The sequence below is a fragment of the Sporosarcina sp. resist genome (assembly GCF_014302295.1).
Classification (GTDB): domain Bacteria; phylum Bacillota; class Bacilli; order Bacillales_A; family Planococcaceae; genus Sporosarcina; species Sporosarcina psychrophila.
In genome coordinates, this window is sequence record NZ_CP060287.1 from 605,001 (window position 1) to 662,671 (window position 57,671).

53 protein-coding genes, 2 rRNA genes and 2 riboswitches (2 of these 57 cut by a window edge) are annotated in these 57,671 nt (G+C 41.2%); of the genes, 48 read left to right on the top strand and 7 right to left on the bottom strand.

Going from position 1 to position 57,671, the window contains the following annotated elements; genetic code table 11:
* The 14 genes from H7992_RS02970 to purD form a co-directional block, all read left to right on the top strand.
* A 23S ribosomal RNA gene (locus H7992_RS02970) occupies nucleotides 1-873 on the top strand (it extends 2,059 nt beyond the left edge of the window).
* An 81-nt stretch (nucleotides 874-954) separates the two neighbouring features.
* A 5S ribosomal RNA gene (gene rrf, locus H7992_RS02975) occupies nucleotides 955-1,070 on the top strand.
* Nucleotides 1,071-2,554: 1,484 nt separating this feature from the next.
* Nucleotides 2,555-3,076, top strand: coding sequence for a DUF2179 domain-containing protein (locus H7992_RS02980; RefSeq protein WP_156476136.1), 522 nt, complete (start codon nucleotides 2,555-2,557; stop codon nucleotides 3,074-3,076).
* Nucleotides 3,073-3,273 (top strand): NETI motif-containing protein, encoded by a 201-nt coding sequence (locus H7992_RS02985; protein WP_067205568.1) that lies wholly within the window; start codon nucleotides 3,073-3,075, stop codon nucleotides 3,271-3,273. The genes H7992_RS02980 and H7992_RS02985 overlap by 4 nt, the downstream gene beginning before the upstream one ends.
* 76 nt (nucleotides 3,274-3,349) lie before the next feature.
* Nucleotides 3,350-3,449, top strand: a riboswitch (purine riboswitch).
* A gap of 257 nt (nucleotides 3,450-3,706) precedes the next feature.
* Complete coding sequence (purE, locus tag H7992_RS02990) at nucleotides 3,707-4,195, top strand: 5-(carboxyamino)imidazole ribonucleotide mutase (protein ID WP_067205573.1); 489 nt, start codon at nucleotides 3,707-3,709, stop codon at nucleotides 4,193-4,195.
* On the top strand, nucleotides 4,192-5,313 hold the full coding sequence (gene purK, locus H7992_RS02995) for a 5-(carboxyamino)imidazole ribonucleotide synthase (protein WP_187046596.1): 1,122 nt from the start codon (nucleotides 4,192-4,194) through the stop codon (nucleotides 5,311-5,313). The genes purE and purK overlap by 4 nt, the downstream gene beginning before the upstream one ends.
* Before the next feature lie 183 nt (nucleotides 5,314-5,496).
* A complete protein-coding gene (gene purS, locus H7992_RS03000; RefSeq protein WP_067205578.1) occupies nucleotides 5,497-5,751 on the top strand; it encodes a phosphoribosylformylglycinamidine synthase subunit PurS in 255 nt (84 codons plus the stop codon).
* Nucleotides 5,748-6,434 carry a phosphoribosylformylglycinamidine synthase subunit PurQ gene (gene purQ, locus H7992_RS03005; RefSeq protein ID WP_187046597.1) on the top strand — a complete coding sequence of 229 codons (687 nt, stop codon included), beginning with the start codon at nucleotides 5,748-5,750 and terminating at the stop codon, nucleotides 6,432-6,434. The genes purS and purQ overlap by 4 nt, the downstream gene beginning before the upstream one ends.
* Nucleotides 6,418-8,637 (top strand): phosphoribosylformylglycinamidine synthase subunit PurL, encoded by a 2,220-nt coding sequence (purL, locus tag H7992_RS03010; RefSeq protein ID WP_067205584.1) that lies wholly within the window; start codon nucleotides 6,418-6,420, stop codon nucleotides 8,635-8,637. The genes purQ and purL overlap by 17 nt, the downstream gene beginning before the upstream one ends.
* Nucleotides 8,613-10,034 (top strand): amidophosphoribosyltransferase, encoded by a 1,422-nt coding sequence (gene purF / locus H7992_RS03015; RefSeq protein ID WP_067205586.1) that lies wholly within the window; start codon nucleotides 8,613-8,615, stop codon nucleotides 10,032-10,034. The genes purL and purF overlap by 25 nt, the downstream gene beginning before the upstream one ends.
* A 15-nt stretch (nucleotides 10,035-10,049) precedes the next feature.
* Nucleotides 10,050-11,108, top strand: a complete 1,059-nt coding sequence (gene purM / locus H7992_RS03020; protein ID WP_187046598.1) for a phosphoribosylformylglycinamidine cyclo-ligase — start codon at nucleotides 10,050-10,052, stop codon at nucleotides 11,106-11,108.
* Nucleotides 11,105-11,677, top strand: coding sequence for a phosphoribosylglycinamide formyltransferase (gene purN, locus H7992_RS03025; protein WP_187046599.1), 573 nt, complete (start codon nucleotides 11,105-11,107; stop codon nucleotides 11,675-11,677). The genes purM and purN overlap by 4 nt, the downstream gene beginning before the upstream one ends.
* Before the next feature lie 103 nt (nucleotides 11,678-11,780).
* Entirely contained in the window at nucleotides 11,781-13,316 is a 1,536-nt protein-coding gene (gene purH, locus H7992_RS03030; RefSeq protein ID WP_187046600.1) for a bifunctional phosphoribosylaminoimidazolecarboxamide formyltransferase/IMP cyclohydrolase, read from the top strand.
* A 13-nt stretch (nucleotides 13,317-13,329) separates the two neighbouring features.
* Nucleotides 13,330-14,589: a phosphoribosylamine--glycine ligase gene (gene purD / locus H7992_RS03035; protein ID WP_187046601.1), complete on the top strand. Its 1,260-nt coding sequence runs from the start codon at nucleotides 13,330-13,332 to the stop codon at nucleotides 14,587-14,589.
* 72 nt (nucleotides 14,590-14,661) lie between these two features.
* Here purD and H7992_RS03040 read toward each other — a convergent pair whose 3' ends face one another.
* Complete coding sequence (locus H7992_RS03040) at nucleotides 14,662-15,354, bottom strand: class I SAM-dependent methyltransferase (RefSeq protein WP_187046602.1); 693 nt, start codon at nucleotides 15,352-15,354, stop codon at nucleotides 14,662-14,664.
* A gap of 458 nt (nucleotides 15,355-15,812) precedes the next feature.
* On the opposite strand from H7992_RS03040, the gene H7992_RS03045 reads away from it, so the two are divergent.
* The 12 genes from H7992_RS03045 (at nucleotide 15,813) to H7992_RS03100 (ending at nucleotide 30,270) form a co-directional block, all read left to right on the top strand.
* A complete protein-coding gene (locus tag H7992_RS03045; protein ID WP_187046603.1) occupies nucleotides 15,813-17,531 on the top strand; it encodes an adenine deaminase C-terminal domain-containing protein in 1,719 nt (572 codons plus the stop codon).
* A 9-nt stretch (nucleotides 17,532-17,540) separates the two neighbouring features.
* Nucleotides 17,541-18,605: a DUF3048 domain-containing protein gene (locus tag H7992_RS03050; protein WP_255428572.1), complete on the top strand. Its 1,065-nt coding sequence runs from the start codon at nucleotides 17,541-17,543 to the stop codon at nucleotides 18,603-18,605.
* 27 nt (nucleotides 18,606-18,632) lie between these two features.
* Nucleotides 18,633-18,953 carry a YerC/YecD family TrpR-related protein gene (locus H7992_RS03055; RefSeq protein ID WP_067205613.1) on the top strand — a complete coding sequence of 107 codons (321 nt, stop codon included), beginning with the start codon at nucleotides 18,633-18,635 and terminating at the stop codon, nucleotides 18,951-18,953.
* Between the two features lie 107 nt (nucleotides 18,954-19,060).
* A complete protein-coding gene (locus H7992_RS03060) occupies nucleotides 19,061-19,753 on the top strand; it encodes a heptaprenylglyceryl phosphate synthase (RefSeq protein ID WP_187046604.1) in 693 nt (230 codons plus the stop codon).
* Nucleotides 19,754-19,805: 52 nt separating this feature from the next.
* The gene (gene pcrA / locus H7992_RS03065) at nucleotides 19,806-22,043 is read left to right on the top strand and encodes a DNA helicase PcrA (protein WP_187046605.1); all 2,238 of its coding nucleotides are present in this window, start codon (nucleotides 19,806-19,808) and stop codon (nucleotides 22,041-22,043) included.
* A 23-nt stretch (nucleotides 22,044-22,066) separates the two neighbouring features.
* Nucleotides 22,067-24,079, top strand: coding sequence for an NAD-dependent DNA ligase LigA (ligA, locus tag H7992_RS03070; protein WP_067205618.1), 2,013 nt, complete (start codon nucleotides 22,067-22,069; stop codon nucleotides 24,077-24,079).
* A 4-nt stretch (nucleotides 24,080-24,083) separates the two neighbouring features.
* A complete protein-coding gene (locus tag H7992_RS03075; protein WP_342539655.1) occupies nucleotides 24,084-25,214 on the top strand; it encodes a CamS family sex pheromone protein in 1,131 nt (376 codons plus the stop codon).
* A gap of 73 nt (nucleotides 25,215-25,287) precedes the next feature.
* Entirely contained in the window at nucleotides 25,288-25,575 is a 288-nt protein-coding gene (gene gatC / locus H7992_RS03080; RefSeq protein ID WP_067205624.1) for an Asp-tRNA(Asn)/Glu-tRNA(Gln) amidotransferase subunit GatC, read from the top strand.
* Nucleotides 25,576-25,600: 25 nt separating this feature from the next.
* Nucleotides 25,601-27,064, top strand: coding sequence for an Asp-tRNA(Asn)/Glu-tRNA(Gln) amidotransferase subunit GatA (gene gatA / locus H7992_RS03085; protein ID WP_187046606.1), 1,464 nt, complete (start codon nucleotides 25,601-25,603; stop codon nucleotides 27,062-27,064).
* Nucleotides 27,065-27,066: 2 nt separating this feature from the next.
* Complete coding sequence (gene gatB / locus H7992_RS03090) at nucleotides 27,067-28,497, top strand: Asp-tRNA(Asn)/Glu-tRNA(Gln) amidotransferase subunit GatB (RefSeq protein WP_187046607.1); 1,431 nt, start codon at nucleotides 27,067-27,069, stop codon at nucleotides 28,495-28,497.
* 183 nt (nucleotides 28,498-28,680) lie between these two features.
* Complete coding sequence (locus H7992_RS03095; RefSeq protein ID WP_187047776.1) at nucleotides 28,681-29,250, top strand: thioredoxin family protein; 570 nt, start codon at nucleotides 28,681-28,683, stop codon at nucleotides 29,248-29,250.
* An 81-nt stretch (nucleotides 29,251-29,331) separates the two neighbouring features.
* Nucleotides 29,332-30,270: a diacylglycerol kinase gene (locus H7992_RS03100; RefSeq protein WP_067205634.1), complete on the top strand. Its 939-nt coding sequence runs from the start codon at nucleotides 29,332-29,334 to the stop codon at nucleotides 30,268-30,270.
* Between the two features lie 438 nt (nucleotides 30,271-30,708).
* On the opposite strand, the gene H7992_RS03105 is transcribed toward H7992_RS03100, so the two are convergent.
* Nucleotides 30,709-31,137, bottom strand: a complete 429-nt coding sequence (locus H7992_RS03105; protein ID WP_187046608.1) for an NUDIX hydrolase — start codon at nucleotides 31,135-31,137, stop codon at nucleotides 30,709-30,711.
* A 382-nt stretch (nucleotides 31,138-31,519) separates the two neighbouring features.
* Here H7992_RS03105 and H7992_RS03110 point away from each other — a divergent pair, with 382 nt between their 5' ends.
* The 3 genes from H7992_RS03110 (at nucleotide 31,520) to rlmD (ending at nucleotide 35,948) form a co-directional block, all read left to right on the top strand.
* Nucleotides 31,520-32,866, top strand: a complete 1,347-nt coding sequence (locus tag H7992_RS03110; RefSeq protein WP_187046609.1) for a cytochrome ubiquinol oxidase subunit I — start codon at nucleotides 31,520-31,522, stop codon at nucleotides 32,864-32,866.
* Nucleotides 32,863-33,888 (top strand): cytochrome d ubiquinol oxidase subunit II, encoded by a 1,026-nt coding sequence (locus H7992_RS03115; protein WP_067205642.1) that lies wholly within the window; start codon nucleotides 32,863-32,865, stop codon nucleotides 33,886-33,888. Before H7992_RS03110 ends, H7992_RS03115 begins: the two co-directional genes overlap by 4 nt.
* 698 nt (nucleotides 33,889-34,586) lie before the next feature.
* A complete protein-coding gene (gene rlmD / locus H7992_RS03120; protein WP_187046610.1) occupies nucleotides 34,587-35,948 on the top strand; it encodes a 23S rRNA (uracil(1939)-C(5))-methyltransferase RlmD in 1,362 nt (453 codons plus the stop codon).
* A gap of 50 nt (nucleotides 35,949-35,998) precedes the next feature.
* Here rlmD and H7992_RS03125 read toward each other — a convergent pair whose 3' ends face one another.
* Nucleotides 35,999-36,697, bottom strand: a complete 699-nt coding sequence (locus H7992_RS03125) for a ferredoxin reductase domain-containing protein (protein WP_187046611.1) — start codon at nucleotides 36,695-36,697, stop codon at nucleotides 35,999-36,001.
* A gap of 1,280 nt (nucleotides 36,698-37,977) precedes the next feature.
* Here H7992_RS03125 and H7992_RS03130 point away from each other — a divergent pair.
* The 6 genes from H7992_RS03130 (at nucleotide 37,978) to H7992_RS03155 (ending at nucleotide 42,824) form a co-directional block, all read left to right on the top strand.
* The gene (locus H7992_RS03130) at nucleotides 37,978-38,820 is read left to right on the top strand and encodes a phosphate ABC transporter substrate-binding protein (RefSeq protein ID WP_082786475.1); all 843 of its coding nucleotides are present in this window, start codon (nucleotides 37,978-37,980) and stop codon (nucleotides 38,818-38,820) included.
* A 58-nt stretch (nucleotides 38,821-38,878) separates the two neighbouring features.
* A complete protein-coding gene (pstC, locus tag H7992_RS03135; protein WP_187046612.1) occupies nucleotides 38,879-39,793 on the top strand; it encodes a phosphate ABC transporter permease subunit PstC in 915 nt (304 codons plus the stop codon).
* 1 nt (nucleotide 39,794) lies between these two features.
* Nucleotides 39,795-40,622 carry a phosphate ABC transporter permease PstA gene (pstA, locus tag H7992_RS03140; protein WP_067205651.1) on the top strand — a complete coding sequence of 276 codons (828 nt, stop codon included), beginning with the start codon at nucleotides 39,795-39,797 and terminating at the stop codon, nucleotides 40,620-40,622.
* Between the two features lie 76 nt (nucleotides 40,623-40,698).
* Nucleotides 40,699-41,469, top strand: coding sequence for a phosphate ABC transporter ATP-binding protein PstB (gene pstB / locus H7992_RS03145; protein ID WP_067213825.1), 771 nt, complete (start codon nucleotides 40,699-40,701; stop codon nucleotides 41,467-41,469).
* Nucleotides 41,470-41,488: 19 nt separating this feature from the next.
* Nucleotides 41,489-42,142 (top strand): phosphate signaling complex protein PhoU, encoded by a 654-nt coding sequence (gene phoU / locus H7992_RS03150; protein WP_187046613.1) that lies wholly within the window; start codon nucleotides 41,489-41,491, stop codon nucleotides 42,140-42,142.
* A gap of 115 nt (nucleotides 42,143-42,257) precedes the next feature.
* Nucleotides 42,258-42,824 (top strand): DUF4256 domain-containing protein, encoded by a 567-nt coding sequence (locus H7992_RS03155; RefSeq protein ID WP_187046614.1) that lies wholly within the window; start codon nucleotides 42,258-42,260, stop codon nucleotides 42,822-42,824.
* Nucleotides 42,825-42,929: 105 nt separating this feature from the next.
* Here the strand turns inward: H7992_RS03155 and dapA are convergent, their stop codons facing one another.
* Nucleotides 42,930-43,814, bottom strand: coding sequence for a 4-hydroxy-tetrahydrodipicolinate synthase (gene dapA / locus H7992_RS03160; protein WP_187046615.1), 885 nt, complete (start codon nucleotides 43,812-43,814; stop codon nucleotides 42,930-42,932).
* A 122-nt stretch (nucleotides 43,815-43,936) separates the two neighbouring features.
* Nucleotides 43,937-44,114: riboswitch (Lysine riboswitch) on the bottom strand.
* Nucleotides 44,115-44,711: 597 nt separating this feature from the next.
* Between dapA and H7992_RS03165 the strand changes: the two genes are divergently transcribed.
* From H7992_RS03165 to H7992_RS03205, 9 genes are all read left to right on the top strand, one after another.
* Nucleotides 44,712-45,365 carry a M48 family metallopeptidase gene (locus tag H7992_RS03165; RefSeq protein WP_187046616.1) on the top strand — a complete coding sequence of 218 codons (654 nt, stop codon included), beginning with the start codon at nucleotides 44,712-44,714 and terminating at the stop codon, nucleotides 45,363-45,365.
* Nucleotides 45,366-46,053: 688 nt separating this feature from the next.
* A complete protein-coding gene (gene qoxA, locus H7992_RS03170; RefSeq protein ID WP_187046617.1) occupies nucleotides 46,054-46,989 on the top strand; it encodes a cytochrome aa3 quinol oxidase subunit II in 936 nt (311 codons plus the stop codon).
* 59 nt (nucleotides 46,990-47,048) lie between these two features.
* Entirely contained in the window at nucleotides 47,049-49,007 is a 1,959-nt protein-coding gene (qoxB, locus tag H7992_RS03175) for a cytochrome aa3 quinol oxidase subunit I (protein ID WP_067205667.1), read from the top strand.
* Nucleotides 48,994-49,590 (top strand): cytochrome aa3 quinol oxidase subunit III, encoded by a 597-nt coding sequence (gene qoxC, locus H7992_RS03180; protein WP_067205669.1) that lies wholly within the window; start codon nucleotides 48,994-48,996, stop codon nucleotides 49,588-49,590. The genes qoxB and qoxC overlap by 14 nt, the downstream gene beginning before the upstream one ends.
* A 1-nt stretch (nucleotide 49,591) precedes the next feature.
* Entirely contained in the window at nucleotides 49,592-49,873 is a 282-nt protein-coding gene (gene qoxD / locus H7992_RS03185) for a cytochrome aa3 quinol oxidase subunit IV (RefSeq protein ID WP_067205671.1), read from the top strand.
* A gap of 28 nt (nucleotides 49,874-49,901) precedes the next feature.
* Nucleotides 49,902-50,189 (top strand): hypothetical protein, encoded by a 288-nt coding sequence (locus tag H7992_RS03190; protein ID WP_187046618.1) that lies wholly within the window; start codon nucleotides 49,902-49,904, stop codon nucleotides 50,187-50,189.
* A gap of 429 nt (nucleotides 50,190-50,618) precedes the next feature.
* Nucleotides 50,619-51,032, top strand: a complete 414-nt coding sequence (locus tag H7992_RS03195) for a GNAT family N-acetyltransferase (protein ID WP_187046619.1) — start codon at nucleotides 50,619-50,621, stop codon at nucleotides 51,030-51,032.
* 292 nt (nucleotides 51,033-51,324) lie between these two features.
* The gene (locus H7992_RS03200; RefSeq protein WP_187046620.1) at nucleotides 51,325-51,861 is read left to right on the top strand and encodes a sigma-70 family RNA polymerase sigma factor; all 537 of its coding nucleotides are present in this window, start codon (nucleotides 51,325-51,327) and stop codon (nucleotides 51,859-51,861) included.
* Nucleotides 51,848-52,513: a TIGR04104 family putative zinc finger protein gene (locus tag H7992_RS03205; protein ID WP_067205679.1), complete on the top strand. Its 666-nt coding sequence runs from the start codon at nucleotides 51,848-51,850 to the stop codon at nucleotides 52,511-52,513. The genes H7992_RS03200 and H7992_RS03205 overlap by 14 nt, the downstream gene beginning before the upstream one ends.
* A gap of 391 nt (nucleotides 52,514-52,904) precedes the next feature.
* Here H7992_RS03205 and H7992_RS24485 read toward each other — a convergent pair whose 3' ends face one another.
* Complete coding sequence (locus H7992_RS24485) at nucleotides 52,905-53,192, bottom strand: phospholipase (RefSeq protein WP_370569956.1); 288 nt, start codon at nucleotides 53,190-53,192, stop codon at nucleotides 52,905-52,907.
* A gap of 408 nt (nucleotides 53,193-53,600) precedes the next feature.
* Here H7992_RS24485 and H7992_RS03210 point away from each other — a divergent pair, with 408 nt between their 5' ends.
* Nucleotides 53,601-53,927 carry a YnfA family protein gene (locus H7992_RS03210; protein WP_067205681.1) on the top strand — a complete coding sequence of 109 codons (327 nt, stop codon included), beginning with the start codon at nucleotides 53,601-53,603 and terminating at the stop codon, nucleotides 53,925-53,927.
* A gap of 151 nt (nucleotides 53,928-54,078) precedes the next feature.
* Here H7992_RS03210 and H7992_RS03215 read toward each other — a convergent pair whose 3' ends face one another.
* Both H7992_RS03215 and H7992_RS03220 read right to left on the bottom strand, forming a co-directional pair.
* Nucleotides 54,079-54,948, bottom strand: coding sequence for a cation diffusion facilitator family transporter (locus H7992_RS03215; RefSeq protein WP_187046621.1), 870 nt, complete (start codon nucleotides 54,946-54,948; stop codon nucleotides 54,079-54,081).
* Nucleotides 54,949-55,560: 612 nt separating this feature from the next.
* The gene (locus H7992_RS03220) at nucleotides 55,561-55,998 is read right to left on the bottom strand and encodes a hypothetical protein (protein ID WP_187046622.1); all 438 of its coding nucleotides are present in this window, start codon (nucleotides 55,996-55,998) and stop codon (nucleotides 55,561-55,563) included.
* A gap of 766 nt (nucleotides 55,999-56,764) precedes the next feature.
* Between H7992_RS03220 and H7992_RS03225 the strand changes: the two genes are divergently transcribed.
* The 3 genes from H7992_RS03225 to H7992_RS03235 all read left to right on the top strand — a co-directional run.
* On the top strand, nucleotides 56,765-56,905 hold the full coding sequence (locus H7992_RS03225) for a hypothetical protein (protein ID WP_187046623.1): 141 nt from the start codon (nucleotides 56,765-56,767) through the stop codon (nucleotides 56,903-56,905).
* Between the two features lie 280 nt (nucleotides 56,906-57,185).
* On the top strand, nucleotides 57,186-57,332 hold the full coding sequence (locus H7992_RS03230; RefSeq protein ID WP_187046624.1) for a hypothetical protein: 147 nt from the start codon (nucleotides 57,186-57,188) through the stop codon (nucleotides 57,330-57,332).
* Between the two features lie 195 nt (nucleotides 57,333-57,527).
* Nucleotides 57,528-57,671, top strand: the start of a protein-coding gene (locus H7992_RS03235; protein WP_187046625.1) for a hypothetical protein. The gene runs 312 nt beyond the window's last position; only the first 144 of its 456 coding nucleotides appear in the window; its start codon is at nucleotides 57,528-57,530; its stop codon lies beyond the right edge, outside the window.

The window sequence follows — 57,671 nt, forward strand, 5'->3', positions numbered from 1 at the left end:
GTGAAGATGCAGGTTACCCGCGACAGGACGGAAAGACCCCGTGGAGCTTTACTGTAACCTGATATTGAATTCCGGTGCAGCCTGTACAGGATAGGTAGGAGCCTTGGATTCCGGAGCGCTAGCTTCGGATGAGGCGTTGGTGGGATACTACCCTGGCTGTATTGGACTTCTAACCCATGCCCCTTATCGGGGCAGGAGACAGTGTCAGGCGGGCAGTTTGACTGGGGCGGTCGCCTCCTAAAGAGTAACGGAGGCGCCCAAAGGTTCCCTCAGAATGGTTGGACATCATTCGTAGAGTGCAAAGGCATAAGGGAGCTTGACTGCGAGACCTACAAGTCGAGCAGGGTCGAAAGACGGGCTTAGTGATCCGGTGGTTCCGCATGGAAGGGCCATCGCTCAACGGATAAAAGCTACCCCGGGGATAACAGGCTTATCTCCCCCAAGAGTCCACATCGACGGGGAGGTTTGGCACCTCGATGTCGGCTCATCGCATCCTGGGGCTGTAGTCGGTCCCAAGGGTTGGGCTGTTCGCCCATTAAAGCGGTACGCGAGCTGGGTTCAGAACGTCGTGAGACAGTTCGGTCCCTATCCGTCGCGGGCGCAGGAAATTTGAGAGGAGCTGTCCTTAGTACGAGAGGACCGGGATGGACATACCTCTGGTGTACCAGTTGTCTTGCCAAAGGCATCGCTGGGTAGCTATGTATGGACGGGATAAATGCTGAAAGCATCTAAGCATGAAGCCCCCCTCGAGATGAGATTTCCCATTACGCAAGTAAGTAAGATCCCTCAAAGAAGATGAGGTTGATAGGTCTGGGGTGGAAGCACGGCGACGTGTGGAGCTGACGGATACTAATCGATCGAGGACTTAACCAATTTTGAAAAGGGCTTGATTACCCTGATTCTGTGTAGCACAATGTCTGTTTTATTCAGTTTTGAGCGAACAAGCTCAAAGAGTCTGGTGACGATTGCGAAGAGGTCACACCCGTTCCCATCCCGAACACGGAAGTTAAGCTCTTCAGCGCCGATGGTAGTTGGGGGTTTCCCCCTGCGAGAGTAGGACGCCGCCGGGCGCAAGGTCATTGCCAATAGGTAATGGCTTTTTTTGTGTTTATTTTTAGAAATTTTTTTTAGATATATATATTAAATAAATGAGTAACTATACGAACTAAGAGAATGCGCATTTAAATGGACAATCGAAGCTCTGAGAGTAGTGGAGCACCAACTAGGCCTAAGGAGGAAAATATCCCTAGCGCAAAAAAGTAAGGATAATCGTATATATATAAACTCAAGCGCCTTGGTGGAGCCGAAAAGGATGACAAGCTACAGAGGAAGGCAGCTTAGGATCAGCGCGACACAGATGACACAATGTCGCAACAGCTCTGCATGCCCCCCGTTGTGTAGGCTCGGGAGCTAGGCGCTGGAGTATAGACACTACTCTAGGTGAAAAAGTTTATAATTTCTTGTCTTTCGAAAAAAGGGTGGTCTCAATTAAAAAAACGTCGCCTTTCCCCTTTCGTGTCTACATTACTAGGCACAGGGATAATAAGTTCGTATGCTGATGGTGGTTCGGAGCTCTTTCCTGTGAGGAGTTGGACGTCGCCGGTAGTAAGGTCATTGCCAATAGGTAATGGCCTTTTTGTCGTCCGGGAAATAATGAAATCTCGTACTTATGGAGAAATGCTATCTAAGTTAAATTATTGAATATGTTATGAAAACAGAGCGCTAGCTTCTTACTGGGAAAGTCGTAGCCAAATGACTATAGGATAGGTGAAGCAGTTAGATTAATGGGGTTGGGCATACAAAATGCGATATTGAAGGGTTTATTTACTTCAATTTATATAATAACGAAATTCCGTAAATGTACAGGTCTTAATGTAAGTGAGTTATATATATATGATCGGTTTACGTGTTGAAATGATCGGCTGTGCATCGGTTATTATTGTTTAGGTGTTGAAATTATCGTTTGTGCAATGGTTATGTTTGTTTAGGTGTTGAAATGATCGGTCCTGCATTGGTTATGATTGTTTACGTGTTGATATGATCGGTCGTGCATTGGTTATGATTGTTTAAATGTTGATATGATCGGTTGTGCAGTGGTTATGATTGTTTAGGTGTTGAAATGATCGGTCGTGCATTGGTTATGATTGTTTAGGTGTTGAAATGATCGGTCGTGCATTGGTTATGATTGTTTAAATGTTGATATGATCGGTCCTGCAGTGGTTATGATTGTTTAGGTGTTGATATGATCGGTTGTGCAATGGTTATGATCGGTTTACGTGTTGATATGATCGGTCGTGCAGCGGTTATGATTGTTTAGGTATTGATATGATCGGTCGTGCTCCTGATACGCTCGCTCGCCTATAATTTTAGCCATTATGATTGAACAATTAGCGACATAAGAATTGGTGTTAGATTATGGAAGTGGCGATTAGAATACCTAAATTCATCTTCGGATTCGAGCTACTTGTCCGTCTATTCTTAATAGCTTGAAATCATAGCCTAACAGCGATACGATAAGGGTCAAGCAATATTGAAAGGGGTGGTTATTTTGCAAATGGTGCTCATTATATTCGCGATTAATATCGTGTATGTTACATTTTTTACAGTGCGCATGATTCTAACGTTAAAAGGCTATAGATACATCGCTGCCGGACTTAGTGTAGTAGAAATCGTTATCTATGTCATCGGCCTTGGTTTAGTGCTTGATAACCTGAATGAAATACAGAACTTAGTAGCCTATGCAATCGGTTATGGTTGTGGAGTTATTATTGGGTCGAAGATTGAAGAGAAGATGGCACTTGGCTATATTACAGTAAATGTAATTACGTCAGAGAAGAACTTGAAATTACCGAGTATACTGCGGGAAAAAGGTTACGGAGTCACAGATTGGTCAGCGAATGGTCTTGATGGGGATCGGTCTGCTATGCAGATTCTTACCCCGCGTAAATATGAATTGAAACTTTACGTTACTATTAAAGAAATAGACCCAAAAGCATTTATTATTGCATACGAGGCGAAAATGATACATGGCGGTTTCTGGGTTAAGAGTGTGAGGAAAGGGAAGTTGTTCAAGTGAGTAAAAAGAAGACTATATGGTTTGACGTGGAAACAGAAGAGACTATTGAGGATTGTTTGAAGCGAATGGCTGCAGAAGGTTATGCAGTTGCGGGACGAAAGGAAGAGCCGCTGTTTACTGAGGTGAATGGAGAATTTATTCCAGTACGGCAAGTTATCAAGTTCAAAGGTGTACTAAGAGAAGATGAAAATGCCTAAAAGGCGAACGTTATGGGGTAGCGATATGTAATTGTTCGCCTTTTCTATTGACGAATGCTCGCGGTCTTGTTAAAATATAGAGAGTAAATAGAATCCCCATATATGCTGTGGAATTGGCCGCAGTGTTTCTACCAGGACACCGTAATGTCCGGACTATGCGGGAAAGCGACTTTCAGGAATTGTAGCGAAAGGTGTGTGGGTACCTATGGGTGCAATCATCTTAACGCATATTTCAACGTCCTCGAATGATCTGCTTTTCATGCATATGAAGAGTGGTTTGTTCGAGGACTTTTTAGTTTAGGAAATGTTGGCTAGGCTTCAGGTGCCAGACGCTCGGGTCATAAGACGGCCTGTTGCCACAAAATGTGGCAAACTTATGCAACATTCATTTGTAGCGGCACCTAACGCTTTTCTTAAAAGGAGCGGATTATAAGTGGAACCGAAAATCGGTGTCATTATGGGAAGTAAAAGTGATTGGGAAACAATGAAACATACGTGTGACATTTTGGACGAACTAGAAGTCCCTTACGAGAAGAAAGTCGTCTCAGCACACCGTACACCTGATTTCATGTTTGAATATGCAGAACAAGCGCAAGATAAAGGTTTAGAAGTCATTATTGCAGGAGCTGGGGGAGCTGCACACCTTCCAGGGATGGTTGCAGCAAAAACATTGCTACCCGTTATTGGCATACCTGTTCAGTCAAAAGCGTTGAATGGAATGGATTCCTTATTGTCCATTGTTCAAATGCCTGGAGGTGTTCCAGTGGCGACTATGGCGATTGGGAAAGCAGGCGCTGTGAACGCAGGTCTTCTTGCAGCACAGATGTTAGGTGTCCATGACAAAGCTCTAATGAAACGTATTGAAGAGCGCCGTAATAACATGCGTGATGCGGCACTAGAAAGTAGCGGTGACTTACTATGAAAACAATTTTACCTGGACAAACGATAGGGATCATTGGTGGGGGACAGCTTGGTCGGATGATGGGGCTTGCCGCGAAGGAAGCGGGATTCAAAATCGCGGTGCTAGATCCTGTTATGGATTCACCGTGTGGTCAAATTGCTGATATACGGATTGTTGCACCTTACAACGATGAGATTGCACTCGAGGAACTAGGTGAAGTGAGTGACGTCATCACATATGAATTCGAAAACATTGATTATGAGGGATTGAAAAGGCTCACTCAAATCGCACACGTACCGCAGGGCGCAGAACTTGTCCGGATCACACAGAATCGTATCAATGAAAAAGCAGAAATTACAGCATCGGGTGCACCTGTTGCAAACTATGTAGCGGCACAGACGTTTGAAGAGCTAACATTGAAAATTGGAGAAGTCGGCTATCCTTGTATCGTCAAGACTGCATTCGGTGGTTATGACGGCAAAGGGCAAGTGAAAATCGACTCTGAAAGCGAACTTCACGAAGCGGAATCACTTTTTGTTCATTCGGCATGTATTGCAGAAGCATTCGTTCCGTTTACAAAAGAAATATCAGTGATCATTCAACGGAATGATAAAGGACAATCTTACTGTATTCCAGTTGCGGAAAATATTCATAAACACCATATACTGCATGAATCAATCGTTCCAGCACGGGTCAATGAAAAAGTCTTAGCCCAAGCCGAAGATGCAGCGAAGAAAATCGCAGATCATCTCAATCTTGTCGGGACATTGGCGGTTGAAATGTTCGTCTTAGAAAATGATGAAATTATTATTAATGAATTAGCACCACGTCCACATAACTCGGGTCATTATTCAATTGAGGCGTGTAACATTTCGCAGTTCCATCAGCATATCCGTGCTATTTGTGGCTGGCCACTTCGCAAGCCGATATTATGGCAATCTTCGATTATGGTGAATGTGCTCGGCGAACATGTAGCGCCACTGACGAAGATTGTTACGGATTATCCCGATTGGTCAATCCATCTATATGGCAAAGCCGAAGCGAAATTAAAGCGGAAAATGGGACATGTCACAATCATGACGGACAACATTGAAAAGACATTGGAAGACATTAATTCAACGGGAATTTGGTCTGAATAGAGGGGGATACTTATGATAAAGCGATACCCCAGTCCAGAAATGGACGCTGTACGGTTAGAACAAAATAAGTGTTATACGAATTTCAAGCAGCTCCGTCTTGACTGAATAATTGACGGCAGCTTTTCAACATTTCAAAGTTTCAAAAAGAAACTTAATCTAATTCCATTTGGGAGGAAAAAAGACATGACGAAAGTAAACGTATACGTAACACTCCGTGAAAGTGTTGTTGATCCACAAGGGGTAGCAACTAAAGAAGCGCTTCAAACGATGGGTTATAAAGAGGTCGAAAACGTACGCATTGGGAAATTGATTGAGCTAGAATTAGACGAATCAGTTACAAATATCGATGCACGTGTCAAAGAAATGTGCGAAAAGCTTTTAGTCAATAAAGTTATTGAGGACTACCGATATGAAATCGGGGAGGTCGCGGGCAAATGAAGTTCGCTATACTTGTTTTCCCAGGATCGGGTTGCGACATCGACATGTATCATGCGGTAAATACCGTTCTGGGCAATAAAGCAGAATACATCTGGCATACAGAAGCGAATCTTGACGGTTATGACGCAGTACTTATTCCGAGTGGAGCATCGTACGGGGATTATCTGCGTACGGGTGCACTAGCGCAAAGCTCACCAGCAATCGAGAGCTTGAAAGCATTTGCTGCAACAGGGAAACCTGTTCTTGGTGTGGGTAACGGGTTCCAAATTCTTGCTGAAGCAGGCCTTTTACCAGGCGCTTTCTTGCGCAATAAAGGACTGAAATTCAGGTCTGGCAAAACGAAATTGACTGTCTTGAATACAGATTCTACATTTACGGCAGATTACGACAACGGGCAAGAAATCAAGATTCCGTTTGCTCATGAATTCGGCAACTATTATGTTGATGAAAAGACAGTAGCAGAATTGAAAAGTACGAACCGTATCGTATTTACATATGCGGACGGTAATGCAGATGGCAGCACAGCGGACATCGCGGGTGTTTTAAACGAAAAAGGCAATGTGCTCGGCATGATGCCCCTTCCTGAACGTGCAGTTGAGGAAATCATCGGAGGAACAGATGGATTGCCTCTATTCAATTCAATCTTGAAAAGGTGGAGTGAAAATAATGTCAGCCAAGCATGAACCGAACGCACAACAAATTAAAGATGAACAATTATACCGCCAAATGGGAATGACAGATGAGGAATTCGAACGTGCAACAGAGATGTTAGGACGCCTTCCAAACTATACGGAAACGGGTTTATTCTCTGCATTGTGGTCTGAACACTGCTCATATAAGAGCTCGAAACCAGTACTGCGTAAATTCCCAACTGATGGGCCACGTGTTCTTCAAGGGCCAGGAGAAGGAGCAGGAATCGTCGACATTGGCGACAATCAAGCAGCTGTTTTCAAAATGGAATCCCATAACTCTCCTTCTGCGATTGAACCGTTCATCGGGGCAGCAACTGGTGCTGGTGGGGTTCTGCGTGACGTATTTTCAATGGGTGCCCGCCCTGTAGCACTTGTAAACTCACTTCGTTTCGGCGATCTAACAGACGAACGTGACCGTTATTTATTCGAAGAAGCGGTTGCAGGGATTGCAAGTTACGGAAATGCGATTGGTATACCTACTATTGCTGGCGAAGTTCAGTTCGATAATTGTTATTCTAAACGTCCACTCGTCAATGCGATGGCTGTTGGTTTGTTAAATCATGAAGACATTCAAAAAGGGATCGCTTCCGGTATCGGTAATAGTGTGATGTATGCCGGTGCTACAACAGGACGTGACGGGATTCACGGTGCGACGATGTCTTCATCCGAAGTAAAAGATGGAGAACTTCCAGTGATGCAAGCTGGTGACCCGTTCCTTGAAAAACTTGTGATGGAAGCATGCCTTGAGCTTGTAAAATCAGATGCGTTAATTGGGATTCAAGATATGGGGGCAGCAGGACTTACTTCTTCTGCGGCTGAAATGGCATCAAAAGCAGGGTATGGTGTTGAGTTAAACCTTGACCTAGTACCACAACGTGAAGAAGGAATGACAGCATATGAAATGATGTTGTCAGAATCTCAAGAACGTATGCTAATCGTCGTGAAAAAAGGCCGTGAACAGGAAGTAACGGATTTATTTGCGAAATATAATGTCGAAGCTGTAACGATTGGTAAAGTAACAGATGATAAAATGCTGCGCCTGCTTCATAAAGGTGAAGTTGTCGCTGAAGTATCAGCTGATGCACTTGCTGAAGACGCACCGGTTTACCATAAGAAATCCGAGGAACCTGCTTATTTCAGAGAATTCCAAGCGATGGAAATGACAGAACCTGTCGTGACAGATTTGAATGAAACACTTAAAGACCTCTTGCAACGTCCAACGATTGCATCGAAAGAATGGGTCTATAATCAGTTCGATACACAAGCTAGGTCAAATACGGTCGTTGCACCAGGTTCATCTGCGGGTGTCATTCGTGTCACTGGAACGAATAAAGGACTTGCGATGACATCCGATTGTAACTCACGTTTCGTCTATCTTGACCCAGAAACAGGCGGGAAAATTGCCGTTGCTGAAGCAGCACGTAATCTCATTTGTTCAGGCGCGGAACCAATTGCAATTACAGATTGCTTAAACTTTGGTAGTGCGGACAAGCCGGAAGTATTTTGGCAGCTTGAGAAATCAGCTGACGGAATTTCTGATGCATGCCGCAAGTTGAATGCTCCTGTAATAAGCGGGAACGTTTCCTTATCTAATGAAGTGAATGGTGTTCCAATCTATCCGACACCAACGATTGGTATGGTCGGCCTTGTTCATGATTTATCACAAGTAACGACTACTGAATTCAAAAATGCAGGCGATGTCATTTATGTCATCGGTGAAGCATCACTTGATTTCGGCGGTAGTGAATTGCAACAAATGACGGAAGGGAAAATTTTCGGCCAAGCTCCGGCAATTGACCTTGAAGTTGAAGCAGCACGCCAGAAAGAACTTTTGACAGCGATCCAAGCGGGACTTGTTCAATCAGCAACAGATTTATCAGAAGGCGGATTTGCAGTAGCGCTTTGTGAAAAAGCATTCGGTACGGAAGGTCTTGGAGCAGGCGTTACAGTTTCAGGATCTGCAGTAACAGCATTATTCAGTGAAACGCAATCACGTTTCCTTGTGACTGTAAAAGAAGAAAAAGCGTCAGATTTCGAAAAAGCTGTAGCAGATGCGATTAAGATCGGTGTAGTTACGGATAGTAACCGTATCGTTATTAACGGTGAAGACGGTACGTTAATCGACGGGACGGTGGATGAACTCCGTTCTGCTTGGAAAGGGGCTATCCAATGCTTGCTGAACTCAGAGGCTTAAACGAAGAGTGCGGTGTGTTTGGCATTTGGGGTCATGAAGACGCGGCGCAGATCAGTTATTATGGTCTGCACGCGTTACAACACCGGGGACAAGAAGGAGCCGGTATCGTTACGAAGGAAGGCAAAAAGTTTCATGTGATTAAAGGCGAAGGTCTTGTCAATGAAGTGTTTTCTGGTAATGAGATCAATGATTTAAAAGGAAATTCAGCAATTGGGCAAGTGCGTTATTCTACAGAGAACGGTCGCGGAATCGAAAATGTTCAGCCGCTCGTTTTCCGTTCAACAACTGGAAGTCTTTCGGTCGCTCACAATGGCAACATTGTGAATGCGGTCGAACTACGCGAGCATCTTGAACGTCAAGGTAGTATTTTTCAAACGAATTCTGATACAGAAGTGCTAGCGCATTTAATTAAGAAAAGTAGCGGTTCTTTAACACAGCGTGATCGTGTAAAAAAAGCATTGTCGATGTTAAAAGGTGCTTTTGCGTTTGTCATCTTGACGGATGACGGATTAATGGTTGCGCAGGATCCGAATGGTTTGCGTCCATTATCCCTTGGGAAACTGGGAGATGCTTGGGTCGTAGCATCTGAGACATGTGCGTTCGATCTTATTGGCGCAGAATGGGTTCGTTCGGTAGAGCCGGGAGAACTCATCATTATTAATGATAAAGGTCTTCAGTCGGACCGTTTTGCGAAAGCTGCGGACTCGGCTATGTGCTCGATGGAATATGTCTATTTCGCACGCCCTGATTCGGATATTGATGGTATTAATATTCATTCAGCACGGAAGCGTTGCGGCAAACGACTTGCACGTGAAGTGCATATCGAAGCAGACGTCGTCACAGGTGTACCGGATTCAAGTATTTCAGCGGCTATTGGGTTTTCTGAGGAAAGTGGAATTCCATATGAGTTAGGGCTGATCAAAAGTCGTTATGTCGGGCGAACGTTCATTCAACCAACACAGGAGATGCGTGAAAGAGGCGTGAAGATGAAACTTTCTCCAGTGCGTCAAGTTGTGAACGGTAAAAGAGTCGTCATGGTGGATGATTCGATTGTTCGCGGCACCACGTCTAAAAGGATTGTCAATCTGTTGAAAGAAGCCGGTGCGACAGAAGTTCACGTTGTGATTGCGTCTCCACCGCTTGTCAGTCCGTGTTTTTATGGTGTAGATATCAGTACGGATTCAGAATTGATAGCAACAAATAGGACGGTTGATGAAATCCGAGAGCTTATCGGTGCAGATTCACTGACATTCTTGTCTGCTGAGGGAATGGTCGAAGCCATTGGACGTCCCGATAAAACAAAGAACTGTGGACAATGCCTTGCATGCTTTACAGGAGAATATCCTACAGAAATCTATTCAGATACAGTGTTGCCACATAAGAAAGAAATTGTTTGATAGGGGGACTTTTACATGTCGAAGGCTTATGAAAACGCAGGTGTAAATATCGAAGCTGGTTACGAGTCTGTTGAACGGATGAAGTCACATGTTGCGCGAACTGCGCGTAAAGGTGTTACAGGAACGTTCGGCGGTTTTGGTGGCATGTTCGATCTATCCGCACTTAACTACAAAGAACCGGTACTTATTTCCGGTACAGACGGTGTTGGTACAAAGTTGAAACTGGCGTTCATGGCAGATAAGCATGACACGATTGGTATTGACTGTGTCGCTATGTGTGTTAATGATATTGTGGCGCAGGGCGCAGAACCTCTTTACTTCCTTGATTACATCGCACTTGGCAAAGCCGTTCCTGAAAAGGTAGAAGCGATTGTTAAAGGAATCGCAGATGGTTGTGTTCAATCTGGTGCAGCATTAATTGGTGGAGAAACGGCTGAGATGCCAGGACTTTACGAAGTCGATGAGTATGACCTTGCAGGATTTGCAGTTGGAGCATGTGAAAAGAGTAAAGTTGTCACGGGTGAAAAAGTTGTTGCTGGAGACGTTCTTGTCGGTATCGCTTCAAGCGGTATTCATTCGAACGGTTATTCACTCGTCCGTAAAATTGTAATTGAAGATCAGGGCTGTGAAATTGACGGTTTGATTGCTGGATACGAAGATCTTGGAACAGTTGGAAACGCACTTCTTACACCGACGAAAATTTATGCGAAACCTGTTCTTCAAATGCATAACGAACTCGACGTCCATTCAATGGGCCATATTACGGGCGGCGGCTTTTACGAAAACTTACCGCGTATGTTGGTAGATGGATTCGGAGCGGAAATTGACCTTGGTTCATGGCCAGTACTTCCAGTATTCAAAATGCTGAAAGAAAAAGGCGAACTGTTGGATAAAGATCTATACAGCGTATTCAATATGGGTATCGGTTTTGTAGTTGCGCTTTCTGAAGAACAAGCGAATGCTGCCCTTAAAATTGCAGCTGAGCACGGGGAAGAAGCATTCATTATTGGACGTGTAATTGAAGGCGATGGCGTCACATTTACAGGGACACATGACGGAAGTCTTGCCGAATGAATCGAAAAGTGAAGATTGCCGTTTTCGCATCCGGAAGCGGCAGTAATTTTGCAGCAATTGAACAAGCATGTAGCGCAGGTGAATTGAATGCTGAAATCGTCCTGATGGTGACAAATAAGCCGGAAGCATTTGTTGTTGAACGTGCTGACAAAGTGAGTATTCCAGTTGCAGCAATACGTCCAAAAGATTTCGAAACGAAAGATGCGTACGAAGAAGCAATTCTTCATGCACTTCGAGAATCCGGGGCGGAATGGCTAGTTCTTGCAGGTTATATGCGTCTTGTTGGGCCGGTCCTATTGATGGCTTATCCTTCTCGCATAGTCAATATTCATCCATCACTACTGCCTTCGTTTCCTGGAAAAGATGCGATTGGACAAGCGGTTGCGCATGGCGTGAAGGTGACGGGTGTTACCGTTCATCTTGTGGATGAAGGAATGGATACAGGACAAATTCTTGCACAGTGTGCAGTCGATGTTGTCAGTGGAGATGAAGATAAAACAGCCGAAGCGATTCATGCTGTTGAACACGGTTTATATAAAGATACGTTAAACGAACTTTTTAGCCGGTAATGATCAAGGCTTGGGCCGGCAGGAAGCAGGTCATGCAGTCGTTGCGACAGGAAGTCGCGATTTTAGACTGCTATCCTAACATACTAATTGGAGGGTTTTATTCGTGAAAAAACGTGCATTGCTTAGCGTGTCAGACAAAAACGGTATTTTGGAATTTGCAAAAGAATTGGAAAGTCTCGGTTATGAACTGTTATCAACAGGCGGTACAATGAAACATCTTGCAGACAATGGCGTCGCAGTAACAGCAGTCGATGCAGTAACCGGATTCCCTGAAATTATGGAAGGCCGCGTTAAAACGCTCAACCCAATGATTCACGGAGGACTTCTTGCGAAACAAGACAATCCCTCTCATATCTTACAAATGGAAGAGCATGGCATCCAGCCGATTGATGTTGTTTGTGTTAACTTGTATCCGTTTAAAGAAACGATTTCAAAGCCGGACGTAACCAATGATGATGCAATTGAAAATATCGATATTGGTGGACCAGCGATGCTTCGTGCTTCAGCGAAAAACCATGCATACGTCACAGTTATCGTAGATGCAACAGATTACGATCAAGTGCTTACCGAGATCAAAGCAGATGGCAAAACGACACTTGAAACGCGCAGACGTCTTGCAGCAAAAGTTTTCCGTCATACAGCAGCATACGATGCACTTATTGCCGGTTTCTTGACTGACCTTACAGGCGAAGAATTCCCTGAGCAGGTTACGTATACATATGAATTAAAACAACCGCTTCGTTATGGAGAAAATCCACACCAAAAAGCAGCTTTCTACAGCCGTCCACTTGGTTCTGATTTCTCAATTGCGTACGCGAAACAATTACATGGCAAAGAACTTTCGTATAACAATATCCAAGATGCGAATGCGGCTATCCAAATCATTAAAGAATTTGATAAAGCAGCTGCAGTAGCGGTAAAACATATGAATCCATGTGGTGTTGGAACAGGCAAAACAATTTTCGAAGCGTTCAATAAAGCATATGAAGCAGACTCGACGTCTATCTTTGGCGGTATAATTGCATTGAACCGTGAAGTTGATGCGCCAACTGCTGAAAAATTATCGGGCATCTTCCTTGAAATTATCATTGCACCTGCTTTCACGGAAGAAGCAGTTGAAATCTTGACGAAGAAGAAAAATATACGCTTAATGACAATTTCGTTTGATCAAAACAAAAAAGACAAATGGAATACAGTTTCTGTTGAAGGTGGATTGCTTATGCAAGAGCCGGATGCATACGGATTTGCGGATGCAGACATTCGTGTTGCGACTGACCGCCAGCCAACTGAAGCTGAATGGGAAGCGATGAAACTTGGTTGGGCTGTTGTAAAACATGTGAAGTCCAACGCAATTGTCGTGACTGATGACAATATGACACTCGGCGTTGGTGCGGGGCAGATGAACCGTGTTGGAGCAGCGAATATCGCGCTAACGCAAGCAGGCGAACGCGCTAAAGGTGCAGCGCTTGCATCTGATGCATTCTTCCCAATGGATGATACAGTCGAAGCTGCAGCGAAAGCGGGCATTACGGCAATTATTCAACCAGGCGGATCAGTGAAAGACGAAGATTCGATTAAGAAAGCTAATGAATACGGTATTACGATGGTATTTACAGGCGTACGTCATTTCAAACATTAAGGAGTAGATTGCATTGAATATACTCGTTATCGGGAGCGGTGGCCGCGAGCATGCGATTGCCAGACAGTTCAATGTCTCCCCTTCAGTCAATAAAGTTTTTGTCGCACCCGGCAATGATGGCATGAAAAATGATGCTGAATGTGTGCAAATCGATGCGTTGGATTTTGAGGCACTTGCTTCATTTGCACAAGAGAACCATGTGGACCTGACATTTGTCGGCCCTGAACAACCGCTTGGAGAAGGAATTGTTGATTACTTTACTGAACGTGGATTAACAGCGTTCGGACCAACGAAAGCGGCGGCGTTGATCGAAGGAAGTAAGTCATTCGCTAAAGAGCTGATGACAAAGTATGCTATTCCGACAGCTGCCTACGGAACATTTACCGATGCAGAAGAAGCAAAAGCGTTTATCCGAGAAAATGGTGCCCCAATTGTCGTTAAAGCAGACGGACTTGCAGCTGGGAAAGGTGTTATCGTTGCGATGACGCTGGAGGATGCGCTTGAAGCAGTCGACGATATGATTGGCAACCAGAAATTCGGCGAATCTTCATCACGTGTTGTTATCGAAGAGTTTTTGGACGGCGAAGAGTTCTCTTACATGTCGTTTGTCCATGACGGTCAAATTTACCCGATGGTTGTCGCGCAGGATCATAAGCGTGCTTATGACGGTGATAGAGGACCGAATACGGGTGGTATGGGCGCTTATTCACCCGTTCCGCAAATTTCGGACGCAGTTGTGAAAGAAGCATACGATAAAGTCGTCGTTCCGACTGTTGAAGCAATGGCTGCAGAAGGGACTCCGTTTACTGGTATTTTATATGCCGGTCTCATTTTGACTGACAAGGGCCCGAAAGTGATTGAGTTCAACGCTCGTTTCGGCGATCCTGAAACGCAGGTCGTCCTTCCACGAATGGCGTCTGACTTTGGTGAATTCATGGCTGCACTTATGGCTGGTAAACCGTATGACTTGAAGTGGGATGACAAAGCGATGTTAGGCGTTGTCATTGCGGCAGATAGATATCCAGGAGATGTAGTAAAAGGGGCGGTATTACCTGATCTTGACGTTTTGTCAGCACGTGACTTAGAAGTCTTCCATGCAGGCACAAAATCAAATGGCGAAGGGTTTGTTGGTAATGGGGGACGTGTACTCCTCATTACAGCGAAAGCAGATTCATTGAAAGAAGCGCAGGTTGAGGTCTATAAAGGCTTGTCTCAATTAGAATGGAACGGATTCTTCTACAGGCAGGACATTGGCTGGCGTACGTTTGAATAAAAAATCCCCAAATCTATCTAGGTGATGGATTTGGGGATTTTTTTATTTGAGGAGATTTACTTGTTTTTCTTATTATTCGGCCTTACAAATCCACCCACCAAACATATTCGTCGTGAAGAACTTAGCAATGTTCCCAAATCCAGCTTCCCTTAGCAAACGGACAATCTCCTCTTCAGGAATAAAGGAAAGCTTCCTTACTGTTTTCTCCATTTCATTTACCTCTGTTTCAGTTAAATTTGTTGAATCCAACCAGTACGCTTTCCATAGAGCGAATAGCTCATTAAATGAGGGGTCGCTCGGGTTCCCGTACATGGACGCCATAACGAATGGAGCACCAGGTGATAGATGATGTCGGATCTTTTTCAGTAGGATCCTTTTTTCATCGATATCTTCAATGAAATGGAGGACGAGCATACAGGTTGCAGCCCCGAACAGTTTCTCTTCTGTTACATCATCGACAGTTCCTTCGATGAATTCCACACGGTCATCTATCTTCAAGTCAATTGCTTTCATTCGCGCGAAATCAAGCATTGGTGGTGCGGGATCTACTGCTGTAAATGTCCACGCGGGATTAGTTGGTCCTAACGTAGCAAGTTCATTGCCGCCACCCGCTCCAATTATCAATACACTTTCTTGTTGTGTTATGTTTGCTCGAAGATAAGCCTGTACAAGTTTGAACATCGAATCGTAGGTAGGCAACGTTCGGCGCACTCCTCTGTCATATTCTGCGGCCATCTCTTTATCAAACTGCATCTTGTCGGTCATTTTATCAAATCCAATCGATTGTAATACTATACTATTTCGTCAAAAGGTGTCGGAACCCTTTTACTGAGGAAAGGTTCGCAACGTATCTCTGAAAGTAAACAACGCGCCGCGTAAACTAAACAACAAAGTTGAGAAAGTATGCAACGTATTAAGAATTATGCAACGTATCTCGGGAAGTAAACAACACTAATCGTAAAGTAAACAACACACCGCGTAAACTAAACAACAAAGTTGAGAAAGCATGCAACGTATCAAGAAGTTCGCAACGTTACCTCAAAAGTAGACAACAGAATATCAAAAGTTAACAACGTTCAGTGTAAACTTCACAACGCCCGCCTCAATATGAACTCCTCGTTTGTCCGAAATAACAAAAAATGTCTACCGAACTCCCTATTTATTTCCTCAATGCTATGCTACGATAAATAGTATGAATAGTTCAGTTAAAGGGAGAGTGTATCATGTGGGAGCCTAAAGAAATAAAAGACCAACTACATATGATCGACGGCAAGAAGGCGCCGGACCTCATTATTACTAATGCAGAATATTTACATTCAATCTATAAAAAATGGGTGACAGGCATCATTTGGATTGCTGGCGATCGGATTGTGTACGCCGGGAAGGAAATGCCGGTAATGACAGAAGGCGCCGAAATCTTCGATGCTACAGGGAAGAAAATTGTACCTGGTTATATTGAACCGCATGTTCATCCGTTTCAATTGTACAACCCGCGGACGTTTGCAGATTATGCATCGCGGCTTGGGACAACGACATTCATTTCGGATAATCTTATATTATTCATGTCTCTTGATAACGAAACATCGTTTGGGCTGCTTGATGAGTTAAATAAATTACCGTTTTCATTTTACTGGTGGGCACGGTTTGATTCACAGACGATTCTACAGAATGAGGCTGAATTGTTTAATCTAGCTTCTATTAAGGAGTGGATTAAACGTCCAGAAGTATTGGTAGGCGGGGAGTTGACAGGTTGGCCACGACTCATGACAGGGGAACCCAATATGGTCGCCTCTGTAAATGCTGCAAAAATAGGGGGCAAGAAAATAGAAGGGCATTTCCCTGGTGCCTCTGAGCGGACGTTGGCACGGATGCGTCTTCTTGGAACAGACGGTGATCATGAAGCGATGACGATAGAAGAGGTAGAGGCACGGCTACTGCACGGGTATGGAGTGACCCTACGCTATTCATCCATTCGTCCAGATCTTCCACATTTATTAAAAGACATTGTTGCCAAAGAATTAAATGTGTTTGATCACTTGATGATGACGACGGACGGATCGACGCCTTCATTTCACCTCGATGGCGTAATGGATAAATGTATCCGTGCTGCGCTTGAAGCGGGGGTTCCGCCAATTGATGCATACCAGATGGCATCTTATAACGTTTCGCGCTATTATGATATGACTGATTTACACGGATTCATTGCGACAGGTCGTTTTGCAACGCTAAATATTCTGGAGGATGAGTACAATCCAGTGCCGACGGATGTTTTATCCAAAGGAAAATGGTTGAAACGTGAAAATGAATCGACGGAACCTTTCCCAACCATTGATTGGTCGTTTGTTGAAGCGTTCGCACCGAATTTCGAACTTGATGAATCGGATTTCATATTTGACAATCCGGTTGGTATCGAAATGCTTAACGATGTCATTACAAAACCGTATAATGTGACGATTGACACAAAGGTCGATAAACTTGCGGATGATCACGATGAAAGTTTCCTTATGCTTCTCGATAGAAATGGAAAATGGCATGTCAATACAATTATTAAAGGGTTCGCAACAGGAATTCAAGGCTTTGCGTCTTCGTATTCGAATACAGGGGATATTATCTTAATCGGCAAAGATAAAAAAGAAATGCACAATGCCTTTAAGGAAATTAAACGAATCGGTGGCGGTATGGTGCTCTCGGAAAACGGTGGTATCGTCGCGACTCTTCCACTGGCAATCGGTGGCGGTTTATCGGCAGAACCGGTTCAAAAATTGATTGAGCAGGAGATAGAATTGAAAAAGGCACTGGCAGATCGTGGTTACACGAAAGGCGATGCAGTCTATACGTTGCTTTTCTTGCAATCAACACATTTACCGTACATACGCATCACACAGATGGGGCTGTACGATGTTATGAAAAAAGAAATGATTGTTCCGGTAACCGGAAGATAGGAGGCGTAAATGGAGAAGAAAATGAGAGGGTGGCTATTGTACATAGCTATCTTAATGTTGCTGTTAGCGGCGTGTTCAAAAGAAGAGAAGGCGGAGGACGTTGTACCCGAGCCGATAGAGGAAGAGGAAGAAGTAATCGTTGAAGAAGAACCTGTACAGGGGCCAACCTTGTATAAAGAACCGTTCACTGGTGTTCTATCAGAAGAGGAAAGTACCCGTCGCGCAGTTCTGATGACGATTAACAATCATCCGCTTGCAAGACCACAATCAGGCATTAGTGATGCAGATATTGTCTATGAACTTGCAGCAGAAGGCAACATTACAAGGCTTTTGGCATTATTTCAAAGTGAGCTACCTGAAGAAATCGGCCCTATCCGCAGTGCGAGGGATTACTTTGTCCAAATCTCAAAAGGACTTGACGCATTTTACGTGGCGCACGGATATAGCCCAGATGCCAAACAAATGCTGCAAAATCGTTTCGTGGATAATATAAACGGTATGCAATATGATGGAACGCTTTTCAATCGCTCCAAAGAACGAAGAGCTCCGCATAATTCGTATATAACGAAAGATAATGTGCTAGCGGGTATGGAGAAAACCAATTCGTCGATAGAATTGTCCGTAATACCGCCATTTTCTTTCCTAGATTCGATAGAAGGTGCTAAAATAGGGGATATCGCATCGATGCTTGTTGTTCGTTATGGCACAGACCCGGACTTTACAAGCACGTATTCCTACGATGCCGAAAAAGGAACGTACAATAGAATGGTAAAAGGGATCCTAACAGTCGATAAATCCAACGAAAAGCCAGTGGAACTGTCTAATATACTTATATTCGAAACAGCCCATCGTACAATTGATAACGTCGGCAGACAGTCAGTCGATATTGAATCGGGCGGTAGAGGTATGATGTTCCATGCAGGTATTGAAAAGGAAATCGAATGGGAAAATATTGACGGAATCCTAACACCGATGGAAAATGGTGTTCCTGCGAAACTTGTTCCGGGTAAAACGTGGATTCACATCGTTTCGACTCAACCTGGAATGGAAACGTCTGTCACATATACCCCTTAAGAAATTCATTCAGAGAGAGGGAGACATATGCAAATCGACAAAATCCGTGGTCATCAGACGGACCAACTATTTAAAGCAATGCTCGAATTAAAAGACCTCGATGAATGTTATGAATTCTTTGATGATCTCGTCACGATAAGTGAATTGCAGTCACTCGCCCAACGCTTGGAAGTGGCGCAAATGCTTATGATGAAGAAGACGTACGATAAGATACAAGGTGAGACAGGTGCCAGTACTGCAACTATCTCAAGAGTACGACGCTGTGTGGATTACGGCTCTGGCGGGTATGGAAAAGTACTTGGACGCCTCTATCCGCAAGTGAATGAAGAGGAAGCGGAGACTAAATAAGCACTTCAGGTGCCTTACGCTTTTAGTTAGAACCGGACAGGGAAAGAATCTGTCCGGTTTTTTTGGTATACTAGAGAAACGTACATTATAAGATTGGGTGGTCAAACATGGATTTCACTACATGGCGTCATGCCTTTAAATTAGATCCTGAAAAAACAGTGACAGACGAACAATTGGAACTGCTTGCAGAGTCAGGAACAGATGGAATTATTGTTGGTGGAACAGATGGAGTGACGCTCGATAACGTACTCGATTTGCTCGTCCGAATTAGAAGGTATTCCGTTTCAGTTGCACTTGAGATATCGACAGTTGACTCAGTGACACCGGGTTTTGATTATTATTTCATCCCAACGGTGCTTAACTCAACGAAAGTCGAATGGATTAATGGACTTCATCATTCCGCGCTTCGTGAATATGGGCATATGATGGACTGGGATGAAATTCAACCGGAAGGGTATTGCATTATGAACCCCGATTGTAAAGCGGCGAAATTGACTGGAGTGACAGAAGTTCCGGACGAAGAGGATGTCGTCGCTTATGCTCGCATGGCAGAACATCTTTTCAAATTACCCATTTTTTATCTGGAGTACAGCGGTATGTATGGTGATCCTAAAATAGTAGAAGCAGCATCACGCGTGCTCGAAAAAACTCGCCTATTTTATGGAGGCGGCATTAGGAATGGTGAAGATGCTAAAAAGATGGCTGAAATTGCGGATACAATTATCGTTGGTAACGTCATCTATGAAGATTTCAAGGCGGCATTGGGAACAGTAGACGCGGTGAAATCGGTTTCCCGTTAAGGCCAAATCAGTGTATAATAAAAGAACAAATGTTCCGAGAGGGCGATAATAGATGAATATAATAGCAGAAGACTTACTTATAGGTATGAACCCAGAACAAGCTCGCGCAGTGAAGAAAACAGAAGGTGCACTGCTTATTATGGCGGGTGCTGGCTCTGGTAAAACACGAGTCCTAACACATCGGATTGCCTATCTCGTCGTTGAGAAAAACATTTATCCTTCCAATATTCTCGCGATTACATTCACTAACAAAGCGGCACGTGAAATGCGTGACCGTATTGATGGACTGCTTGGTGCTGGCACAGGCGAGCGGATGTGGGTTTCGACATTCCACTCAATGTGTGTCCGAATACTGCGACGTAACGTTGATCGAATCGGTATTTCAACATCATTTTCGATTCTCGATTCAGCCGATCAATTGTCGGTCATTAAAAGCGTTTTGAAAACGTTGAACCTTGATGCAAAACAATACGAACCACGTTCAATGCTGAATGCTATTAGCTCAGCGAAAAACGAGTGTATTGATGCAGAAATGTACCGCGCACAAATCAACCCTCATAACCCCTATGAAAAAACGATTGCAGACGTCTATGATGGCTATGCAAAGCGGTTGCGTAAAAACCAATCATTCGATTTTGACGATTTAATCATGATGACGTTGGTCTTATTCGAACGTGTACCAGATGTCCTTGAATTTTATCAAAACAAATTCCAATACATTCATGTGGATGAATACCAGGATACAAATAACGCACAGTATAGGCTTGTTAATATGCTGGCGGCTAAATTTAAAAACTTATGTGTTGTTGGAGACTCTGACCAATCTATCTATAGATGGCGCGGTGCGGACATCGGCAATATTCTGTCCTTTGAAAAAGACTATAAAAATGCCGAAATGATTATGCTTGAACAAAACTATCGTTCGACACAACGCATCTTACAGGCAGCGAACGACGTCATAACAAATAACAAGAGCCGCTATGATAAAAAGCTACGCACAGATAATGAAGAAGGCGATTCAATTTATGTCTACAAAGCAAGCGATGAAAAAGATGAATCGCAGTTTGTCGTAGGTAAAGTTATTGAATTGCAAGAGCAGGAGAAACTAAAACTCGACCAATTTGCAGTTTTGTATCGTACAAATGCTCAGTCGCGCGTTATCGAGGAATATCTTGTGAAATCCAATCTCGATTACACAATTGTTGGTGGCACGAAGTTTTATGAACGGAAAGAGATTAAAGACTTGCTTGCATATTTAAAACTCGTATCCAACAATGACGATGATCTTGCACTGGCCCGGATTATTAATGAACCAAAGCGCAGTATTGGTGCTACTTCATTCGATAAAATGGCGCGCTTTGCAATTGAACATGACCGCTCCATTTTTGACGCATTACAAGAAGTTGACTTTATGGGCATTACGTCAAGAGCTGCAAATGAAGTTGCCAAGTTCCGTGAGCTGATCGCAGGATTTACTCGAATGCAGGAATACTTATCGGTGACTGAACTTGTTGAGCAAATACTTGATAAATCGGGTTACCGCGAAATGCTTCATCGTGAAAAAACAATTGAGTCAGAAAGTCGTCTGGAAAATATCGAAGAGTTTTTATCTGTAACGGAAGCTTTTGAAAAACGTGCAGAAGAAGATACAGGTGACAAATCATTAGTCGCCTTCCTGACAGATCTTGCGCTCATCGCAGATATTGATTCACTTGATAAAGAAGAGAACAAATCTACAGAGAAAATTGTCCTTATGACGATGCACGCCGCCAAAGGTCTTGAATTTCCTGTTGTCTTCATCATCGGAATGGAAGAAAACGTCTTTCCGCACTCCCGTTCAATGGGAGATGACGAGGAGATGGAAGAAGAAAGGCGTCTTGCGTATGTGGGAATCACGCGTGCAGAGCAAAAACTCTATCTAACTTCCGCATCGTACCGCACGCTTTATGGACGTGCGAGCTATAATAGCCCTTCACGTTTCATTGCAGAAATTTCGGATGACATTACGGAAATTGTTTCAAGAGATTCCGGATTCTCCATTGGAGGCGGATCCAAAGCACGTAATGAAGCACCTGTGCGATCTGCTGTTAAAAAGCCTGTATATAATACCAGTGGTGGAGACAAAATGGGATGGAGCCCTGGCGACAAAGCGGTTCACAAAAAGTGGGGAACCGGCATGATTGTCAGCGTAAAAGGGACAGGCGAAGAAGTAGAACTGGACATCGCATTTCCAAATCCAGTCGGAGTCAAACGTCTCTTAGCAAAATTTGCACCAATTGAAAAAGCATGATGGCTGAAGGAGAGAAAAAATCGATGGATCGACTTGAACTCGAAAAACGGGTGGAAGAATTGAATAACCTGCTTCATCAGTATGGTCATGCTTATTATTCGCTTGATAAACCGCTTACTTCCGACGCAATCTATGACCAATATATGCAGGAACTGTTGTCGATTGAAGCGGAAAATCCTGACCTCATTTATCCGGACTCCCCCTCACAGCGTGTAGGTGGAGAGATACTGAAGGGATTTGGAAAAGTCGTTCACGAGTTTCCGATGCTTAGTCTATCGAATGCATTCAATGAAGAAGATTTGAGAGAATTTGACAGGCGTGTTAAGGCGGCAGCAGGACACGATGTTTCGTATATTTGTGAACTAAAAATAGATGGGCTTGCTATTTCGCTCAGATATGTCGACGGAAAGTTTGTACAGGGCTCAACTCGTGGAGATGGTACGGTCGGAGAAGATATAACGGCAAGTTTAAAAACAATCCGGACAATCCCACTTCGACTGAAAGAATCTGTTGCGATTGAAGTTCGCGGCGAGGCTTATATGCCGAAGCAATCGTTCGTGAAATTGAATGCAATGCGCGACGAAGCCGGCGATGAGCCGTTCGCCAATCCACGTAACGCGGCGGCAGGCTCACTTCGCCAACTCGATCCAAAAATAGCGGCGAGCCGAAATTTGGCGATATTCGTTTATGGAATCGGTGGCGATGGAAGTTTATTCGGACAAGATAGTCATTCAGACTCACTAGATTACCTTGCTGCGCTTGGCTTTGAAACGAACAAAGAACGCAAGCGATGCGCCACAATTGAAGAAGTGATTGACTATGTTGGGGAGTGGGGGGAAAGCCGTTCCGCTCTTGACTATGAAATCGACGGGATTGTTGTAAAAGTCGATAACTTTGAGGATCAGGAACAGCTTGGATTTACGGCAAAAAGTCCGAAATGGGCGACTGCTTACAAGTTTCCCGCTGAGGAAGTCGTCACAACGTTGCTAGATATAGAGCTTAGTGTTGGCAGAACAGGTGTAGTGACTCCAACAGCTATACTTCAACCAGTTCTTGTCGCGGGATCGACTGTAGGACGCGCATCATTGCATAATGAGGATCTCATTAAAGAAAAAGACGTTCGAATCGGCGACACAGTTATTATCCGAAAAGCAGGAGATATTATTCCGGAGGTAGTCGCTGCAATTGTGGAAAAACGCACTGGTGATGAAGTACCTTTTGAAATGCCAACGAACTGTCCTGTCTGTGATTCAGAACTCGTTCGAATCGAGGAAGAAGTTGCGATACGTTGTGTTAATCCACAATGTCCAGCACAGATGAAAGAAGCCATTATTCACTTCGTGTCCCGCAATGCAATGAATATCGAAGGAATTGGTGAACGGGTAGTTGACCTTTTGTACAAGGCAGATCTTGTCCACGACGTCTCGGATCTATATACGCTGACAAGAGAGCAATTAATTGAACTCGAACGGATGGGTGAAAAATCCGTCTCGAATCTACTAACTGCAATTGAAGCATCAAAAGAAAATTCACTTGAAAAAATGCTCTTTGGACTAGGTATCCGCCATGTAGGTGAAAAAGCGGCAGCAATACTTGCGGAGGAGTTCGGAACACTTGCTGATCTAATGGTAGCCGATGCAGAGCGGCTTGTAACCATCCACGAAATCGGGGACAAGGTAGCCGATTCAATTACGACCTATTTTAGCAATGAAAAAGTTCTTGAAGTGCTTCGAAAGCTGGAGGCTTACGGATTGAATACAGCCTATAAAGGACGCAGGCGGCAAGATGTACCGACAGACGGCCTATTTTCTGGCAAGACTGTTGTCCTAACAGGGAAACTATCCATTTTGACCCGTGGCGAAGCGAAAGAGAAAATCGAAGCATTCGGCGGAAAAGTGAGTGGTAGCGTGAGTAAAAAGACAGATCTTGTGATTGCAGGGGAAGACGCCGGCTCGAAATTGGCAAAAGCCGAGGAGCTTGAAATTACTGTGTGGAATGAAGCTGAGTTGATTGAAGCACTTGGCGAAAAGGAGTAATTATATGATGAGAAAAATAGGTATACTACCTGGACTTGCAGCCATTCTTCTACTTGGAGGGTGTCTTCCTTCATTCGGAACGGAGAAAGAGGAAGCCGTCCAGGAGAACGACGAAAGCATTGAAGAGACTGTCATGATACCGGATGTCCAATTAAAAGAAGAGTTTTACAAGACACCTATCTCTTTCAAGAAAAGTGCGAGTCGTGGTCTAATCGTAAACAATATCTATACAAAATACGATATGCAGGAAGCAGAGGAAGGGCTCTTACGTCTTTCCAATCAGCAGTTTAATCCGAAAAACCATTACTTTCAGGAAGGGCAACATATCGACAAGGAGACTGCCCAGGCCTGGCTGTCAAGAAGTTCAGCGAATAAAGCTGGTTTGAATCCACCCATCGAGGAAGGCATGAGCGAAGAGACAGCCTCGGAAGTGGCGCCGAATTATCTGGCCCATATCGTCGAACAGAACTACCTCGTAATGACGGATGACAAGAAACTCCATCTTGCCGGGATTTCCGTCGGTCTAGCACTTAATTCAACCAGCTATTCGAGAAGTGGAAAAGAGACCAAAATAACGGATAAGGTACTTGAGAAGCAAGGTATGAAAATGGCTGAAGAAGTTGTAAAGCGGCTGCGTACACAGGAAGGGCTATCAGATATCCCGATTGTTGTCGGACTGTTTAAGCAAGAGAGCCGCAACTCCATTGTCCCGGGCACTTATTTTGCAACAGCCATCGCTGGAAAAGGGCAATCGGCACCGACAGGTTGGAAAGTAGTTAACGAGAAGTATGTTGTTTTCCCAGCGTCTTCTGCGAATGGCGAATATAGGGAAATGAATACTACATTTGATAGCTTTAAACAGGATATCGATGCGTATTTCCCGAGTTTCGTCAACGTCATAGGCACCGGATTTTATAAAGACAACAACTTAAAGTCGCTTGAAATAAAAGTACCAATCCAATTCTTTGGTACAAGTGAAACGATCGGTTTCACGCAATATATGACGTCACTCGTTAATCAACATTTCCCGAATGTCCATACAGAAGTAAGTATAACGTCCGTCAATGGACCGGAAGCATTAATCGTGAAAGAGGCAGATAATGATAAGCCATTCGTTCATATTTACGGCTATTGATCAACATAACTTTTCATCATAATAGGAAGATGATATGATTAACCGTACAATTCAAAGAGGAGGAGGAGAAACAATGACACAATTGACGATAGATGAAGTGAAACGTCACGCAGGTCTTGCAAGGATTGCTATGACAGACGCTGAGGCAGAAATGTTTGCTGAGCAACTCGAAGACATGATTGGATTTTCCATTAAACTAGAAGAAGTGGACACTGAGCAGATTGCTCCAATGACACATCCACTACCGCTTTTCAATGTATTACGTAAGGATATTCCGACAGACGCACTTGACAGGGAAGAGATGCTGAAGAGCGTGAAAGAGCATGAAGACGGACAAATCAAAGTGCCGACTATCATTTGATGAATGGATTTAAGGAGGAAGAAAAATGACGTTATTTGAAAAGACGGCAACAGAACTTCAGTCGCTATTACATAATCGGGAAGTATCTGTCAAAGAACTGACGGAGGAGTCACTAGCCCGTATTGAAAAGATGGATGGAAAAGTACAAGCTTTCCTCTCAACAAATGGCGAACAGGCACTCGCTAAAGCGGAAGAATTGGACAACCAGCCATTAGAAGGACGGGGACCTCTATTCGGGTTACCGATCGGTCTGAAAGATAATATCATTACAAAAGGCATTGTTACAACTGCTGCTAGTAAGATGCTTGAAGGCTTCGTACCAGTTTACGATGCGACAGTGGTTGATAAAATCAATGAAGCAGGAATGGTAACAATCGGGAAACTGAATATGGATGAATTTGCGATGGGATCGACGACAGAAAGATCTGCATTCCAAACGACACATAATCCATGGAATCTTGATTACGTTCCCGGAGGTTCATCAGGCGGTTCGGCGGCGGCAGTTGCAGCCGGCGAAGTAGCATTCGCACTTGGTTCAGATACAGGCGGCTCTGTCCGTCAACCCGCTGCATTCTGTGGCGTTGTCGGCATGAAGCCAACATACGGTCGCGTGTCTCGTTCAGGTCTTGTTGCTTTCGCATCATCACTAGACCAAATTGGTCCGATTACGCGCAACGTTGAAGACAATGCATTGCTACTAAGTGCAATTGCAGGCTTAGATGCAAAAGATTCATCTACATCTCCGCAGGCTGTTCCTGATTTCCGTGCTGCACTAACCGGCGACATCAAAGGCTTAAAAATCGGCGTTCCAGCCGAGTATTTAGGTGAAGGTGTATCTGAAGAAGCGAAAAATGCAGTATTGGAAGCGCTCAAAGTACTCGAATCACTTGGTGCCGAGTGGGAAGAAGTTTCACTTCCACATTCGAAGTATGCATCTGAAGTCTACTATGTCATATCATCTTCTGAAGCATCATCGAATCTTGCTCGTTTTGACGGGATTCGTTACGGTTATCGTGCTGAAGGCGTCAAGGATCTTGAAGAATTATACGCGCGTACACGTTCTGAAGCTTTTGGCAATGAAGTGAAAAAACGTATTTTATTCGGTATGTATTCATTAGGTGCAGCTCAACACGGTGGTTTATATGTGAAATCGCAAAAAGTACGTACACTCATTGCACAAGACTTTGCTACTCTTTTCGAAAAATACGATGTAATCATCGGACCTTCATCTGCGACAAAGGCTTATAAAATTGGTGAAAAACTAGAAGATCCGTTGACGCTGTATGCAAACGACATTTTAACAGTTCCGATTAACCTTGCGGGTGTACCGGCAATTTCGGTTCCATGCGGATTTTCGAATGGACTTCCACTTGGTCTTCAAATTATCGGGAAACATTACGATGAAGCGACACTCTACAAAGTTGCACATGCTTACGAACAAGCGACTGATTTCCATACACAAACTCCAGTCATATGGGAGGGGAAATAATAATGAACTTTGAAACAGTAGTAGGACTTGAAGTCCACGTAGAACTTAAAACAAATTCGAAAATCATGTCCCCAGCTCATGCACATTTTGGTGCGGAACCAAACATGAACATTCATGTGATTGACTTGGCTTATCCAGGTGTATTACCGGTGATGAACGAACAAGCAGTTGATTTCGGTATGAAAGCTGCAATGGCACTTAACTGTGAAATTGCGCCTATTACTAATTTCGACCGTAAGCATTACTTCTATCCCGATAATCCGAAAGCTTACCAAATCTCTCAAGATGACCGTCCAATTGGTGCAAACGGTTGGGTAGAAATCGAAGTTGATGGTAAAAAGAAAAAGATTCGTATTGAACGCGTTCACCTTGAAGAAGATGCAGGGAAATTAACACATACCGATGAAGGTCACTCGCTTGTTGACTTAAACAGACAAGGTGTACCATTAATTGAAATTGTAACTGAAGCTGATGTACGGTCTCCTGAAGAAGCGTATGCTTTCCTTGAAAAATTGAAAGCTATCATTCAATACACAGGTGTTTCCGATGTCCGTATGGAAGAAGGATCACTCCGTTGTGACGCCAACATTTCTATCCGTCCGTTTGGACAAGAGGAATTTGGAACGAAAACGGAATTGAAAAACTTGAACTCATTCAACTTCGTTCGTAGAGGAATCGCATATGAAGTGGATCGTCAAGAAGAAGTTTTATTATCCGGTGGTAAAATCGAACAGCAAACACGCCGTTACGATGAAGCAACAGGTAAAACAATTCTTATGCGCGTCAAAGGTCCAGCGAATGATTATCGCTTTATTCCTGAACCTGATTTGACAGATATTCATATCGATGAGGCATGGATGGCACGTGTTCGTGCTGAAATTCCAGAACTTCCGGACGCTCGTAAGGACCGTTATATCAACGACCTTGACTTACCTGCTTACGATGCGATGGTATTGACACTGACAAAAGATATGTCTGATTTCTTCGAAGCAACTGTTACGGCGGGAGCGGATGCGAAGCTTGCATCTAACTGGCTTATGGGTGAAGTTTCAGCTTATCTAAATGCAGAGGCAAAAGAACTTGATGCTACGGCATTAACGCCTGAAGGACTTGCAAGTATGATTAAGCTGATTACAGATGGTACAATTTCATCTAAAATCGCGAAAAAAGTGTTCAAGGAATTGATTGATAACGGCGGAAATGCAGCAGACATCGTCAAAGAAAAAGGGCTTGTCCAAATTTCTGATGAAGGCACGCTTCGAACAATCGTCACTGAAACATTAGATGCAAATGAACAATCGATTGAAGACTATAAAAACGGGAAAGAGCGCGCAGTAGGCTTCCTCGTTGGTCAAATTATGAAAGCGACGAAAGGGCAGGCAAACCCGCCACTCGTTAATAAAATTCTTCTTGAGGAAATTGCGAAGAGGTAACTAGAAAAGCGTAAGGCGCCTTGACACCATTTTTAGGCGAAAACTTATTATTTCCTATTTTTAATTGAGACGTTCTGCATAAGACTTTTCCAAGTCCCTGTACAGAGCGTCTTTTTTTAATCTCGTAATTTGATTCGCGGGAAGGGACGACGTACAATTAAAGAAAAGGAGTGTGGATGATTGATGAAAACTGAACAACAATACTTTGATGAAGCCATTTCACTCGAACAGTATATGAATAAGATGGAAAAACATAAAGAAGAAAGTTTTCGCATTTATGAACAATTCGAAGTGCCGGCAGATGATGAATTCATCGAGCTATTAAAAGCAAAGAAACCGAATATCTTAGTCATTACGGAAGATTGGTGCGGAGACGCTATGATGAATAATCCGGTTCTTCGAAGAATAGCGGAAGCCGCGGGTCTTGACGTACGTACGGCATACCGTGATGCAGATACGGACTTAATCGACAAACATCTGACAAATGGAGGTAGGTCGATTCCTGTATACTTATTGCTTGATGAAGACGGGGAAGTCGAGGCGAAATGGGGACCGCGAGCAACTGCCATTCAAGAATATGTTTTAGAATTGCGCAAAGACTTACCTGCAGCTGATTCACCAGTTTATAAAGAAAAACAACAGGCATTCATCGAGCGGATTACTGCCGAATATACATCCAAGCCAGAGCTGTGGTTGACAGTATACGATGACATTCGTAAAACATTCTTACCGGTATTGCAGAAACAATCTTAAGTGCCAAGTGGCATGTCTTATTAATCGAGCATTTTAGCTGATTCTTTTAAAAAACATATGTACGAATAGAGGGAATTACGGATGAAACGAGCAAGAATTATTTATAATCCGACGTCGGGACGCGAAGCATTCCGCAAACACCTGGGTGAGGTACTCGAGAAGCTTGAAAAGGCCGGTTATGAAACATCTTGTCATGCGACAACGTGTGAAGGAGATGCAACAGAAGCAGCTAAACATGCTGTAGAAGCTGGTTTTGACCTTGTAATTGCTTCAGGTGGGGATGGCACATTGAACGAAGTCATCGCGGGCGTGAGTCCATTTGACAATCGTCCCAAAGTTGGACTTATTCCTACTGGAACGACGAACGACTTTGCGCGCGCGTTACGTATTCCTCGTGATATTAACGAAGCGGTAGATATTATCATTCGTGGAGAAACGATACCTGTCGATGTTGGTTTAATGAACGATCGCCACTTTATTAACATTGCAGGTGGCGGCAGATTGACCGAATTGACATATGATGTCCCAAGCAGATTGAAGACAGTACTTGGGCAGCTTGCTTATTATTTAAAAGGTATTGAGATGTTGCCGTCGATCCACTCTACTCACGTCAAGATTGAATACGATGGTGAAGTATTTGAGGATGAAGCAATGATGTTTCTCGTCGGCTTAACGAATTCAGTCGGCGGCTTTGAAAAACTTGCCCCTGGTTCAAGCATTAATGACGGGAAATTCACTTTGCTCATCCTGAAAAAGTGTAATATCGCTGAATTCATACGTGTTGTTTCGCTTGCTCTCAGAGGTGAGCATCTAGATGATCCGCTTGTTATTTCAACTAAAGCAGAAAAAATCACAGTGACATCCACTGAAAAGGTACTCCTCAATCTAGATGGAGAATACGGTGGAGTATTACCGGCAAGGTTTGAAAATCTTTATAGGCATATTGAGATGTTTGTTCCTATGAGTGAATTACGGAATGAGGATCGAGTAGACCTACCGGATTCTTCTGTAGAGTCGTAAATTGCAGTCAGGATTAGGTAGTTAGTAGATTGGACAAAATGAGCTGTAAGGATGCCGAAAGTGGGCATTCCTACAGCTCATTTTCTAAAAAAGATAAGAAAATATAAGAATGTCACTTTGGAGCAGTGTCTAGGTTAGGTAGCTTTAAAGTACAGTACAGCTGTGGGGCTTGAAGTAGGCCATGCAAGGATGCAGGTATGAGTGGGGAGGGATTTGAATTACATCCCTCCTTGTTGCGACAGGACGGCGCCTTTCGCTTTTCTATGTCCAGACTCCAGCCGCTCGGAGGCCCACAGGATGTGGGTCACGTAGCCGTTGCCGCAGGACGCGGCGTACTTAGGCTAGGTTCCTTGAAAACAATCCAGCTATATGGCAAAGAGCGCCATGCCGCTGGATTGATTTATGCCTGTCGCGTCTTGCGGGCGCCTTTCGCTTTTCTTAAATAAATTCTATTGCCTGATCTTGATTGGCGGCTAGTTCGGGCAACTTGTTGATGGGTACCCAGCGATGGATAAATATCATACCGTCGTCTTCGCCACCTCCATATACACGGTGTTCCCACCCATCATGTTCTTTACCGATAAACGTGAGGTGAAAAATATTCCTTTCATAGATAACATTCTTATGTTCAGGGAAGTAATTCGATTTAATAACTTTCCCTTTCAACTCTAAATCTTCTCTATTAATACCTGTTTCTTCTTCGATTTCCCGATATAATGCGTCTATCAGAAGCTCGTCAACTTCAATTGTTCCTCCGGGGACCTGTAAGCCGGCGTTAGGATTATCTTTATGCTCGAACACCAGAATTTCACGATTGGTACCCTCACCTTTTGTAATATAAGCTAATATTTTTCTTTTTAGTTCCACTGTGTTCACCCCGCTTTAGTTTATTAAATATACACAATATTCCGTCCTCCGGCAAGCAGGTACTTTGCTACATATTTGTTGAAATAAAGAATTTCATTGAATTCATTAAAGCTATTCATTGTTGAACGCCTTCGTTCACTTTTTATATTGGTATTCACTTGTTCAATATGTCTAGTCACAAATAGTTCATGTAAATCGTTTTAAACGTAACTACTGGGTGGTATAGAGGGTATACAATAGAATCATGATGTATTTGAAAGGACATGGTGCAAGTGTACAAAATACATGAAAAAAGACTTATATGGCTTGCATTTATTATTGCAGGAATTATGCTGTTATCAATTTTCGGTAAAATCTTCGGGAGCTAAAGGGGGATACGCAGATGGGAAATGAAGAAGCAGTCTTTTTTTCAAGGGTCTTAACCGAAACAACTTTATCATTCCATATTATTTATGCAACAATTGGCGTCGGAGTACCGTTGATGATTATGATCGCACAATGGGTTGGCATAAAGAAAAACGATGATCACTATATTTTACTTGCACGACGTTGGGCAAGAGGTTTTATCATTACAGTTGCCGTTGGTGTCGTAACAGGAACCGCAATCGGTTTACAATTATCCTTGTTATGGCCTAATTTCATGGAACTTGCAGGGAACGTCATTGCACTTCCGTTATTTATGGAGACGTTTGCATTCTTTTTCGAAGCAATTTTCCTCGGTATTTACTTATATACATGGGATCGTTTTGAAAACCAAAAGAAACATTTTCTATTACTTATTCCGGTTGCCATCGGAGCATCCTTTTCTGCGGTGTTCATCACAATCGTTAACGCATTCATGAATGCACCAAGAGGGTTTGATATCGTTAATGGTGAATTCGTTAACGTCAATCCGCTACTTGCGATGTTCAATCCAGCGATGCCGACGAAAGTGGCACACGTTGTTGCGACTTCTTATATGACAGCTGCTTTTGTGCTTGCAGCGATTGCAGCGTTCCGCCTGTTAAAAGGTTCGAATCATGAATACCACAAAAAAGCACTTTATCTAACGATGAAAGTTGGGCTTGTCTTTGCAATTGCATCAGCAATTATCGGTGACTTCTCAGGGAAATATTTAGCGGAGTATCAACCTGAAAAATTGGCTGCCGCAGAATGGCATCTTGAAACAAGTGAAAATGCGCCGCTGATAATGTACGGCATTCTCAAAGATGGAGAAGTTAAATATGCCATCGAAATACCATATGCATTATCATTCCTTGCACACGGTAGCTTTACTCAAGAGGTAGCTGGTCTGGATCAATTCCCTGAAGATGAGGTTCCGCCACTTTACATTCATTACTTATTCGACATAATGGTGTCAATTGGTATTTGGATGACCCTTCTATCGGGCGTATTTTGGTTGGGGGTTCAACGAGGTTGGAAAATGGTTTCTACGAAATGGTTCCGCTGGCTTATCGTACTCGGTGGCCCGCTAACACTAGTAGCGATTGAAGCCGGTTGGTGGCTTGCTGAAGTTGGTAGACAGCCATGGATTCTAAGAGGCATTATGCGAACGCAGGACGCTGCTACGACGAGCGGACATGTTGACTCCATGCTTATCTTGTTCTGCTTGCTTTATCTTGTCCTAGGAGTCGGTAGTATAGTCGTACTGAGAAAAATGTTCCGCAACAATCCAGTTGAACGCGAAATTGAAGATCGTGATACGGAGAAAGGCGGCGACGTGCTATGACACTTGAGATACTAGGCATATCCGTTCTATGGACTTTCCTGTTCGGTTATATACTGATTGGTGCCATTGATTTTGGAGCAGGTTTTTTCAATGCTTACAGCACGCTCACTGGCCGTCAGCATATTTTGACCAACATTATTCAGCGCTATTTATCGCCTGTTTGGGAAGTGACCAACGTTTTCTTAGTGTTCTTCTTTGTGGGGATTATTGGGTTTTTCCCGAAAACAGCGTTTTATTATGGAACGACGTTATTAATCCCCGTCAGCATTGGGATTATCCTACTGGCCATCCGTGGTTCCTATTATGCATTTGAGACATACGGGGCACGTGGACACAAAGGGTATTCGTTCATGTACGGCCTTGCTGGAATACTTATTCCAGCATCGCTGTCCATCGTACTTACCATTTCTGAAGGTGGATTTATCGACATGGTAAATGGCAATCCCGTACTCGATTATTGGAGGCTGTTCTCCAGTCCGTTGACCTGGTCGATCGTTGTGTTAAGCATCGCCGCAACGCTTTATATATCGGCGGTATTCCTGACTTGGTATGCGAATAAAGCACGTGATGTTGCAGCGACGAATATGATTCGGAAATATGCGCTCATCTGGGCATTGCCGACAATTATCACAGCAGGGGGCATTATATTCGAACTAAGAAATCACAATCCGGAACATTACACTAACATCCAAAACTTCTGGCCGATGTTCCTTATCTCGTTTATCATGTTCATCGGAACGGTTTGGCTAATCTGGAAGCGCCGTAATTACGGACTCGCGTTCCTATTGCTAGTGGGCCAGTTTGCCTTCGCCTTCTTTGGCTATGGTGCGTCCCATTATCCATACTTGTTGTACCCGTACTTGACGATTTACGACAGCTTCACGAACCCGGCCATGGCCATCTCGCTTATCGTGGTGTTCATCATGGGACTTGGGCTGCTGATTCCGTCATTGTACTTGCTCATGCGTCTATTCCTATTCGATAAAGACTACGTCCGCGGAAAAGGCGACTACCACGCATAAGGAGGAATGGTCCATGAATCACTTTTTAATGTTTTACGCACCTTTCATCGTCCTCATCGGGGGACTCGTCGTTGCGTTCGTTATTGCACCAATGGATGGAGCCATAAAGAAGCAGATTGAAAAAGAAAAGTAAAAGAGAGCAGACGTCGATTGTGGCGTCTGTTTTTTGTTGGAGATCGGTAGGCGGGCGTATGTGGGTGCGAACCGATCATATAAGAAGGCAACTGATCATAAAAGTAGGCAATCGATCCTAAGCGTGTGCTGACCGATCATATAAGTTGGTAGCCAATCATAAGCGTGTGCTGACCAATCATAAAAGTAGGCAACCGATCCTAAGCGTGTGCTAACCGATCATAAAAGTTGGTAGCCAATCATAAGTGCGTGCTGACCGATCATATATGTAGGCAATCGATCCTAAGTGTGTGCTGACCGATTATAAAAGTAGCAACCGATCATAAGTGTGTGCGAACCGATCCTAAAAGTAGGCAACCGATCATAAGTGTACACTGACCGATCATATAGGTTAGTTTACCGATTATATGGGTGGACCAACCGAGCATATACAAGTGCCGACTAGCCAAAAAAAATCTACTCCCACAGTAAAGTACATGTATTGTCTAATAGATGCCCATGCGACATCTGTTTTTTCACTCTCAGCATGGTAAACTAAAGACATCTGAAATTTGGAGGAAAATATAATGTCATATAGTGTAAATAGAAACGATCGTCTCAGCGTCTACGTAGAAGATTTAACGCACGATGGTTCGGGCGTAGCAAAAGTGGACGGCTATCCGCTTTTCATCCCCGGTGTGCTTCCAGGCGAAGAGGTTGATATACAAGTAGGTAAAACATTGAAAAATTACGGCTTTGGCAGGCTGTTAAATATAACGAAAGCATCCCCTGATCGTGTAAAACCGCCTTGTCATGTATTCTCAGAATGCGGTGGATGTCAGATGCAACACTTGTCTTACGAAGGTCAACTTGTGCAAAAGCGTAAAACAGTACGTGATGTAATGGACCGTGTCGCAAAACTCCCCCATGTGCCAGTGCACCCAGTAAATGGGATGGACGACCCTTGGCGCTACCGCAATAAATCACAAATACCTTTCAGTGAGCGGGATGGCAAAGTTGTTTCTGGATTTTATAAATCTCGTACACATCACATCGTTGACACAGATATCTGTCTCATCCAAAGTCATGAAGCAGATGACCTAATGGCTATGTTGAAATATGAGCTACATGCAATCGGCGTTGATGCCTATGATGAAAAGACTCACTTAGGTTTGCTTCGTCACTTAATTGTCCGGAAAGGACGGACCTCAGGCGAAGTAATGGTTGTTTTAGTAACGCGCAAAAAGAAATTTACGCAGAAAGATGCAGCCATAGAACTTATTAAACGTGTCGTTCCAAATGTAACGTCAATTATGCAAAACTTTAACACCGAGAGAACGAACGTTATTTTCGGTGATGAAACAGTTTTGTTATACGGGAAACCGGTTATTGTCGATTCAATCGGCAACATCGATTTCGAAATATCTGCACGCTCTTTCTACCAAGTGAACCCTGTACAGACGGAAGTTCTTTACGGACAGGCACTAGAGTACGCACAGCTAACAGGAAATGAATCTGTCATCGATGCGTATTGCGGTATTGGTACAATTTCGTTGTTCATCGCACAAAAAGCAAAAGAAGTTTATGGCGTTGAAATCGTTCCCGAAGCAATCGAAGACGCTAAACGCAACGCGGAATTGAATGGCATAAATAACGCGCATTTCGAAGCAGGCCCTGCTGAAGTCGTCATTCCGAAATGGTATGCAGATGGCAAACGATTCGACGTGCTGGTTGTTGATCCACCGCGTAAAGGCTGCGACGAAGAACTTTTGAAAACAATTTTGGAGTATAAGCCAAAACGTGTTGTTTACGTATCATGTAATCCAGGTACACTTGCACGGGATTTACGCATACTTGAAGATGGCGGTTATCGCACGCAGGAAGTACAGCCGGTTGATATGTTCCCTCATTCGAGTCATGTGGAGTGTGTGGCTTGGTTGGAGATTTGATTCGAGGATAAGGAAAACGGGAAAAGGTGAATCTTTTCCCGTTTTTAAAATCATAAAAACTCAGACAGTTGCTGTTGACGTTTATCGAGCATAATTTGTTCTGGTTTGATCCCTTGTTCACGCAGCAATTCAATATTCTGCATGAGGAATTCGTCACTGCCAACTATATAGAACTGTCCGTCTTTATCTGCAGTTAGATTTTTCACTTCTTCATAGTAGTCTTTCCGATTATCGACGAACCGTGATATGAATTTCTTATCAGGTGCAGATTCAAAAATAGTAGAGAATAGGAAATCCTTTGACGAATCGATGTTTAAGGAATGAACTTGATTGACGTTTTCCGCACGTTCAAAGTAATCAAGTACAAGTGGTCTGAAAGTTGCCAGGCCAACGCCTGATGACAATAGATAAACATTTTTGTTTTCTCTTTTAAGTGGTATATTCGAATGAGTTTTAAATATTGCAACTTCATTGCCAACTTCAAGATTTCTTAAGGTCGCTTTAAACTCGGAGCAATGTTCTCTGATACGTGTTGTAATGCCAATTGAATTTTCATGAGGTAAAGTGGATATTGACATGTGGCGAATTAAGCCACGGTTCGGCTTATCTCCAGCGTTAAAACCTTTAAGTGCGAAATGAGTGTGGGAACCTTCCTCCCATGAAAAGTCCTCCGGACGATCGAGCAAGTATGTTTTCACTTCAGGAGTTTCTTCAATAATTTTATTTATTTTAGTCCAGTATATTTGCATTATACTCTCCCTTTACATTTATATTTTCTGTCACTATTAAATATATAGTAGTTGATAACGATTATCAATTAAATGGGTTTTTATTTCAAGTCTTGCAAAAAAACTTTAATTAAATCAGGTTAGCTAGAATACTTAATAAAAAGTTCCTATGTAACATTGAACTATGAATCCAATGTTGCATGCGAAAATTAATTTCTTCATACTCACTTCTTGTTAGTTAAAGTATTTGATGACAAACAACTATTTAAAAGGGAAGCAACTGAAATATATACATGAATGATGGTGTAGGTGAATACACATATGTCGAATGCGTTGCATGGTTGGAGATTTGAAACGAGATATTGAATGAAAGGTGAAGAATCATTTTTAACTTGATTCTTCACCTTTTATGTTGAGTAATATATGCCAATCACCATGTAATTGGCTCTTATACAGACATAGTCAAACGATAAATAGGCAGGGTAATTGTGAAATGGTATGGGGAATTTCATCGGTAAACTGGTTAGATAGGATAAATAGAGAGGTGTAGTCAAAGTATATAGTGCCATCTTTCATCCAATTAGAGATTTTCATATAATTTCTTTGGTGCAATTCGAAACGAACAGTTTTATATTGTTCCTTAAAAGCTTTATTCGAAGAGTTGGCATGGTTAGACTTACATACTATATAAATGTAAAAAGCTTGAGGATTCAAATTTGAATCCTCAAGCTTTTTACAATTCCAGTGTTTAATATATCGATTTTAAAAATTAATAAGAAACTAAATAAACAACATAGTTGATTTAAAGATTTTAAGCTCTTCCTAGCGGGTATAGAGATAACCAATAGGGCGTCCAAAATCAATTAGATTGCTCAAATAATCGGTCATCATCCCTTTACAGTTAATAGTTATAGGTCTGCTTACAAAGAAGGGAATATCACTCGGTAAACCTTCAAAACCATCAGTGGGACAAAAGGCGGTTCTTTTGGAAACTGTATTCTATGACATGACGAGATGATTACACAGCTTTGTTTGAGACTATAAAATTGAAATCATGTATTCAATCTACTTAGAATGACTGTGAAATAAATGGAAGGTATTTAAGTTTTAATTTCAACTCATCCTAAGTTATCTTGTCGAGTATTAATTCTTAACAATTTTTAACATAAAGCATCTTGCTTTTAATGAAATTTACAAAAGCTTTACAAAATACCTGTTGAAAATTTACACTAGGCGATTATTCTAGTATTAGACAAGATACGACATAAAAAAGTTCCTAACCTATTTCTAGGAGGTCACAAATGACTAGGTTGAAAAGAGTGAAAATGGGATTATTAACGCTGTCTCTAATTACTATACTATCCGCATGTACAAGCAATGATGAACCTAACGGACAAGCGTCAAAAGGTAGTAACGCAACAGTGTCTATTTCAGGATCAACATCTGTAGGGCCGCTTGCTGAAAAACTAGCCCACAAATATTCAGAGCAAGACAAAACGAATATTGAAATAAACCAAATTGGTTCATCTGCGGGTATTACCAACGCAATCAGTGGCGTGTCTGAAATCGGTATGTCTTCACGAGATTTAAAGGATGAAGAAATAGCGAGTGGATTGAATGAGGTCGTTATTGCTTATGATGGAATTGTAGTAGTGACTCATCCAACTAACAAAATAAAAGATCTTACGATGGAGCAAGTAAAGAAGATTTTTACTGGAGTTGTGACGAACTGGAAAGAACTTGGTGGAGATGATATGGAAATCGTTGTTGTCTCTCGCGAGGATGGTTCAGGTTCACGTGATGCTTTCCAAGAAATTGTCGATTACAGCTCTGGCGAATTAATAAGAAATGCAATTATTGCAAGTGGTAACGGTAATATTAAAACAACAGTAGGGAACAATAAACATGCAGTGGGCTTTATTTCATTTGAATATATCGATGACTCCATTTCGACAATCGACATTAATGGCGTAGCAGCAAATGCAGAAAATGTTCTAAAAGAACAATACAGTTTGTCTAGACCATTCTTATTTCTATATAAAGAAGGTCAATTAACAGAGGATGGCCAACGATTTATAGATTTCATCTTAAGTGAAGATGGACAACTCATTGCAGCTGAAGCAGGAGCTATTCCTATAAAATAAAAGATTCTTAAAGAAAAACAGAACCATAATTTTGAGTGTGATTTTGGAGGAATAAAGTGTGTCTATCCCAACAACTAACGAGCAGGCCGTAGCAATCGGTAAAGCAAATAAAAGGAAGTATTTGTTAGAGAAGGTGTCTTCAAGAATTTTCTTGATTTGCGCACTTCTTTCAGTTATCACTTTATTGTTAATCATTGGATTTGTATTTTATAAAGGAGCTCATCCCTTTGTAGCAGGTGGTTATAGCTTTATAGATTTTATTTTTGGTACTGATTGGGTACCGAGTGAAGATAAATTCGGTATCTTCCCAATGATTGTTGCATCCATTTATGCAACAGTTGGAGCATTAATTATTGGGGTTCCTATTGGATTATTTACAGCGATTTTCTTGGCGGAAATTGCCTCTAAAAGAGTAGCTAAAATTATTTCACCAGCCATTCAGTTGCTAGCTGGTATCCCATCTGTATTATATGGTGTATTTGGACTTGCAATCATTGTTCCATTTTTACAAGATACGTTCGGTTTAGTGAAAGGACAAAGTTTACTAGCTGTTATTCTTGTGCTAGCAATCATGATGTTACCCACAATTGTGACTGTAGCAGAGACAGCGATTCGTGCGGTCCCTCATACATATCGTGAAGGATCATTAGCACTTGGCGTATCTCATATTGGGACAATTTTTAAAGTCATTGTACCAGCAGCTAAGTCAGGAATTATGACGGCAATCGTATTAGGTTTAGGTAGGGCCATTGGGGAAACGATGGCAGTTATCTTAGTAGCTGGTAATAGTTTAATCGTCCCTACGAGCCTTACAGATAGTGTTCGTCCACTGACGACAAATGTTGCTTTAGAAATGGGTTATGCATTCGGTACACATCAAGAAATGTTGTTTGCAACGGGAATTGTTTTATTCTCATTTATATTAATTTTGAATTTTGTATTAGCCAGAATCAGTGCGAAGGGTGGCAACTAAGATGAGGCAATTTAAAGATAACTTGTTACGTGGACTTTTATGGTTCTCGGCTTTCTTATCGGTTGCTGTCCTCGTTATGATTGTGGGGTTCATCTTTTATAAAGGATTTCGTTTAATCAGCTTCGATTTCATCTTTGGCGATTATTCACCAACTGGAGGCGGCGGTATTTGGCCAATGATTGTAACAACGGTCTACACAATTGTTATTTCATTGATCATCGCAACACCCATTGGGATATTAGCGGCCGTTTACTTGCAAGAATACGCGAAACAAGGGCGTTTGGTAAGAATCATACGTTTTGCAACAGAAAGTTTGACAGGAATCCCCTCGATTATTTACGGTTTGTTTGGGGCAGTATTCTTTGTAACAACCTTAAAGTTAGGTATGTCCATTATTGCTGCTTCATTAACATTAACGATTATTGTTTTGCCTGTCATCATCCGAACAACAGAAGAAGCATTGAAAACAGTACCGGCTTCCTATCGTGAAGGTTCGTTAGCACTTGGGACAACGAAGCTACAAACCTTATATAAGGTGATTTTACCTAATGCCATGCCGGGGATTTTATCGGGTATCATCCTCTCTGTTGGACGAATTGTTGGCGAGTCAGCTGCTATTTTCTTAACAGCCGGAACTGTTGCTGCCATGCCAAATGGAATCTTTTCATCGGCTCGAACGTTAACGGTTCATTCCTATTTAGTCACACAAGAATCGGGAGACATTGAACTTGCTGCAGCAGTGGGGATCGTCTTAATCGTTCTCATTTTGATCATCAACCTTTCAGCAACCTACATATCAAAAAAGTTAAACAAAGGAACCAACAAATAAGGAGTGCTTATCAATGAGTACAGCAGTAATGGAACCAGCAATCACACAAAATCAAGTAGGAAAGGTATTTGCGCATATGGAGCAACATAAAGTAGGTACATCGAAAATTAATGTAACGGATTTGAATTTATTCTATGGTGAGAAACAAGCGCTGTTCGGCGTCGATCTTGCTATTCGTGCAAATGAGGTTACTGCTTTAATCGGTCCTTCAGGTTGTGGCAAATCCACTTTTTTACGAACATTAAACCGAATGAATGATTTAATTGATGGTGTGAAAATTACAGGTGAAGTTGTCATTGATCATGAAAAAATTTATAATTCAAGTGATGTAATTAAATTACGCACAAAAGTGGGAATGGTATTTCAAAAACCAAATTTATTCCCAATGAGCATTTACGATAATGTTGCCTATGGTCCAAAGGGGCAAGGCATAAAAAATAAAAAAGAATTAAATCGAATTGTGGAAGAAAGTTTACGCGGAGCCGCGATTTGGGAAGAGGTAAAAGACCGTCTTAAAACATCAGCACTAGGTTTGTCTGGTGGTCAGCAACAACGTGTTTGCATTGCACGTGCCATTGCGATGAAACCAGATGTTATATTAATGGATGAGCCTACTTCCGCACTAGATCCAATTTCTACGTTAAAAGTCGAAGAACTAATCACGAAATTGAAAAAAGATTATACGATTGTTATTGTTACTCATAACATGCAACAAGCTGCACGAATCTCTGATAAAACAGCATTTTTCTTAAATGGAGAAGTTGTTGAATACGATGATACAGATAATATTTTCTCTACGCCAAAAGATCAAAGAACCGAAGATTATGTCACAGGTCGATTCGGATAACAGGGGGTAACAAAGGATCATGCGTGAAAACTTCGAGAAAAATTTAGAGGAATTAAAAAGTAAAATCACCGAAATGGGTGAACTATCAATTATTGCCTTAGAAAAATCAGTTAAAGCCTTGAAAATACAAGATGTTGAAATTGCTATAAAAACCATGGAGGGAGATACAGCAATAGATAAACTTGAAGTGGAAATTAACCAGTTTGCAATCTGGATTATGGCAAAAGAAGCGCCTATTTCAAGGGATTTACGCGAAATTATTGGTGTACTTAAAATTTCGTCTGAAATTGAACGGATTGCGGATTTTGCCGTAAATATTGCAAAATCAACCATTAAGATTGGTCAAACAACATCTTTACTGGAAATCACACATGTAGAAAAGATGAAAGACATATCAATTGAAATGCTCCGAAAAGCACTCCAATCTTTTTTAGAGGAAAATATGGTACTTGCTAAAGAAGTTGGCGACTTAGAGGATGAAGTGGATCAATGCAGTCGTGAAAACTATAAAAAACTGACTACGTATCTAAGTGAACATCCAGAAGAAACAAATCAGCTTGTCCAATTATTATTTGTAAATCGTTATCTTGAAAGAACAGCAGACCATATCACAAATATCGCTGAAAGCGCAGCATATTTGATTAAAGGTCAAATATATGATTTCAATTCATAAAATAAAACCGGAGGAGAAAAATGAAAAATTTTCTCCTCCGTTTTTATTTAAGGTAGCTCGTAATAAAAATTAAGAGTATTCTATACATAATAAAAAAATAGGGGAGGAAACTAGTATGACAAAGAGAAACAAGGAGTTGTCACTAGAACAACGTGAAGAATTACTCGAAATATTGAAAGCTCGTTTTGAGAAAAACATGAATCGCCATAAAGAACTTGAATGGAGTAAAGTCCAAGCGAAGTTGGAAGCGAATACTGAAAAACTATGGTCGCTTAATGAGATGGAAATAACCGGTGGTGAACCGGATGTTGTTGGTCATGATAAAAAGTCGGGCGAATATATTTTTTATGACTGTTCAATAGAAAGCCCTAAAGGCCGTAGAAGTGTTTGTTACGACCTAGAAGCGTTGGAGTCAAGAAAAAAGCATAAACCAGAAAATAATGCTCTTGATATGGCTTCCGACATGGGCATTGAGCTTTTAACGGAAGAACAATACCGGGAGTTGCAGGAACTTGGAAAGTTCGATATGAAAACATCGAGTTGGGTGCAAACACCTGCCAATATTAGAAAACTCGGAGGGGCTATCTTTTGTGATTGGCGCTACGACACTGTCTTTGTGTATCACAATGGAGCAGAATCCTACTATGCTGCCAGGGGGTTCCGTGGCTCGCTGAGGGTCTAAATTTTGCACCCACTAAGCTTATAGACGATGAGATAGAGTGAGGGGTGCCAGGTTCTTATTGATTTGTGAATTGTTTTAGAACCTGGTACCTGTCACAATGGTTTATTAAAAAATTACTTTTTCATGGATATTTAGTGCTTGTTGTAGTGAACTTAGTTGTTCATCGTTTAAAGGAATCATAGGTAAGCGGACACCACCGACAGGGATTCCTTTTAAATTCAAAGCTGCTTTTACAGGTGATGGATTTGGAGCAGCAAAAAGTGCTTTCATTATAGGTAGTAGTCTACGATGATCCTTAGCGGCCTCTTGAATATTGCCGCTTTTGAAATGTTCAACCATCGTTTGCATTTCATTTCCTATAACATGGGATGCTACAGAAATAACACCTGTTCCACCAATTGATAACACTGGAATTGTTAAACCATCATCACCGCTATACAATGAAAAATCTTCAGGTGTATGAGTAATAATTTCGACCATCGCATCTAAATCACCGCTTGCCTCTTTAATAGAAACGATATTAGGTATTTTTGAAAGGCGAATGACTGTTTCAGCAGATATGTTGACAACACTGCGTCCGGGAACATTATAAAGTATAATCGGTAAAGATGTGACCTCCGAAATTGTCTTAAAGTGTTGATATAATCCTTCTTGAGATGGGTTGTTATAGTATGGCGCAACGAGCATAATACCATCGACACCTACATCTTCTGCAAGTATTGTTAGTTCAATTGATCCTTTTGTGTTGTTCGAGCCTGTACCAGCAATCACCGGAACTCTGCCATTCACAACGTCCACTGTAAACTTGAATAATTTGACCTTTTCTTCTTCTGTTAACGTCGGAGACTCTCCTGTTGTACCAGATACCACTAAGCCATCTGTTCCATTAGCAATTAAATAATTAATTAAGTTTTTTGTAGCTTGAAAATCAATTTCACCATTTTCATCAAAAGGAGTCACCATAGCAGTTAATACTTGTCCGAAATTCATTATTTCTCCACATCCTATAATTTATTTTAAAAAAATAGAGGAAGAAGGGCAGTTAGTGAATGAACGCAAAAAAGCAACAACAAGGGCTCGTTGTTGCAGTAGAAATAATAAATTATTTCTTTGCATAAGATAGCCCTCCATATAGTTTCCTATATGACAATTCTGTGTTTATTCAACACAGAACCAGCTTCAAGAAAATGAGATTCTCTCCACTTCGGCAAATTCCCCTTTCCACAAATGTCACAGGATCTCATCATCCTCCACGTGTGTACTGATGGTCTTTGCGCCTCTATCCTTACTTCAAAATTTTTGAAATAAGTGAATTTCTAATTAGACAAACCTTACCTCTATTCTAACGCAATTGCAAGGGAAAGGTGCCGAGTTCTAGAAAGGTTCTGAATTTAATGGGGACTTGATATTCTTTTAAATGTTATTTCGTCTGTTGATGACCCATTTATTTGAATAAAGTACTAGTGAGAAGGGCTTGATGACCTTCATTTTCACTGGACTATTTCCGGCACTCTTGCACGTTGTATAATGTGCTTCTTGCTTACTTTTAAGAAAGACTATGCATCTAATCATGTGATGCCTAATAGAAAGTGACACTTCTTTACTATTAAAATAGAGAAAATCATAAAGAAAGTTTCAGCCGCCAAAATTATATCTTTGGCGGATTATATTCAGATAAGAAGTCCCACTATTCTTTCGTCCCAAAAAGCAGTTGTACATGTAGCGCCTGTATTACTCTACGGAGCGTTTGTTGCCAGAATGGTTAATACACACTAAGATGAATGTATCAGGAAGTGAATCGATGGATTGTGGCTAAGAATAGAAAGACAATAGTGGATCAGTTAATAAACAAGGGTTGAGAATAAATGTATAAAGGTGATGCTTGTTATGAAGGTTGAAATTGAAAATGAAATTATAGAATTTAATGTTCAGTATGGAAATAGGAAGAAGCTAGCCATTCAGATAGATTCGTTTGGTTTCATAACAGTTAAAGCTCCAAATGACACAAGTAAAGAAATGATTGTCAGTGCCATTGAGAGCAAAGGGAAAAGGATACTAGAGAAAATACATGAAATTGAAGTAGCTCGAGAAGCCCCTAAGGCAAGAGAGTATCACGCTCAAGGGAAGTTTTTATACCTTGGGAAAGACCGTTTTCTTCATGAGTTAATAGATAGTAGTGAGTTAAATGAAGAGGTACTTAAAAGAAATCTCAAGAAGTTCTATATCGCCAGCTGTAGGACGATTATAGAAGAACGGATAAAAATATATCAAAAACAACTAAAAGTAAAGCCTAAAATCATCGAAATAGTAGAGTCTAAAGCCAAGTGGGGTAGTTGTAGTTCGGATAAAAAGCTAACTTTTAATTATCGTCTAGCTATGGCTCCGGTTGAAGTCATCGATTATGTGATAATCCATGAACTTTGTCATATACTTCATATGAATCATGATCGCTCATTTTGGAGACGTGTCGGAAGTATTATGCCGGATTATAAAGAGAAGGAAGAGTATTTGGCGAGGCATGGGTATTCAATGTCACTTTAATAAACACGTCCACATTTAGAGAAAATGTGGACGTGTTTTTATGTTCAAAAGCTGATACTCTCTTGCCTCCTGAGTGTATCTTTGGGGGCGTTTTATTATAAGATTCATGTATTGCAATAGGTACTAGGTTAAAAACAATTCCCAATTGTTTTTAACCTAGTACCTTTTTTGTGTCCAGTATTCGACTCAATAACAAATCACTTAATCCTCTCGGTACTCAAATTATTATTAATTGATTTGATGTTTGGCATGTTATTAATAATGTGAAACGAAAATGCATTCTAGAAAGAAGTGTTTTTTGTGTGGTAACGAGTAATTGAATACGAATGTAATTGATTCCAATACGGGTTTTAATTAAATTATTTCTTTCAGGATTTGTAAGGTGAGAAAAGCCTGAATTAATAAGGGGTGAATAACATATTTTTTCAGTAATCAGACTATAACACATTTAATAATAATAAGGTATTCATTATTTTTATATAAACGAAAAGTGAACTTGTTGAACGTTTTGTGACGTAATTACTAGCCTTTCGGTGAAGAATTGATGAAGTTTTGATGAAGTTCACTTTAGGTAATTGTTTTTAGTATTTCATTATAATAAGATGAAAATATGTTGTGAGAGTAACCGACTAATATGTTTTTTTATTATGCTACTAAAGCTTATAGAGTAAAAGAAAGGGGTACCTTCATGAGAATGAAATGGACTTTTTTAGGTTTGGTTATCAGTATTATCGCAGTGTTAGCTGGCTGTGAACCAGTAATGGTTATGGATCCAAAAGGGCCGCAAGCTGAAACGATTTCTAATGTTATTTGGATTTCGATTGCTACCATGGCGTTGGTTGTGGTCGTGGTTTTCGGTATGTTGGCATACATCGTAATAAAATATCGTGCGTCGAAACAGAGTGCAGATTATGAGCCCCCACATATCGAAGGTAATCCGGTGGTTGAAGCGATTATTGTTGGTATTCCGGTTCTGATTATCATTTTCCTTTCAATCATCACTGTCAAATCCACTTATGAAGTTGAGGCGACACCAAAGGGTTATGAAGGTCAAAAGCCATTGGTTGTTTATGCATCTTCCTCTGACTGGAAATGGCATTTCAGTTATCCGGAAGAAAATATCGAAACTGTTAACTATTTGTATATCCCAACAGATCGACCGTTGGAATTTAGACTTTACTCATACGGACCCATCACGAGTTTTTGGATTCCACAACTTGGCGGACAAAAATATGCAATGTCGGACATGGTGACCACGTTACATTTGGCAGCTAGCGTTCCGGGAGAATACATGGGGAGAAATGCAAACTTTAGCGGTAAAGGGTTCGCTGAGAATATATTCCATGTGGAAGCGATGCCTGAATCGGAATTCGATAAATGGGTAGAAGAAGTGAAAGCGACTGCGGATACTCTTACTGAGGAGAGATTTGAAGAGTTATTAGAACCGGGTCATCTTGGCCAATTAACGTTTAATAAAACTCACTTGGAATTCTCACCGGCTCCAGAAGGGGAGCATGGGGGACATCAACATGGATCAAGTAATTCCGATGATAAAGCAAAAAAAGACGAATCTGCCGATGTTGATGGTGGATCAGACATGGGACATACGGAACATCAACATTAAAATTTCCAAACAAATCACTTTGCATATAGAGTCTAATTTTTGAGAGGAGTCATAGAAGTATGGAGTACTTTGATCGTTTTGCGATTCCACATCCAAGTCCTGCGATTTACGCATCAATGGTTGCCATTGGCCTAACCATGATTGCGATTCTCTTCGGATTAACATATTTTAAAAAATGGGGTTATTTATGGCGTGAATGGCTGACAACCGTAGACCATAAGAAAATCGGTATTATGTACCTAATTGCTGCTTTGATAATGCTATTCCGTGGTGGAGTAGACGCAATTATGATGCGGGCACAAACTGCTGTACCTGACAACAAGCTGCTAGATGCTCAGCATTACAATGAAGTTTTCACCACACATGGAGTTGTTATGATCATTTTCATGGCTATGCCATTTATCTATGCATTAATGAACTTCGTTGTTCCATTGCAAATTGGAGCGCGCGATGTAGCATTCCCTCGTTTGAATGCACTTAGTTTCTGGTTGTTCTTTATGGGGGCGATGTTATTCAATATTTCATTCGTAGTTGGTGGCTCTCCTGATGCCGGCTGGACTTCGTATTTCCCACTTGCAGGGAATGACTTCAGTCAATCTGTAGGAACCAATTATTACATGCTGGCGATTCAGATTGCCGGTATTGGTACATTAATATCAGGCATTAACTTCACGACTACGATACTCAAAATGAGAGTACCTGGAATGAAATTGATGAAAATGCCAATGTTCACATGGACTGCTTTAATCACGAATGCAATTGTCGTTTTCGCATTTCCTGTACTGACAATTGCGCTTCTATTGGGAACGATGGATCGGCTATTCGGCACAAATATCTTTACGATGACAAATGGCGGGATGGATATGCTCTGGGCGAACCTGTTCTGGATTTGGGGACATCCGGAAGTTTACATTCTGATTTTGCCGGCATTCGGTATTTATAGTGAGATCATTTCTACTTTTTCCCGTCGTAACCTTTATGGGTATAAATCAATGGTTGCATCGATCGTAATCATTTCGTTTTTCTCATTCTTGGTTTGGACTCATCATTTCTTTACAATGGGACAAGGTCCACTGACAAACAGTATTTTCTCAATCACGACAATGGCGATTGCCGTTCCGACGGGGATTAAGATATTTAACTGGCTGCTTACGATGCGTAAAGGGAAAATTGAATTTACTGTTCCGATGCTTTATACAATAGGATTCATTCCGATTTTTACAATCGGTGGAGTGACCGGGGTAATGCTTGGTATGGCCAGTGCCGACTATCAATACCATAATACGATGTTCTTGGTTGCGCATTTCCACTACACAATTATTCCTGGTGTTGTCTTCGCGATGATAGCTGGTCTCACGTATTGGTGGCCGAAAATGTTTGGCTTCATGTTAAGTGAAAGAATTGGGAAATGGGCATTTTGGTTTATCGCGATTGGCTTTAACGTAACATTCTTCCCAATGTTCTTCACTGGATTGGATGGACAAGCACGTCGGATGTACACGTACTCTGAAGCATCGGGGTATGGAGCGCTTAATTTACTGTCCTTTGCTGGAGCAATTGTACTGGCGATAGGCTTTGCTTTAATTGTCTATAACATCTATCACAGCATTCGCTATGCATCAAGAAATATCAGTTCAGATCCGTGGGATGCACGTACGTTGGAATGGGCCACTCACAGTCCGGTGCCATCGTATAACTTTGCGAAGACACCTCAAGTTAATTCAATTGAAGCGTTCTGGGATCATAAGAAAAAAGGACAACCATTATTCAAAGATGAAATTGAAAAGATTCATATGCCGAATAACAGCGGTATGCCGTTCATCATGAGTTGTATTTTCTTCGTATGGGGCTTCTCGCTCATATTCAACATGTGGCTTCCTGCAATTCTTGCGACAATTGGAATCTTTGCGTGTTTGGCTTACCGTTCATTCGAGAAAGACCACGGGCATTACATTTCCGTTCAAGAAGTAGAAGACACTGAAAAAGATTGCGAGGTGCGGGCTGATGAAAACAGATAACTCGCTTCCACTTGAATATGGTACAGAACAAAATAAATTGAACATTTTAGGTTTCTGGATTTTCCTTGGAGCCGAAGTAATGCTGTTTGCAACACTTTTCGCAACCTACTTCATTTTAGAGCATCGTACGGGCAACGGACCGTCCGGAGCTGAGATTTTTGAACTCACTCCAGTGCTCTTTGAAACGATTTTACTGTTAACAAGTAGTTTTATGATTGGTCTTGGTGTTCATGCAATGCGTCTAGGTAAAAAAAATGCAATGATGACATTCTTTGCGATTACCTTGCTACTTGGTCTTGCATTCATAGGCGTAGAAATTTATGAGTTTACGCATTATGTCCATGTTGGAGCTGGCCTTCAAACGAGTGCATTCACAGCTATCCTATTAACTACATTAGGGACACATGGAGCTCACGTTACACTTGGTTTCTTTTGGGGATTATTCATCATCCTTCAAGTGAAAAAGCGCGGTTTGACGCCTGAGACAGCCAATAAATCATTTATCTTTTCACTTTACTGGCATTTCTTAGATGTTGTCTGGATCTTTATTTTCAGCTTCATCTACTTGAAAGGAATGATGTAACATGAGCGAATTATTCCCGCGCAAACAAGTAATGGGCTTTATCTTTTCGTTAGTTCTTACTGCAGCTGCACTGACTGTCTATTTCTTAGATTTTTCATTTGCAGTGGGGATGACAATTCTTTTAGTCACAGCATTCGTACAAGCAGCAGTCCAACTCGTTGTCTTTATGCATGCTGGTGAAACTGAAGATAAAAAGGCGATTTATATGAATATCTATTATGCAGTTGCTATAGCGCTTGTTACCATCTTGGGTTCATTACTAATTTTGGCTTGGGATATGTAACAGAATATATCAAAAAGGAGCGCCTAAAATGGCGCTCCTTTATAAAAACACAGAATATGGGTTTGATTTTACATTACCCGCAACTTGGAAGGATTATTCGATTGTAACGGACGAGTGGGAGGGCTTGGCGGTTTCACAGGCTCAAACGGAAGAGGTAATTGAAAATGGTCCAATGAATTCTATTCGACATCCTCAGTGGACTTCGGAAAATCCGCGTCAAGATATACCGATTATGATTTTCACAATAGAGCAATGGGATTCATTACAGCAGGAGAAGTTCCATATAGGGCGGCACCTATCGGACCAAAAGAATTAAATCGTAATGAAAAATATGTTTTTGCAATACCCGCACGTTACGACTTCGCATTTTTAACTGGTTACGAAGAAGTCGAGCAGATTTTAGAAGGTAAACCGTTAGAGATTAGCGAAGAGTGAAGGGTTGATAATATAATGAAAGAATAAAAGGTACCCACCAGCTTTGTGTAGTAGTAAAGAATTATGAAATAATCGATAGTGTAAGATACCTGGTTCTGATACAATTGCGACTTGTGTTAGGACCGGGTATCTTTTTTATTTCATCATATATAGGTGAATTAGCTTTAATAGGTAAAATACTAAATATTGCATCTTTTGATAATTGCTGTATAGTATTCTTTAGAATGCTTGGAGGTCATATTTTTGGTACTTTACTTTTGAGATATATCATCTATCTAATAAATAACTATAAATTAGGAGCTGATATATTATGATATACAAGAACACACTCGATGGTATTTCTTCTGATATGTTAAAGGGCTTTTTTGTAGATTGGCCAAAGCCACCAAATCCGCAAACTCACTTACTACTGTTAAAGAAAAGCAGTGAAGTGATTATTGCTATTGATGATCAAACTAATCAAGTAGTTGGATTTATTACAGCGATAAGTGATGGAGTTCTATCTGCCTACATTCCATTTCTTGAGGTTTTACCGGAATACAAAAATAAAGGTATAGGTAAGGAATTAGTAGATCGGATGCTAAAAGAACTCGATGGCATCTATATGATTGACCTATGCTGTGATGACGATTTAATTCCTTATTATGATAAGTTCGGTATGACGCAGACAAATGGTATGGTTTTTAGGAATTATAAAATGCAATCTGGAAGTTTGAAAATATAAGCCAATAACGCTTGGGAATTTGTCCAATCTCAACGGAATTGTTAAAAGATGCACCACTACACCTTATTTTCATTGTTCACTACTGCGAGCATGTTGCCTGGTTGGAGTTACCCCAAAGTAAATTTGAACAGCCCAGATACCTGGTAATAATCCCATTTGGGTTTATTACCAGGTATTTTTCATTATCCCAAAGTAGAGCGCTATAATTGCATCTAATGAGGATTTAAAATACATGCATAGTAAATAAAGTTAGTAAAAGTGAATCGGAAAAGGCTTGGGGTGCGTCAGTAGGATGAAGGTAGGTGAGGTTGTGACGGAAATTGAAGAAATTATTGCCGAACATGGTGATTATTTATTGCGTGTCGCCTATTTGTACGTGAAAAATAATGCAACCGCTGAGGATATTGTACAAGACGTGTTCATTGCCTTCTATGAGAAACAGGATCAGTACAGGGGGGAGGCATCGCTGAGGACCTACTTGGTGAAAATGACGGTTAATCGCAGCCATGATTATTTACGAAGTTGGAAGAACAAGCGAACCATGCTGTTTGAAAAAATTAAAGGGAGAGGCACTACTCATACGCCTGAACGTGCAATAATTGAGAAAGTGGAAAAGCAGGAATTAGTGGATGCCTTGTTTACATTATCAATCACCTATCGTGAAGTGCTCATTCTTTATTATTTTCAGGAGATGACGACGGTAGAAATCGCGGAATTATTGGAGCGTCCGGAAGCTACGGTAAGAACTAGATTACAGCGTGCGCGAAAGCAACTGGGAAATCGGATAATTGATTATGAATGGGAGGAACTAGGCCGTGAATCAATTTAAGGAAGATTTAAATCGTGAGCTTCAGTCTGTGTCATTGTCCAAAGAGAAGAAGCAGCTAATTGCAACGAAGGCAAAAGCAAAATTACACAACCACAAGAGACGCATCAACTTACAATATCGATTTGTGCTCGCGATTTTCACGATATTCGCAATAGGCTTCAGTTATTTACTATGGCAACAGGAGGGACCTGCAAGTAAGGCGCAAGGTGCAGCACCGATTGAACCTATAACGACTACGACTTGGTCAATGCTTACTAATGATTTTTCAAAAGCGGTACTCTACATAAGCTTCTTTATTATTCTGCGGGACTTGTTAAAGAGACGCTTGCAAAAAAGTGGAAAAGGCTTACCGATTTGTGTGGAATGTGGTGAAGAATGGTCCTATCGAGAGGCCTTGAAACAAAGCATGAAAAACACAAAAATGACATGTCCTTACTGTGGTCAAATACAGTACCGAACGAAAAAATCAAGATTAAAAGGTGGTATGTTAAATATATTTATACCTTTTATGATTATCGCCCCTCAGCTATTTGATAATATATTGCTAGGTATTGTTGTGCATGTCTCATGTGCTGCGTATATCATGTTTAGCCTAGGTCCATATTATTTGGAACTCCAGAAGAAAGATCCTATCAATGATCCTTTATGGTGATAAATTACTGTCACCAGGACAATTCAGCTGCAAATTCGGGTTTTGAAGTGTCAGCGTACCGGAACAATTGCAAACGCCCAATTTGACCAAGTCCATTGCAGCGTCAAGATTGTCTTCAGCCAGGTTGGTGGTGCAAATGAAGTTTGCATAAGTGCTAGGAACATTTAGGGATGGAATTCCTTTCAGATATAGGATGTGTAAATATTAAGTTGAGTAATACTAGCAACCTGTAAAGGTTCTATCTGCTTCATCATTTTCACTTATTTTTCTAGTTTTTTTAATGCTAACTGTACCATATGAGTTTATTGGTAATTAAAAGATCGGAAAAAACATGATTTAAAGCACCTAGTTCTAAAATATGCTGAATTACTTTAGTACCAAGCGCCTTTCATTATCTATAAAAGTTGCAAGTGAAAATCTTTTGTAGTTTCATATAATTATAAAGCATACGGGCGTGTCTTCCTTTTTTAGTATATGGATCTATTTTAGATCGTAGCCGATTAAGAAATTCGCGGTCACATTCACATGGGTTTCTATCCCTGCGATAACAATCATCATGTGCTTTACAAGCTGCATCTAAATCATTAATAGGTGCGCCGGGCCCATTACAGCCAGGTCCACACCAATTATAGCCTGGTAGAATACAAAAACGAAATCTTCCATTTCTCCTCCGTGACAATATAAAAACCTCCTCTGATGGCTAAGTCACTACTTACTATAGATTATTCATTGGTACGAAATAATGTATAAGCTGTTACCTACGGACTTCGCAATTATTTTATCAAAAGAGGAAAGAATGATTGAGGTATAATGAAGACATCCCTAAACTTTAATAATCAAACATTGACAACGGGTTTCAATTCAACCAGCATAATGTCGAAGTATATTGAACATATGAATATATATATAAAACTGAGCGAAGGCGCCTAAGAGGGTGGATCGAAGCGGGTTTGAAGGGAATCATTATGACCTTTATGATTTTGGAGATTATTTGCTGCTTTTTTTCTCCATGTTGCTAGTGATTACTTCATCTATATAAAAAGGTTATAGAACCTGCATATTAAACTTTCGAAAGGATGTCTTTATTTTGATTACAGTAATACTGCTTTTTTTATTTGCGGGTCTAGCGGAAATCGGTGGAGGTTATCTTATTTGGCAGTGGTTAAGAGAGGGTAAACCGGCTTACTTGGGTCTTATAGGCGGGCTTGTTTTAGCGATGTACGGAGTGATTGCCACTTTCCAGCACTTCCCGACTTTTGGCAGGGTGTATGCTGCTTATGGCGGGGTATTCATTGTGCTATCTGTACTTTGGGGATGGGGCGTCGATAAAAAGATGCCGGATACATACGATTGGATTGGTGCTGCAATTTGTATAGTTGGTGTATCCGTTATGTTATGGGCGCCTAGAAGTTAATGTATAGCGAATAGCACCTGGTATCCAAATGGTTATGAAATGTTTGGATGCCAGGTGCTTTTTATTGAGGAGGAAGAAATAGCAATTTATTTGTTGGTATTATTAATTTATGATTAAGCCCAGAACACCCGTGACTTCAGTCTCGGGAGATTCATTCAGGCTCTACATGGACATGAACATCGTATACACCATGATCATTTATCAAGACTTTTTCAACATGGCTGGCTATATCATGAGAGTCTTTAATATTTAACGAGGAATCAACTAAAATTACAATATCTATTACTTCATTATTTCCGTAATACCTCCCTTTAATTGTTTCTATACCTAGAACTCCATCCACTTTTTTGACTATATCCTGATAGAGTTTAATTTTATCTACATCAAATCCATCCGAAAGTTCATGTGAAGCTAGTTTGAAGATATCCCAAGCCGTTTTACATATTAATAGTCCAACAGTAATGGCAGTTAGCGTATCCAACCATGGCATATTTAATTGTGAACCAAATATACCTATAGCCGTTCCCATACTTACCCAGGCATCTGAAATGTTATCTTTTGCAGCGGCCATAACCGCTTTGCTATTAATTTTTTCGGCTAGTTTTTTGTTGTAACGGTAGACAAAATACATAACTATTGAAGAAAAAACACCTACATAAGCGGCGCCAATATGAGGGGTCTCTTTGCCTCCTTGAAACATGGAGGTAATTGCCTCATTCAATACTTGAATACCAACTGCTAGCATAATGAATGAAGCGACCATTGAGGCAATTGTTTCACTTTTCCAATGACCGTAACCATGATCCTTGTCAGGTGGTTTTTGTGAAAGTCTTAGTCCGATAAGGACAGCAATTGATGCGACAATATCAGTTGTATTGTTTAGTCCGTCTGCCCTCAATGCGGCAGAGTCACTCATATATCCAACAACCAACTTTATGATAGAAAGAAAAACATAAGCAATAATGCTAATGATTGCTCCACGTTCTCCTAACTTAAGGTTATTATACTTTTGATTCTCCATTTTTTTGCCCCCCTATCGAATTCAAAACATGATTCATAAATTGAGCATAACTAGGAGAATTCTTTCCCTTACGCAACAAAAACCCTCGACTGATTCCAGTCGAGGGTTTTGGGTTTTGAAATATAATTTTGAGTTAAATCCAAGTTGGGGCACAGTTATCACTCACTAAGTTTAGACGTATATATATAGTAGCAGATGAAGGTAATTATAGCTCGATATTAACCTGTAAGAAAAGTCGGTTGTCTTCAGCTAAATAAGGTGAGGTATTTAGAAATGGAGCCTCTGTGGGTACGATTTACATTGAAAGGCTGAAGCGGTTATTGCATCAGGCAAATGAACCTATCATACCCACCCACTCTCGTAGAGTTCAAACATTGTGTCCGTTGGATAAGCAGGTATAAATGGAAGACTGTCGATGTAGGTATTATATGTGGACTATTCAAGAGATGAGGAATACTAGATGACAAGGCAAAGAGTATTTTAGAAGGAATCGGAATTGGACTTTTTAATACAGCAAAAAAATGGATCAAACTATAAAACAGCAATCCAATCGCTCAACTGCATAGTAGCATTATAATGTTTTAGTTCATTTGAGAAATATGTTTAATTTATCTATCTTCTGATAATTTTATGCAAAATGCCTATCAGTAATCTTGCGAATGGTGTGGTAATTGGAAGTAAAATGAAAGCATATATTGTACCCCAAATCAATGTACCTTCAACGTTTATCGTTTTCATGCCACCTCTAACGATAGTTTCGCCAAAAATTGCGCCTATCGTTCCGCTATATAAAGCTACAAGAAATGCACTTAGAAGGCTTAAGAGCCAAAGTTTTTTGTTGGAGATTTCGTTTTTATTGTGAAAATATCCTCCTAACACTGAAAAGGTAGTTGCGAAAGGAATTATCACTGAGAAATATAACCAACTTTCACCCCTGAATAAAGTTATGCCACCAGCCAACGTTTGTCCTATTAGCATAAATAACAATGCAGTAACGAATGAAAATAGAACACCGAAAATAAGACCTTTTAACGAAGAAATGTTTTTCAAAATCTAATCACCACCTAATACATAATATGAGATATAGCGAATTAATCATTTGGATTGTTTACATTACTATTATATCAGAAAATATAAACATAATAAAAATCATCCCTAAAGCAACAACGCTTAAGGAAACAGATAATTCGAGAAAATCTATTTGTTGAGAATGGTATAATGGAAATATAATCAAATGAATAAAGATCCTATGTTCTTTCTATTATTTCCTTAAGTATATGTATTCTTTTAGGTGTCTGGCTTATTTCAATATATTTGAAATTCGAAACCACTTATGAATTAGAAGAACCACTCTGATATGGGTTAATCTCACCGAATGGATAGTAACATCATTATATTTGATTAGCAAAGTGGAGAATATGGACGGAAGTATATTGAGTCTAATGAGTGACCGACCAATTGCGAGAAACAGCCATCACCAATTTCTACAATATCAATATAAATTCATAATGTTGTCTTACTCCCATGAAAATAAAAAAACGCTAATTATTGATAATAGTGCATAACAAAAAACTACTGAGCCTTGAGAAGGGTAATGTTGAATTGAAAGGTACATTAACAATCAGCTCCATCCTCCAGAAAATATAGGCAATGCCGGTGCAAAAACTAGTGTGGGATTAATCTCCCGAAAGCGCTTTACGTATCGTGGTCGTTGGAGTCAGGCTAACGGGTTGCTTTAGTGAAGATTAGGCTGCCTTTAATTACAGCTCTTTCTAATTGAGTAATGGAGTATCAATTAGGGGGATGTCAACCTATTGTGAATGGTGTATACAAAGTCGTTCAGCGATTGAATGGATGTTTTTCAGTTAGATCTTATGGAGCTATTCCAGTTTCTTATGTAACTAAGGGACAAGTTAGTGAAATGAAGAATATGGATTATTATGGTGGTGTGAGTTGAGAAGCAGCTGTCAATGTGAAGGTGGTTCTTCAGGCTATTATTGGTTCAATATTAATTAGTGTATCTTATATAGCTTGTATGAAGTTAGTTGGTTATTTTAAAACGAACGCTTATAAACCAGATATTATTGTTGCGTGGGACAAAGTAGAAATACTTCAAAAATGAAGTTGTGTTTTGTAAGATTATTTCATTTGTTTTTGCTTTGTTGTCTTTTGTGGGATCATAATTATTTCATGAGGAAAAATGTTCAAATAACAGGACAAATTATGGAGGGGTAAAAATGACAAGGTTTATTGACGATTTAGCTGGAGCTATCTATGATTTCTTTAAGTTTATTTTTACGAGTACTTGTTATCTAATTGCTGGAATGTTAATTGTCGGAGTCCCACTTTATCTAATTGCTTTAGTATTTAATATGCTGCAATAACGGTGGGCTTTGGTGAAGATATAGCTGCCTTTCATAGTAGCTTTATATTTTTGAGTAATGGAGTTAAATACTTCCGAGAAATGGCGTTATGTTAACCTGATGCGTGTGGACTATGCAAGCCCCTTCAATGATTGTAACGAATACGTCCAATTCATAAATGAAACAGAACGCTATATTTTGGAGGGAGATAGGGGTATGAGGATACTATTTACTATTAGCATTTTTATTTCTGGATTAATTACTGCTTTTGCGTTTTTCTTTGCACATAGATTAACTGTTCCATTTGACCCCACAAATGATTTATTAGGTGGTGGTAATGGTAATGCAGCTCTGTTTTTT

What these genes read in the sequence shown, in the direction of transcription:
- H7992_RS02980 (WP_156476136.1), top strand. Translation starts at nt 2,555, where the DNA reads ATGGTGCTCATTATATTCGCGATTAATATCGTGTATGTTACATTTTTT.
- purK (WP_187046596.1), top strand. Translation starts at nt 4,192, where the DNA reads ATGAAAACAATTTTACCTGGACAAACGATAGGGATCATTGGTGGGGGA.
- purS (WP_067205578.1), top strand. Translation starts at nt 5,497, where the DNA reads ATGACGAAAGTAAACGTATACGTAACACTCCGTGAAAGTGTTGTTGAT.
- purQ (WP_187046597.1), top strand. Translation starts at nt 5,748, where the DNA reads ATGAAGTTCGCTATACTTGTTTTCCCAGGATCGGGTTGCGACATCGAC.
- purL (WP_067205584.1), top strand. Translation starts at nt 6,418, where the DNA reads ATGTCAGCCAAGCATGAACCGAACGCACAACAAATTAAAGATGAACAA.
- purF (WP_067205586.1), top strand. Translation starts at nt 8,613, where the DNA reads ATGCTTGCTGAACTCAGAGGCTTAAACGAAGAGTGCGGTGTGTTTGGC.
- purM (WP_187046598.1), top strand. Translation starts at nt 10,050, where the DNA reads ATGTCGAAGGCTTATGAAAACGCAGGTGTAAATATCGAAGCTGGTTAC.
- purN (WP_187046599.1), top strand. Translation starts at nt 11,105, where the DNA reads ATGAATCGAAAAGTGAAGATTGCCGTTTTCGCATCCGGAAGCGGCAGT.
- H7992_RS03040 (WP_187046602.1), bottom strand. Translation starts at nt 15,354, where the DNA reads ATGACCGACAAGATGCAGTTTGATAAAGAGATGGCCGCAGAATATGAC.
- H7992_RS03045 (WP_187046603.1), top strand. Translation starts at nt 15,813, where the DNA reads ATGTGGGAGCCTAAAGAAATAAAAGACCAACTACATATGATCGACGGC.
- H7992_RS03050 (WP_255428572.1), top strand. Translation starts at nt 17,541, where the DNA reads ATGGAGAAGAAAATGAGAGGGTGGCTATTGTACATAGCTATCTTAATG.
- H7992_RS03055 (WP_067205613.1), top strand. Translation starts at nt 18,633, where the DNA reads ATGCAAATCGACAAAATCCGTGGTCATCAGACGGACCAACTATTTAAA.
- H7992_RS03060 (WP_187046604.1), top strand. Translation starts at nt 19,061, where the DNA reads ATGGATTTCACTACATGGCGTCATGCCTTTAAATTAGATCCTGAAAAA.
- pcrA (WP_187046605.1), top strand. Translation starts at nt 19,806, where the DNA reads ATGAATATAATAGCAGAAGACTTACTTATAGGTATGAACCCAGAACAA.
- ligA (WP_067205618.1), top strand. Translation starts at nt 22,067, where the DNA reads ATGGATCGACTTGAACTCGAAAAACGGGTGGAAGAATTGAATAACCTG.
- H7992_RS03075 (WP_342539655.1), top strand. Translation starts at nt 24,084, where the DNA reads ATGATGAGAAAAATAGGTATACTACCTGGACTTGCAGCCATTCTTCTA.
- gatC (WP_067205624.1), top strand. Translation starts at nt 25,288, where the DNA reads ATGACACAATTGACGATAGATGAAGTGAAACGTCACGCAGGTCTTGCA.
- gatA (WP_187046606.1), top strand. Translation starts at nt 25,601, where the DNA reads ATGACGTTATTTGAAAAGACGGCAACAGAACTTCAGTCGCTATTACAT.
- gatB (WP_187046607.1), top strand. Translation starts at nt 27,067, where the DNA reads ATGAACTTTGAAACAGTAGTAGGACTTGAAGTCCACGTAGAACTTAAA.
- H7992_RS03095 (WP_187047776.1), top strand. Translation starts at nt 28,681, where the DNA reads ATGAAAACTGAACAACAATACTTTGATGAAGCCATTTCACTCGAACAG.
- H7992_RS03100 (WP_067205634.1), top strand. Translation starts at nt 29,332, where the DNA reads ATGAAACGAGCAAGAATTATTTATAATCCGACGTCGGGACGCGAAGCA.
- H7992_RS03110 (WP_187046609.1), top strand. Translation starts at nt 31,520, where the DNA reads ATGGGAAATGAAGAAGCAGTCTTTTTTTCAAGGGTCTTAACCGAAACA.
- H7992_RS03115 (WP_067205642.1), top strand. Translation starts at nt 32,863, where the DNA reads ATGACACTTGAGATACTAGGCATATCCGTTCTATGGACTTTCCTGTTC.
- rlmD (WP_187046610.1), top strand. Translation starts at nt 34,587, where the DNA reads ATGTCATATAGTGTAAATAGAAACGATCGTCTCAGCGTCTACGTAGAA.
- H7992_RS03125 (WP_187046611.1), bottom strand. Translation starts at nt 36,697, where the DNA reads ATGCAAATATACTGGACTAAAATAAATAAAATTATTGAAGAAACTCCT.
- H7992_RS03130 (WP_082786475.1), top strand. Translation starts at nt 37,978, where the DNA reads ATGACTAGGTTGAAAAGAGTGAAAATGGGATTATTAACGCTGTCTCTA.
- pstA (WP_067205651.1), top strand. Translation starts at nt 39,795, where the DNA reads ATGAGGCAATTTAAAGATAACTTGTTACGTGGACTTTTATGGTTCTCG.
- pstB (WP_067213825.1), top strand. Translation starts at nt 40,699, where the DNA reads ATGGAGCAACATAAAGTAGGTACATCGAAAATTAATGTAACGGATTTG.
- phoU (WP_187046613.1), top strand. Translation starts at nt 41,489, where the DNA reads ATGCGTGAAAACTTCGAGAAAAATTTAGAGGAATTAAAAAGTAAAATC.
- H7992_RS03155 (WP_187046614.1), top strand. Translation starts at nt 42,258, where the DNA reads ATGACAAAGAGAAACAAGGAGTTGTCACTAGAACAACGTGAAGAATTA.
- dapA (WP_187046615.1), bottom strand. Translation starts at nt 43,814, where the DNA reads ATGAATTTCGGACAAGTATTAACTGCTATGGTGACTCCTTTTGATGAA.
- H7992_RS03165 (WP_187046616.1), top strand. Translation starts at nt 44,712, where the DNA reads ATGAAGGTTGAAATTGAAAATGAAATTATAGAATTTAATGTTCAGTAT.
- qoxA (WP_187046617.1), top strand. Translation starts at nt 46,054, where the DNA reads ATGAGAATGAAATGGACTTTTTTAGGTTTGGTTATCAGTATTATCGCA.
- qoxB (WP_067205667.1), top strand. Translation starts at nt 47,049, where the DNA reads ATGGAGTACTTTGATCGTTTTGCGATTCCACATCCAAGTCCTGCGATT.
- qoxC (WP_067205669.1), top strand. Translation starts at nt 48,994, where the DNA reads ATGAAAACAGATAACTCGCTTCCACTTGAATATGGTACAGAACAAAAT.
- qoxD (WP_067205671.1), top strand. Translation starts at nt 49,592, where the DNA reads ATGAGCGAATTATTCCCGCGCAAACAAGTAATGGGCTTTATCTTTTCG.
- H7992_RS03190 (WP_187046618.1), top strand. Translation starts at nt 49,902, where the DNA reads ATGGCGCTCCTTTATAAAAACACAGAATATGGGTTTGATTTTACATTA.
- H7992_RS03195 (WP_187046619.1), top strand. Translation starts at nt 50,619, where the DNA reads ATGATATACAAGAACACACTCGATGGTATTTCTTCTGATATGTTAAAG.
- H7992_RS03200 (WP_187046620.1), top strand. Translation starts at nt 51,325, where the DNA reads ATGAAGGTAGGTGAGGTTGTGACGGAAATTGAAGAAATTATTGCCGAA.
- H7992_RS03215 (WP_187046621.1), bottom strand. Translation starts at nt 54,948, where the DNA reads ATGGAGAATCAAAAGTATAATAACCTTAAGTTAGGAGAACGTGGAGCA.
- H7992_RS03230 (WP_187046624.1), top strand. Translation starts at nt 57,186, where the DNA reads ATGACAAGGTTTATTGACGATTTAGCTGGAGCTATCTATGATTTCTTT.